Raw genomic sequence first — 57671 nt, 5'->3', positions numbered from 1 at the left:
GTCCGAGTCAAGCGTCGGGTTAATTGGTGCATTCACCTGTGTATTGGTGGTTATCAACAACGGTATAGCATTGGATTTCACCACAATTCCGTCTGCCGAAGACACTTCGCAATAATAGAAATTGCCTTGTTGTAAAGCTGAGTCCACATTGGGAAGCGTTAATTGCGCCTTATCAGCTCCGCTGACTTTTGTCCCGTTCAAGCCAGACTCCTCGTCAGATACATACCATTGATATGCTGAAGCAGCGGCTGATGCCGCAACGCTAAATGTTGCTGTCTCACCTTGTTTTACTTTTGCTGCTGTTGGCTGAGTGATTATTTCTAAATTTGGAAATCCACCGGGAGGTACCAAATTCAACGTTAATGTTCTGGTTCCTGTTGTTGTAGCCACATCTTTAACAACATAAAAATCGTCGATTAGATGTTTATTTTTAATATAAGCTTTGTTACCTGACTGGTTGTTCCATCCTCCAGCTATTTTAGGCTGAATGGTTGTACCGCTCTTCATAGCTTTGTAAATATTACTTTGCGCTGAATCAGATATTAATGTTCCGTCTATTTGTAAAGTCGCACCATTCGGTGTAATGAGCCACTCGAATTTATGCCAGCCTGTGGAACGTAAAGCCCCGCTATCTTTCCAACGGTTGCCTGCTGTACCCGCTGATGATGGTGCATATGCCCAAGTATATCTAGTCGGGTTATGAATAACATCAGCCTCTGAACTTTGATAGAATGTCCCGGCAAAGGTGGCATTTTTGCCATCTACAATAGCAAATTGTGTTCTATCCGTCGCTGTCTTCTCCTCATCAGGATACGGGTCAAAATACCATGCCGTCATCTTATAATTGCTACCTGTCGGCAATGCCACGTCTTGGGCTACATTTTCATTATTCGTATCACTTGAAGGTGTAATCGCTTTCATTCCAGAACGGGACTGAGCATCGGAAAGCGTGTATGACGAACCTAATTTGCCAGTTGATGTCATTGGACCGTTGTTGTTCTCGAAATCGTCCATGAATAATACATCTGAGTCATGGTAATAACTCGCCGCGGCCGTGATTGTCACCGGGATGCCCGGAGCACCTGGCAACGCAAATGTATAACCGCTAGCTAAAGTAATGTTCCCCTGATTATTAACAGTTAAAAGATTCGCATTGCTAGAATCATAATTAACCTCGTCAATAACCGGTCCTTTCACGAGACTGCTTAAAGGCGAACCTTTATAGGTAAGATTCACCCTGCCTGCCTGACCTGCCGCTTGTGTCAATTCTAGTACAACAGAGTCAAAAGATTCGCCCCCTCCCGCAGCTGACACTTCAGATGAAGGCGCCAAGCCGAACAGACCAGGGAACACCAACGAAGTTGCCGTAATCATCGACAAAGCTTTTTGCATCCATTTCGATCGTATCATCCAAAAACTTCCTCCCTTTGAAATTAATAAATTAATCATTATAAAAAATCTGCATCTATGGAAGTCTCAATAGACATAGATTTTTATAAACTTAAAAGTATAACTATTCTAGTTCACTACTAATTCACTGAATCGATCACCGTTATATACAATCTTCAACTTATTCGTATTTGCAATTAACGCTCGCAAGTCAGACTCCGCCGATCCGTATAGAATGGAATCTTTCACTTCTTCCAGTTTAAGCTTGGTGATTTCCGGTTTTGTGGTTAATGTTGCAACGACATCCTCGCCCATATATTTACCGATTACTGTCTCACCTACAGAAGCAGCAGCTAAAGACTCCCAGAACTTAAGAGACTCGGTTTCTTCTTTGGATATATCCAAACGGTTTAGCACTTTCTCTTCCTTGGCCTGTCCCGCTGTCGCTAACGCAGCCGTCAATTCATTTGCAACATGAACATATTCCGCACTTTTTGATGCATACTCAACTTGCAACTCTGCTTCGCTCATTTTCGTTTTTTTAACCTGCGTTTCTACCAAATCCGGCCAACGGGCGCCACTTAAATATTGCATGTATTGATTTAAATCAAACTGAGGCAATCCATAGTAAGTCCCTTCTGAATCATCCATCTTAGCTCGCTTAACATTTTCATCTTCCATGTCGGATTTTAGCTCATCAAAGCTTTTGTAAGGGGCGATCCCCCGCTCATCTGCAATAAATTGCTCCTGCTTGTTCTTTAGCAATGCAGTCATTGCAGATTTTTTGGCGTATTCAGTTGGGGTTTCATGATTTTCTCCGTATTGACGTGTCCAGAAGCCCTCATCTACTTGGACCCCATAAGTTCTGAAGAAATAGTCTGCCGTTATAGCTCTATGCTCCTTGACATAAAATTGAAATTCTTCCTCTGTTACGGCGTATCCATCTACTGTAAATATCCAATCTTCAGGTAGCTCCGCCTTTTTGTTAGTTAAACTCAACACGAGTAAAGCAAGAACAATCAGAGTGGTAAACAAGATAATCACGGTTGCTTTTCGTCTAGTAATTCCCATGACGCCCCCCCCCTTTCAAATATTCAACCTAGCTTTGCAAGAAAGCCTATGACAGTGAAATTCGTCACCGTTGTAGAAGAAGTTCCCAAATTTAAATGGTTAAACATAATTGTAAGTTTAGCTGCCCCCTGATGTAAGCGCTTATTTAGACTGGATTAGAACAAATTTGACTTATAAATAACAGTCCTTTTCGCAATTGTGTGTGCTAGGGGATCCGGCCGTTATATTCCCCAAAAACACTAATAGCTTCGCCATATGAAAACAATGGACGAAGCCATTAGATATTAACGTTTAAATTTAATTTTGGGTGATCTTAAATTCAATATAGCAACAGGAGTTATTTAATGAACCTCGTTTGGTGTAAACGCTTTTATTTTGTGAACATTAATTTTTAAATTTAATTAAAAATACCTAGACACGGCGAAAATAGTTGTGATACATTTGTGAATAAGTAATGCTGTTTGGCTAGTAATTTGTAGCGTGTAGGTGAAAAGTGACGTTGAAGATGCGATGATTCCCTGTTGAAGCGCGTATCTTCAAATCTCTTCAGCATATAAGTAAAATGTCACTTCTGCCCTAAAGTTAAAGCGCTTAAACTTTAAGACTTGAATAACACTTATTGTTAAGCGTTTTACTTTGGAGATAAGTCTAAAGGGAAGGAGGATTCATTGACGTTAATTAAACTAACCATCACTTAAGGAGGAATTTTTGAATACTCATGAAATCACCTCAGACACAGTGAAAGTGATAAAAGTGACGTTGAGGATGCGATAAATCCCTATTGAAGCGCGTATCTTCAAATCTCTTCAGCATAAGGAACATGTCACTCCACCCTAAAGTTAAAGCGCTTAAACTTATATGATATGAATAGTGCTTAATGTTAAGCGTTTTACTTTGAAGATCAGTATATAGGGAAGTAAGATTCATTGACGTTAATTAAACTAACCATCACTTAAGGAGGAATTTTTGTGTACTCATTGAAATCGACCTCAGGCACAATGAAAGTGATGTTACTTGTCATGCTTTCGGCGGTTATGCTTCTAGCGACATTAGCCGCCCCTGCACCGCTTCAACCGAAAGCTCACGGAGCGGGTGAATTGAAACCGTTTCCTCAACAAGTCAGCTATCCGGGTATCATTAAACCAAACCACGTCAGTCAATCCTCGTTGAACAGTTCTGTAGCTTCCTACTATGACTACTGGAAGGCAACTTATCTTAAAAACAACTTGACCTCGCTACCTGGAGGGTACTATGTAAAAGGAGATATTACTGGTGAAGCGGACGGCTTTGATCCGCTCGGCACATCAGAAGGCCAAGGATACGGTATGGTCATTACCGTACTTATGGCTGGTTACGATACGAATGCCAGATCAATCTATGACGGTTTGTTCAAAACGGCTAGAACGTTTAAGAGCTCTAACAACCCGAACCTGATGGGATGGGTTGTAGCAGATAGTACTGGGGCTCAAGGGCACTTCGGTTCGGCAACAGACGGGGACCTCGATATCGCGTACTCCCTTATTCTAGCCGATCGCCAATGGGGCTCGTCCGGAACGATCAATTATTTGGCTGAAGCCAAAAAGATGATTGGCGCTATTAAACTTAGCAATGTGACAACTAACAACAGGCTGAACCTTGGTGACTGGGATACGAAGAGCGCCTTGAATACGCGTCCCTCCGACTGGATGCTCAGCCATCTCAGGGCTTTCAATGAAGTAACTGGAGATTCAACTTGGCTAGATGTCATCAACAATCTGTATAACGTATACAGCCAATTTACAGCAGCTTATTCGTCTAGCACTGGTCTGATATCGGACTTTGTGGTAGGCAACCCGCCTAAGCCGGCCCCCAAAAACTATTTGGAAGAGTTCCCTGAAACAAATGAATACAACTACAATGCAAGCCGTGTACCGCTTCGTATCGTAATGGATTACGCCTTGTATGGAGATACCCGCGGTAAAGATATTGCCAATAAAATGGTGGTATGGATCAAAGGAAAAACAGGCAATAATCCGAGCAATGTGAAGGACGGTTACCAACTGAACGGCTCAAATCGCGGTACTTATGCAACAGCGGTATTCGTAGCGCCTTTCATTTCCGCAGCGACGACTACCAGCACGCATCAAGCTTGGGTCAATGCAGGTTGGGACTGGATGAAGAGCAAAAAGGAAAGTTACTACAGCGACTCCTTTAACATGCTGAATCTGCTGTTCATCTCAGGTAACTGGTGGAAACCTACCTACAGTGCTGCGGATACACAAGCTCCCTCGGATCCAACGAATCTGATTGCAACAGCAGCTTCAAGCAGCCAAATCAATCTGAGTTGGACTCCCTCCACTGATAATGTCGGAGTAACCGGCTATCGGGTATTCCGTGGCGGCGTGGAAGTAGGAGCACCTACAGACACATCCTTCAGCGATACCGGACTTACCGCATCGACAGCTTATAGCTATTCGGTGAAAGCTGTCGACGCCGCAGGCAACCTGTCTGCTAACAGCAATACCGCAACAGCAACTACAAGTTCAACTCCTGTCAGCACCAACCTTGCGCTAGGCAAGACAGCGGTAGCCAGCTCTATCGAAGGTGCGGGATTTGAAGCTTCCAAGGCAACTGACGGGAACTCTACTACCCGTTGGGCGAGCGTGGAAGGAAGCAACAATGAATGGATTTACGTCGATCTGGGCGCAACCCAAAGCGTAAACCGCGTCAAGTTGAATTGGGAAGACGCATACGCTAAAGGCTACAAAGTTCAGGTGTCTAACGACGCAACAACATGGACGGATGCTTATGTAACAACGACCGGTGACGGTTCTATTGACGATATTACATTTACCGCAAGTAGCGGCCGTTACGTCAGAGTACTGTGTACTGCTAGAGGGACCGTATACGGATATTCGATATTCGATTTCGAGGTTTACGGCACTTAATTGAACAAATTCTGGCGGATAAGAATCCGTCAGAATTTTTTACTTTTGCTTAGGCCAGCGACGGTTCTAGTTCTACAAACCGTATTTCCACTGGATGCGCAGCCATATTGGACTCACTTCGAATATAGGAAAATAAGAGCCCCTCCATCAATTCATAGTATTGAGTTACAAGCATTTTTCATTATACAATACTAAATTCCAGGAAATAAAAAAGCCGAATGGATCGTTCTCATCCACTCAGCTCATAAGTTTATTTTACAATAATCTGTATAGTATTACTTTCCGTTGTTCCACTTCCATTCATAAACTCACAGCGATATTGATAGATGCCAGGAGATTTCCCTGAAATTTGTGTAGTGGCCGATTGAGCACTTGGTGTTTGTGAAGATAAAGATTGCGTTTCAATAAGTTCGCCATTTTCATATAATCGATACTGTGTTGCGTTCGTGCCCCACCACATATTAGCAGTAATGTTATAGTTCCCATCTTGATCCCAGTTGTCACTAGACAAAACAGGTTTGCCGGGCTTGGCATCAGTCACGGTCACGGTGTGTGGATCACATGAAGTCGTTCCATACAAATTCGATAACTCACATGTATACACATAGGTTCCATTCGGCTTTCCTTGAATAGGAATAATGGAAGTCTGGGCAGCTGGCGAAACATCCGCGAGTGACTTCGTTTGGATCAATTGGTCATTCTCGTACAACTTATACAATGTGCCATTGTTTCCCCACCACATATTCATCGTAACCTCATAATTGCCATCATGTAAGCCTGTCGCAACACCGCTATTATTCGATAGTGTCGGTTTACCTGGCACCCCATTTGCAAGCAACGGCAGACTGGAATGCCGTTCGAACTTGACTGCATCAGCCCTCGTATAAATCATATCAGCAGGTAGAGTTGGCGGATCTACCGTTGTCGGAGTAACCCTTGTTAAACGAACATACTCGCTGCCGTCTCCAGTAAAGTCGAACGTTCCTAGATTAACCCAACCCGACGAGCCAACGGTTGCATCGATATACGTGACTTCGGTAACCGACTGATGCTTCACTTCCACTTTGACATAATTATCATTTGCCGTCGTATGGACGAGCTTGTAGATGGAGACCGTATATTTCCCCTCTGGAAACTGTCCTTTCCACGTCGCGGATGATCCTTGAACGGTAGAGTAACGGGATTTCACACCAATTTTGTATCCGGCTAAATTGCTTTGGCTCCAAGACCCTTCTGTCGTGTACAACCCAGTCGTATTTGTGCTGTCGACAATAACCGTTAATTCCCTGATCGCAATTGTCAAAGGCGGTGTTGTTAAGGTCACCCCGTCAATCGTTACAGTGGCCCATACTTCAATGTGATCCTTTTCCCCGTCGAGACTTAGAAGGGTCAACAAACCGCTACTGTCCACTTCAGCCAGATCGGTTCGATCAACGAAATACTGCACATTTGCCTGTGATAAATCAGCAATCAGACCGTTATCCAAATAGCCGGTTACGCTTAGTTGTACGGTTTGAGTCATCTGCAGTTCGTTCCGATCCGACAGGATCACCGCAGACTCCAATTGCGACATCTTGTTCGGATCCACCCACATCATCGCATCGGCAACTACCCGTGACTTATTGGTCTTATTGGTTAATTCCACGTACCCACTATCGCCTGCTGCAAAAGGATAAGCACCCAGGTACACCCAAGTCCCATTGGCCGCTGTCTCATCTACGGTAACCGAATCGGAGCCTCCGCTATAATAAACGGTAAATGAGGCATTCGTTGCCCAATTTTCACTAACAGCGGTTATTTGCGGAAGCTTATAGTACACACTGTAAGTAACACTTTCCGGCAGCTCAGGTCGCCATTTAATTCTACTTGTCGCTGTACCGGCAGTCGATTTGGCATACACATAGTTATCATAGTAATAGTCGTTAGCCGTTGTATCCCGTATCCAGACGCCTTCTGTCTCTGCCTCCGTATTATCCACAATGATAGATGAACCCTCCTGCCAATCCGGTTGAACTGGAGTTTCGGTTACCTGATCAGGCAGATAGAGAGTCCGCTTGCGAGTCTGTTTCCCGTCCGATTCCACATAATAAGTGAAGGTTTGGGATAAATCGTTTACCCGTATCGACCATTCCATCGGATAGATCTTATCTGGAATGGTTGTATACGTAGCCCCGCCATCCAAGGAATAATGGATCGTCGCTGGTTTCGTCGTTTTTGCCTGCACATAAGCATCGTAGGCCGTTTCGTCGGGCTTGACGATCAGCATGCCTTTAACCGCATCTATTGGACTGTGGATATCGAAGAAATAGCTTGCATCCGATGTATCAGTAGTTCTGACCTGGTGCAGCGGCACTTCAATGTTGAGTCCTTCCACAATGATAGCGGTTATTCCCTTGCTTGAAACCGTGGCTTGAATGATTCCGCCACTCATAACCGCTTGCTCTGGTGTGCCATTGTCGCGGATGATGGTTACGGTATAATCTTGTGCCGGGTTGAACCCAATGATTTGCGCATTCAATTCGATCGGAGTCTGGACTTCAGCTGACGATTCGTTGCTTAACCCGATGTAGAATTTATTCCCACTCTCTCCCGTTATCCAGTTCAATTGAGGATGGTTGGTCTTGATAATCCCCTTGGGCATCCAGAGCCAAACGTCGGAATTACCGTAAAAATCCCCTGGTTTATTTCCATAGAGGTGATATTTGAACCATAAAAAATTAGTTTCAAATACAGAAGGAAATGTAATATTTCCATTCGATTTCAACGATTGTTCGCTGATCAGATAATCCATCGTTTGCCCGAGCTGTCCCGGTATATGGTGATAATAGATGGATGTAGCCCCGCTTGGGCCTTCCAGAGGAAACTCTGGTTCAAGTTGACTAACGGCGAAGCCCTTATAGTAATAGCCTGGATAGCTCGAATATCGTCCGATGACTGCATTATGCGCAATATCCTGTAGCAATTTATCGCCTGTATAGAGCGACAATCTCTGCATGAATGGAGCTTCCTGAGCATTCATCCGATAATAGCCAGTTGTACTTCCCGCTTCAAACGTCAATCCATTGGGAGAGACAAGCCAACTATCCGCTTGTACGCCTCCGGCTACATCTTCTGGGAGCTTGATCCGAGGATATTGATATTTACCACTTTCCGGCCAATGGAACGACTCCGCGTAATTATACGTCTCAGGCTGCGGAATCGTAACGGCACCTTCAGGAACCGGACGAGCAACAAACATAGTTGCATACCGTTTGGCTTCTTTATAAGCAGCATTCAAGTATTTGGGTTCCTGAGTTTCCTCGTAAAGCTCCAAGATCTCCATCCACAGCTTGCTATAATAATAAATGAACTCATTTTTACTCACATTTACGGATGCAGGCGTATCAATATGCTGCATGATATAGCTGTCGGCTGCATCCTTGGCAGCCTGTAAATACTGCGCATCTCCCGTCATACGATACATCATCAGGGGCTGAATGACCGGACCCCGGTCTTTCTGGTCAGGATCACGCACGAGGTACTCTTCCTGTGCCAGCGCTCCAATTCCTGCCGTAGTCCCCATCATCTGATTGACAGCGACTACGCTTGAAAAATCAAACGGCAAGGTTGCCATTTTCCATAACGACGGCACACCGTATACTGGCTTCTGCGTCGGCGACCAACCTATACCATTTCGCGATAAGCCATACTGGACGGACGGCAATGCTCTCGTATCGTAAAGCTGGTCATCCCCAGTCAAATAGTAAGCCCCCAAAAGAACCGCATTCGAGCTTGTTCGAACACTATCCTCGTTTTCGATGTCAATAAAGCCCTTGGCACGGCTCCACCAACCGCTGGGTGACGGGACATAATCAACAGAGTCATCCCCTTGCGGCTCTATCTTAAGTAAATCGATCATATTGAACATCGCGTCAGTAAGCGACTGATCTGATACATTTTCCCGGTATGCGGAATAACTGTACTCATTGCGAAGAATATCCGCGTAGGACTCATACAAATTGCTTTTTTGAGCGATTAGTCCCATATGAAATTGATAAGTGCTTTCTGCGGCCATTTGCGAATAAGTCCCTAATTGAGGAGCATACAAGATTGGCTGTACGCTGCCTTCGTTGTTGACAAGGCTCATGCCAAGCCTTTGTTTCGTAACACCTCCCGTCGGTTCAAATTCAACCGGAAGCTCATCCGAAGGTACAAATACCCCATACGTCAATGGATTGCCCGAACCGTCATTCTTTTCAACCAGACTCATTGGAGCGCTTAGCTCCCTTAAGCTTGTTGATTCCACCGAACCTACCATTTTGGCGTGTGACCTGAAACCATTTAATACTTCATTGACGCCAGAGATCTGCTCTGTAGTGAAAGACTGATAGCCGATCACGTAATTGCCATCCCGGCGGGGTGTAAAAGCGAAGGAAACATCAGGTTTGTCCCCTGACATGGACCAGTTCACTTGTAAATCGTAATCGCTTCCATGTGAAGAATCGGTTAATATCGCCGTGTGGCTGTCAGGGAAATCAATCTTGTCGAATGTAATCCAGCGTTTGTTCATCGTATCGTAGTAATTGGTTAGACTCCCCGCATTCCCATCCAATAAGACCCATTGCTCTTCAAGTCTTTCCGCCACATTATTGACAGGCACCCAATTCCCCGTATCTGTGTCCTTGTAGAACATATCACGAACAATGGATTTGCCACCATCCCATGCTGCTTCATAGAAGGTTACTTTGTAGTTGGCATTCTCGATGCTGCCTTTTTCCGTGTAACTGAGATTCGCCAATGTACGGCTACGCAGCGGAGGCAACGGCGGAGCTTGCTGCCGGATATTCCCTTCAAACTTGACCGCATCGGCCCGCGTAATGATCTTTCCGGTCGTAGGTTGCGTTCGAGTCAGTCTGACAAATTCGCTATCATCACCACTGAAATAATAGGACCCCAAATCAACCCATCCGGCCGATGGGCCCGACGAGGGCCTCAGATCCATAAACATGACATCCGTAATCCCATTGTGAACAATTTCAATTTTAACATTACTGTCTGCTTTATCCGCCCAATCAAGCTTGTTGAATGAAATTTTCGCCGTCCCTGCTTCCAATCGCGGATTCCATGTGATGCTTCTTCCTACTGCATCGGTAAATTTGGAACTGGAATTATTATATCCCTTCACTCCCGTACTTGTAGTCCAATAAGGAGCGGAGAACCCGTTATTTGCGTTATCTACATCAGTGGTGACGACATCATCAATCGTGATGCTTCCATCATCAATGATAATCGTCTTATGCGGCTCTTTTTGCTGAATATTCCCTTCGAACTTGACCGCATCTGCTCGCGTAATTATCGTGCTGGTTGTGCTGGTAGACCGAGTTAATCTAACGAATTCTTTACCAACTCCGGAAAAATAGTACTCTCCCAAATCAACCCATCCCGCAGGAGCACCAAATGAAGGCCGCAAATCCATATAGAGAACATCCGTCGTTCCATTGTGGACGATTTCAATTTTTACATTGCTATCAGCTTTATCTTCCCAGTTAAGTTTGTATAACGAAATTTTCGCCGTTCCCGCTTCCAATCGTGGATTCCAGGATATCGCTCTGCCTGCTGTACTCGTATATTTAGAACTGGAGTTATCATATCCCTTCACCCCTGTACTTGTGGTCCAATTCGGAGATGAATATCCGTTGTTCTCGTTACCCACATCAGGTGTCACAACATCATTGATCGTGATGCTCCCGTCATCGATGATAATCGTCTTATACGGTAAGGGCTCCGCGTAAGCGGTCCTTATTCCGACTAGGCTAAAAGGAACTAATATCGTCATGATGAAAACGATTAAGAAAAACAGCTTCCTTTTTATCATACAACTCACAGCCTCCCTTGTGTTGATAACGCTTTCAAAATAATGTTTCCCTCCTTTGTTCGAAGATCGTAAAGAAGCAATTAGCCTTATCCTTCTGGCTAAGACCGCTCTGTAAGTTTTATCATAGCATGTTACAGAACTGTGAAATTTCTTTGATTTTAAGAATTTCTTATAAGATTTTAAGCAAGAAGAAATGACTTTGTCGTCCTTTAAAAAAGAGACCTACATCATACCTGCCCGCTCAACTGCAGTCAGTTATGATGTAGGTCTTCCAATTGGACAAAACCTAATGATTAATTATAATGGCGGCTGCACCAATAACAACTTCCCAAGCTGGATCACCGTTTGATCATACCAATCTGGATGCTGCCGAACATGCTCAATACTTCGTTCATTGCCGCATGCCTCAAATACAGCCGCTTTGTCTGTCTTTTCGGTATCGACTTCGAAGCGCACCGTATGTTTCCCATTCGGGAGCTCCGGCAAGAATACATACTGATTACGATTATGATCGTTGTATAGTGTGAATCGATCGACAATAAAGGGTTCCCCACCATCCACCGACACCTTCAATCTGCCAGAATCAGGCCCCCCGATATCGAATAACCCGATATGGGTGCCCTCGAACTGCACCGTAATAGCCTCTCCAGGATCGACTGCTCGCCATAGGCCGGGGAACAACCAATTGTACTCGCGCACTAAAGCAAAATCATCGGGCGTCATGTAAGACCATCCTGCGGAAAAAGTAGTAAGACTATCAAGTGACAGCATGGTCGCATACTCCCAAGGATTAGCCGGAACCAACGGATTCTGAGGTAAGTGATGTACTAACCTTCCCTGATGACCTCTGAGTTCGATAATTGCCTCAAATGACCGGGTGATCGTATCCGTGTAAATCTGGTGTCCTTCGGGGATAGTCGGATGGATCGAATCATGCGTAAAAACAACGGCTCCAGAAATGGACACGTCTTCCCTTGAGGTAAAAACGAGTTTTCCCTCCGACACCAAGTGACTGACCGCTACGCCCAGATGAATCGAAGGAATACCATAATAGTCGGCCACTTCCTCTTGCATAAGGGCCCCCTTCTGGTATTCCCCAGACTGAAATAAGGCCACATCCCGCTCCTTCAGTGTATAAACGAACAGGATATCGGTAAACCGGCTCCGCTTGCGGATCTGACGGACAATCCCTTCAATTCGTGCCTTGGATTCGGGATCTCCGCCATCGTTACCGACAAATTCAACAAATACTAGATCAGGCCGATGACGCAGTACATCTGTCTCCAAACGGGCACAACCCAAATCCGATCCTGTCCCATTAATGCCTGCATTCACAGAGCGGATATCCGCCTTAGGATATTTCTCACGAAGCCAATCCGCTGTCATGACCCTGTAGCCTTCAGAACGAGTATTACTGCCGCCGAAATAGACGATTGTTACGGTATCCCCATTTTCCAATTTCTGAATTATATTGGGGAGCCCATTACGAGGGAATAATTCCTTCATCGTGACTTCACCTGACCTCATTTATCAATTTTAGGAGCAAACAATTTTACAGCAAACACTTCAAAATAAGGCGAACCATACGTTTCGCAGAAATTAATCTGGATTCGGGTTACACGTTTCGCATCCACCTTATGTTTATTCAACGTGAGATAATTCCCACGAGTTATGATTGTCCTCTCGGTTCCGTCTTCTAAGGTCAAGGTCAAATCATAATCTTGGATAAGGGACTCGATCGGGTCGTTGAAATGCTCCAAATCCAACTGTGAATTGAAAACAAGATGGATTTCGTCAACATTTTTGGGGCTTGCAAAACAGAATTCCAACCATTCCTGTTCTTCCGTACGTTCAGAAATCCAGCCGTTCGGTAGACCATAAGGTCTGGAGAAGCCGTTGACGACATTCTCGGGATTATACATACTCTGGGACGGTAACAGATCCTTGAAGCAAATGCTCTTATTGAATTTCTTCAGCCTGGACGGCTCTTCCGGTCTATAATGGAAGCTGACCGCTCCTGTTATTTTTTCTTCATTGCCGTAGACGGCAAGGCTCGCCGTACCTTCCAATACGATGTAGATTTTGTCGTCAGCCGGTTTCTTGCAGCCCAAGTTTAGCGTAATCCAGTCGTCATGACCGGCTGCAATAACCAAGCGGTAATCTTTCAACTCGCTGGTGGGAATGTAATTTTCCTTCCGTTCCCCGCCAAACAGCTTCACATGCAAAGTTTCCGAATGCACGGACCTATTTTTAATTTTGATCCGTACACTTTCAGCCACGGATGTCTGAATCGGCAAAGCCAAACATAACCCTTTCTCCAAGGAAATCTGTTCGGTTGGATGAAGATTATCATAGCTGCGCTGAGACGAGGCACGAATAGTTAATCCGTCCGCGAAGTAAGGATTCAATTCCTCTTGAAGCCCTACAATCGTTTGGCCATCTCGAAGCAGCAGCGCCTGCAGCTCCTCCGTATGAGATTCGATTATGGCTGCGGGGTCTATATCATATTTCAAGCATAACGAAGCAGCCGTTCCAACCGCCTGGCCCATACAACCGCAGGTTGCCATTACCCTAGTAGATCCGAAAGCCACATGAGTAGCACTTATGTTACGACCAGCAAACATGAGATTAGGAATATTTCGTGAATATAAACTGCGGAATGGGATATTGTACAATCCTGGAACGAAATTCCATGCTGTAGCTGGCCCCTCATCGTAGATGCCCTTATTCGCATGTAAATCCATATACCATCCACCAACGGATACAGCATCTTCGAAATGCGGCTTTGCTGTAAGATCGTTCTGAGACAACATGTGGTCCCCTATGAACCGCCTTGACTCCCGCTTTCCAGGAATCGGGCATACATAATCCAAGATGAGATTGTCAACATCATCAAATTCGCCGCTATTTTTGATATAATCCCAAATCCCGTACACCAATTTCCGCAGTTCCAATGCGATGTCTTCATTATTCTTGATAATATCCATATGTCCACCATATTCTAGCCACCACAATCCGCCAAGCCCATTGATTTTTCTTGGTAAAGCCCGATGGTTTAAGCCTTTTCTGATACTATCAAAAAAAGCCAACTTCGTAATATCATACGCAAAGCCAGGCCTTTTGAATGGAACGAAATATTCTACGTCACGGGCTTGAAACAGGATCGTATCGCCCATGGTGTAATGGTCCGCCACTTCAGGAGCCAATTCTTCCTTGTATTCATGCTTGGCTTCTCTACCCCAGCGGAAGAGAGCGCCAGCTTGATATCCAACAACTCCATCTCCGGAGCAATCGATGTAGGTTCGGCTTTCGAAACGAAATTTTCTTTCGGAAGCCAATTGAAGGCCTTCCACCCATTTAATTCTGCCGTTCTCCATGCCCGTTTCATGCACGCATGTATTTAGAAATAGAGAAATGTTAGGCTCAGCATAAACCATGTCGAGCAAGACCGTATCCGAAAGCGAAAGCATAAGCTTCTTGTTGTATAACGGATTATAGTGAAAAATCTTCAACTTGAGTTCTTCCACCAATCCGCCCTCGCGTGCATAATAGGATGGACTGTTTCCGAGATATGCTGACCCGTTGATATGAACCCGGACCTCGCTGCTCGCATTTCCTCCAAGAACCGGCCGATCATTAATAAGTGAAACCTGCAGCCCTTGGCGTGCGGCAGCAATGGCAGCGCATATCCCAGCAATACCTCCGCCTACGATGGTTACATCTGCTTTAATAAGCTCCATTTTGATAACCTCCATGATTAGATCCTTCTATCATGGTAAGCCTTTTGATGCTCTTTTTTTTACATGATTTCGCGAGAAATTTATACATTTTTTGCAACCTTATTTGGATTCATACCGTGTCATTTTTATCCGATATTGCTTAGGCGTATCACCCGTATATTCTTTAAATAGTTTACAAAAATAACCTTCATTCACAATTCCTACTTCCTCACACAATTCCAATAAAGAATAATCCTGAACATTTAACAGCTCGAGAGCTAAGTGAATTTTTTTGCGGTTGATGTAGCTGATAACGCCCTCGTTCATTGTTTTTTTGAATAAGCTGCTAAAATAAGATGGAGCTAAATTCACTTCCTCGGCAATCGCCTCGAGCGTTAATCTCTGTTTCAGGTTTTTCTCTATAAACCGCATAGCACTCATAATTTCTATACGATGTAAAAGTTGGCCAGCGTGTACATATTCGAATGTGAAGTCGCCAATATAGGCAAGCTGCTCCCGAAATGTCATGAATTTTATGGGAAACTCTGATGCATCCGTGGTCAACGAGTTCCCCGATTTAAATTTCGCAGTTATGTCTCTGTACAAGCCTTGAAGCATAGGTGCCATGATGGACTTATGAATTTTATAATCTGTCACAAATTGGTTTAAAGCAGAGAGTTCTTTCTCCAGCGCTTCCTTGGAAACTTTTCTTTGTATCCATGTGAGAAAATCAGCCAGTTTCAGCTGAAAGTCCTCCTTTTTGTCATTACGGTAATGGAACCGATGCATGGGTGTTTTGACTACTTTCTCTTCATGATAATAGAAATCTTCACTCACGTTATTAGCTTCCATGTAAGCTTGTTTGATGGATTCCCAGCCTCGGTGCGGGCCTCCAAAAGCTACGGATACCCTTTGATTCAAATATTGATGTAAATGGGAGACGATCTGACTACCCAATGAATGGCAAGCATATTCCGTGTCCATATCGCTGCGATTATTTTCCCAGGAAAGAAAGCCAATAAAACGATTATCGGATAGATCCGCAGCTACACCTCTGCCACCGTTCACCACAGTTTCTTCGATTATATTCGTAATCGCATATTTCAAGATGTTTTGATCAGAAGCTGAATAATCGTTTCGAAAACTTTCATACAGATTCATTTCAACAATGAAGCAGCAGTAGTTGGCTTGAAAGAAATGGAATTGCATGCGATTGGCAAAATCCGATGCCCGATGAGAAGGAATTTCGCCTCTGATAAGCTCGTTAAAAAATTGCTTGCGGACTCTATATTTATTTTCAAGTACGGATACGTTTAACGATTGAAATTCCGCTTCTTTTTTCTTAACCTCATTTAAAATTCCGGCTGCCTTATCTAAAGCGCGATCTAAATCTGCTTCTCTGAGCGGAACCTTAACAATGTACTCCAATACGTTGGCTTGAATAGCTCTCTGGGCGTATTCAAAGGATGAATAGGCGGTCAAAAGAATGTATTGGGTATGGGGAAGCTTTGGTTTTAGCTGCTCAATCATGGAAATTCCATCCATTCGCGGCATAACGATATCAGATATCACGATATCCGGCTTAAGCTTTACGATCTCCTCTATCCCATTCAGCCCATTATTCGCTTTTCCCACTAAATGAAATCGCTTATCCCTATGGGAGAGCTCGTTAAAAAACAATTCCAATCTCTGAATGATTAGATCTTCATCGTCAACAATGAAGCAGGTGTAGTCTCTCACCATCATGCATCTCCTTTAAACGAGCCTGCTGGGAATAAGGCTTGAACACGGGTTATTTCCTTAGGTATACTTAGGATTTGGAGCCCGAACTCTTCTCCGTAGTGAAGTCTGATTCGGTCATGAATATTATTTAACCCGATTCTTTTCCTTTTTACTTCCACATCACTCGGTTCTGAAATCAAAATATGCTTTATTTTATCAGTTGGAATTCCCTCGCCTAGATCAACTACTTCTATGATGACGATGCCGCCCTCCCTGTACGCATGAATAGTAATAGGGCCTTCGATCCCCCCTCCGTTATAACCATGGAAGATACTATTCTCCACAAGGGGCTGCAGCAGCATTCGAAAAACTGGGAAATCGATTAAATCTGCTTCGATATTTTCAATCAAGTGGAAGTTCCTGTTATAGCGGATGTTCTGGATCGCGATATAGTCCGATACATTTTGCAATTCCTGACGCAGTGATACCTTCTCCGAAGCATCAGCTATCCCATATTCCAATATTGAAATGAGAGACTCGATCACCACATCTACTTTCTCTATTTGTCCAAGTCGTATGACATTGCTGATAGAACCAAGCGTGTTATACAGAAAATGAGGGTTTATTTGAGACTGAAGCACTTGGATTTCCAGCTTCCGCTCAAGTTCATTATGTAGCTCTGCTCCCCGTATCAGTTCCACAATTTGTTGCAGCATACGATCGAATGCTCGGGAGAGATCTCCAAACTCATCGTTTCGGTTAATCGATATTGTAGTTGTGAGGAGGCCTTGCTCCACCCGCTTCATTTTTGTTTTGAGCGCATAGAGAGGGGTCCTTATATATTTGGCAATAAAAAAGGAAATGAACAGACTTAGAAGAAGACCTGCAGCTAGAAGCCCGATATAATAGGTTTCCAATCTGGACAAAGCAGCTTTCAAGCGTGATTCATCGTTGATCGAGATGATGGTCCAGTTGAATTTCTCAGTCGGTTTTTTCAGAAGGGAGACTGGAATACCATCCTTGGTATGTAGTTGAAGGCTTGTTTCTGTAGTATCCAGAATTTGTTCCGCTGATGTTTCACCGATTGAAAAAGTATGATCTTGAATATTCATGGGTCCTTTATTTTCCGAAAATCCGGCAATGATTTTTCCCGATGCGGTGATTAGAGCCAAATCCATTTGTTCTTTTTTATTGATCTTGAACAAGGTTTCTTCAATGGCATTTAGATCCAAATCTACCGCAATGGCCATAGGAAACGGAGCACTGTTCAGATATCGAACCATCGTAACGGTCCAGCCGGAATATTTAGATTTGTAAGGATCACTGACAAATGTAGTCCTTCTGTTCTTGTCAGCCGCATCAAACAAAGGTTCTCTTTCAGCTAAAGGTTCATCGAATATTCGGGTAGGTGTACTCCCGCCTAGAATGGATAAATCGCTTTTGATCAAATAAATATTACTGACGTAATTACTGTTGAGTTCATACAGCTCTCTTAATTGCTTTTTAATCACTTCTGTATTGTCAATGTTGGCTTTCACCGATGTTTCGACCGAGAACAGGATCGTCTGAAAGGAGGAAAAATTAACTGTGAAATACTGATCTACCTTGTCTAGTATTTGGTTGGTGTAATAAATGTCAGTTTTTCTTATTTCCTTTTGGACATAGTGGTAAGACAATTGACTTATCAAGATTATGCAGCTTAATACAAATGCAAACACGATAAAAAATAATTTTAAAGGCAAGCTGACTCTTCTTCGCATCTATCATCTTCCTTTTAAATCTGTATTAAACAAATAATAGCATATGATAAGAAGAAACGCCTTCGGCGTCCTTTTTAAGGACGATAAGCGTTTCTTCGAAAAATAGAAGGATAAAGTATAAAGTAAAACTTATACTTTCTTATATTTCAATAAAGAGAGGGGCTATTTATAGCCTCTCTCTTTGTTTAAAAAATAAGAATTTATATGCTTCGCGTATAAATATTCCTTATCTATCTCGCTGAAACGGTACCGTCCTTTAAAAGGACGGCGAAGCCGTTTCTACTTGATTTACTTAATTAAGCCCGCTTCTTTAAATTGCTTGATTACTGTGTCCTTATATTTCTGCATGTCAAACTTGGTATCCAACGTATTGAGGAAATTCTCCCAGTTAGAAAGAGGATCTTTGCCGGTCATAAATTTGACCAAACTTTCATTAATGAAACGTTGACGGTCAGCTGCCAATGTATCGTTCGGGTCTTCAGTCAATAAATTCCCGGGCAAAGTAGGCGCCACGTATTTCTGATTGTTCTCAAAAGCTTCTGCCGTCTTAGGATTCTGGAAGCTGAAGTACTCAGCATCATCACCACGACGCGGCATTCTATAATGGTCAACCCATAGGTACTTTTCTTTCATTTCCTTCGATAATTCGGAGGTTTTATTCTTGATCTTGCCGTCCACTAAATCCCAATGAATTCCTTTAATTCCGTATGCAAAATTCGGATATGCTTCTTTGTCCGTAAAGAGATAATTCAGCATGGACAAGATCCGAATGATTTTGTCCTTATCCGCTTTCTTGGATATGGCCCATGAATTGCCTTGGAACGATTTTCTCTCTACAATTTGATCACCATAAGGACCTATCATTGGAGGAATGACGATCCATTCCGGCACCTCTCCACTGATTTCTTTCATTTTCTGCTGATAATCCGGTTCTAGCCTACGTGCATCTCTTATCATGAAGCCAACTTTACCCTTAAATAACTTTTGGTCGAGCAAATCGGGAGTATTCATTGTCACCCAGTCTGGATCTACAACTTTGGCTTCCATCATTTTATTGATATAAGCGAGCGCCTCTTTCATTTTTGGGTCGGTATACAGGAACACCGGTTCATTGTCTTTCACATCAATGGCTGATGGAGGATTGACGCCAAACATCCACATCAAACTATCGAAGCCGTAGGTTTGCAGATTGCCTTCTTTATTCATGCCGCCTATGAATCCGTAAGTATCGTTTTTGCCATTACCGTCCGGGTCTTTCTCTGTAAAGGCTTTCATAACTTCGAATAACTCGTCAGGTGTCGTTGGCACTTCCATATTCAGCTTTTTCAGCCAATCATTGCGAATGAAGAAGCTTCGACTGATACCATTTACATTATCATAACCTGGAACCCCGATGGTTTTTCCTTGATAGGACATCGCCTCCCAGGAGTCTTTGCTAAAACGTTTCTGTAATTCAGGAAATTGATCCAGATACGGTGTCAAATCCGCAAGAACGCCTTGGTCATAATATTGCGCAAGATCAGCCCGGCTCTTCAAGAAAATCAAATCTGGAATATCTCCTCCAGCAATGAGCGTATTTAATTTAGTCGTTGCTTGACCTGATTGAGGAATCATCATTTCCAAGTCGATATTTACTGCTTTCTCCAACATTTGGCGTTGGATATCTTCTTCACGGGGAGGAATTGGAGCAGCAGCATTGAAAGTGCCTTGGTTAAACATCGAAATTTTCAATTTTTTTTCAAAGGGACTAGACTGGCCTTGTGAATTACCCGTAGCTGACGATGTAACCTCTTTTTTGTCCCCACATCCTGACAATACCGCTCCCATACCGACCATTGCTGTCAGAATAGCAAATGTAATCGCTTTACGTTGCATAATGACCTCTCCTTTGCTTCTATATTATCACGGTTTCCCCGTAACAACTCAGGTTGGAATTTCTTTTTAACCTTTAACCGATCCCAAGAGTACACCTTTGGTAAAATGCTTTTGCATAAATGGGTAAACGATCAAAATCGGAACTGTAGTCACTACAACTGCTGCCATTTGTATAGCGAACGTACTAACAGCTCCGGTATTGGCAAGCGAATCAGCACTTTGGGTTGCGACGTTAAGCAGGATGTTGCGCAAGATCACTTGAAGCGGCATTAAGTTGGAATCATTGATATAAACAATAGCATCGAAGTAACTGTTCCAATGCCCGACTGCGTAAAATAAGGAAATTGTGGAAAGGACGGGCAAGGACAAGGGTAAAATGATCCGCCATAAAGACTGAAGCTCACTTGCACCGTCTACCCTCGCTGATTCCTCGATTTCAGCAGGCAATTGCTCGAAAAAGCCTTTAATGATCACCAGATTAAATGCACTAATGAGATGTGGAATAATCAATACCCACGGACTGTTTAGCAATCCCAGAGAGCGGACTAGTAAATAAGTCGGAATTAATCCTCCTCCAAACATCATGGTAAAGACAATGAATAGTAAAAATGGGCTTCGACCCGGCAAATATTTTTTGGATAACGGATATGCCGCTATTACCGTAAAGAACACATTGAGAGCAGTACCTACTATCGTTCGAAACAATGTAATTTTATACGCCTGCCCGATACCATGTGAAATGAATACTTCTTTATAGGCTAGAAAGGTAAAGGATTCTGGTATAATAACAATTCCTCTTCTTAACACTTCCGATTCTGGCGTCACTGAAACAGCAACTACATATAGAAAGGGTAGTAAGCACAGTAGAGCTAGTAAAATAAGAATAAAATAAACGACAGCTTGCCAGACTTTTTCTCCGATTGTCAAATTGATCATATTGATAACCACCTCACCAAATTTGCCCATCGAATTTTTTGGCGAGCTTATTCGCTGCCAACACTAAAACAAATCCGATGACCGCTTTAAACAATCCCACAGCAGTAGCCAAGCCAATCTTAAGTCGCTCGAGCCCTTCACGGTATACCCATGTGTCGATAATGTCGATCTTCTCCTGATTAAAGCTGTTGGCAAACATGAATATTTGGTCAAAACCAGCATCCAGAATATGGCTTAATTTAAGGATCAGCATCAGAATCATCACGCCTCGAATGCCGGGAAGTGTCACATGCCATAGCTGTCTCCATTTGGAAGCGCCATCAATTCTAGCCGCTTCATATAAGCTTGGATCGATTCCTGCTAATGCTGCAAGATACAATATCGCTCCCCATCCAATATCCTTCCATATTTCAGATAAGATGATCAGCAGTCTGCCCCAGGCAGGTTCCGTTAGGAATGAGATGGGTTCAACTCCAGCTTCCTTCAAAATCATATTAAAAAGACCATCCCCTGGGGCTAATAATGCCACCATCATTCCATAAACAATGACCCATGATAGAAAGTGGGGTAAATAAGTGATCGTTTGTACGACTTTCTTAAACCATTGGGTATAAACTTCATTGAGCAGCAAAGCAAGTATGATAGGAGCTGAGAAACCGAACAACAGCTTATACAGCGATATGATTATCGTATTTCTCATGATGTCCCAGAAATAAACGCCGTTCATAAAATCTGTAAAATTTCTAAATCCAACCCATGGACTATCCCATAGTCCCAATGCTAGGTTATATTTTTAAAAAGCAATAATGATTCCCGCCATAGGAATGTATTTGAATACGGCAAAGTAAACTAATGCCGGGAACAAGAGAGCGTACATCACTTTATACTTTTTTATCGTTCTTATCCATGAATTCCGCTTTTTGGTGAGGGGAATGGCGTCCGCTGCCAATTTTGCTTGCATTTCATCACCTCGTCTTTATTTATATTTGTATAATAGCATCCCTCTACCCGAATAAATTTCTGTGATTTCAAGAATTTCTTATAAGATTTTAAGTAAGTACATCCTTGGATAATTCCAATACAATAGGCATGATTGTCTTGTATTAAAGCTCGTACAATAACTCTGACTCGAAAGTTTGAGTATAGACCAAATACAATCGTGAGGTCCCAAACAAAAAAAGCCCTAGAAAAAATTGGGCTTAATTTAATGAGTCATGTTTTTTATATAATGCATCCACGTATTTTATTTTCCATTACTAAAAACTATATTCATGAGCAAAAAAGGCATCCTCCAGCGTGGAAGGGTTACCTTTTACTTCTCCAAAGTTCCATCTGCAACGATTGTTCCATGCATAATAATTACCACGTCATCAACCGTCGCTGCAAGCTCTTCCATTAGATGAATGGATTGTAACAACGTGTTTACACACTCAGCCTGTTCACATAGGCTTAGACTTATCATTAAATAAATTAATAAATGCTTAGGACTAAGACAAAATTCCTTTAACAAACAATGAGACACTGTGCTTGTAGAACTCTTCTTCGCTGACGAGTTGGGATTGATATTGCCGGTGAATCAGCTCGCTCATCTGAAATCCGTAGCACATCGAGAGAAAAGACATGGCGACAAGACGCTCATCCTGTCTGGCTATAATTTTTTTCTTCTGCAAGCGTTCAAAATATTCAACCAGCAAGGAGTGAAGCTTCGCCGGCGGATCGGCCAGCACTCTGTCTAATTCGGGAAGCATTCCTTTGTCACGGATGCCAATTAAAATGATGTCCGCATTTTTATGGAAAAACAAACGGTACTGCTGACTTACATTCAGCAGATCGATTTCCGGGTTATCGGTCGCGTCCTCTTTTAACAGCTTCTCAAATTGCGGGATATCCGAATGTCTTTCAATGATCGCTTCCAATATGCCTTGCTTGCTTCTAAATTGCCGGAAAATCGTAGATTCATTGACTTTAGCTTCCGTTGCAATGGCTTTGGTGCTTACTCCCCGATAGCCATTCTTTTTGATGAGCCGTGTCGCGGCTTCAATGATTCTGTCTGAAGTTTGCATTGTATTTCTCCTTTTGCATATGTTAAACCTATTCTACTACAAGTTTTGCATATGCAGCAGGGTCGGGGTTCATCATTTTCATAAACGGTTTATTTAAAGCAAATCGCTTCTTTTTTCCCAGCGGCTTGGTTCCGTAATCTTGACATGATCAGGGACCAATTGCGTGAGCGTGCCTAATTTATCAAATGTAATCTGGATTCGGTCAGAGGGCAACAGCCATTGTTCGGTCTCGATTGCGCAGCAATCCGGTATCGTCCCCATTCCTATAATCGTGCCCGGGAGCGGCGTGAAAACTTTGAGAACCTCCTCCATCACTTTTGCAGGATGTGCAGAATACTCGGATGTGCTCCCCTTCCAGTGCAGTCTCTCCCCGATGAATACATTCACATCCAGTACCAGCGGATTGTCGATTTCATCCGGCGTAACCAGAAATGGCCCTATTCCTTTGCTGCGATCAAAATCTTTGCAGCGCGTCGGTCCGGTCAGCCCCTGGAAATCCGGCCATTGCACATCGCGGACAGTACTGTCATTAAAAATAACATAACCTGCAATGCAGTTCTCCATCCCTGTAACAAATGCCAGCTCCGGCTCAATATCCAGGTAGGAAGAGTACGAAGGCCAATGAATCGTATCTCCATCGCCAATTAATGCATTATGGTTACATTTGTAATAACTGAAAGTTACTTTGTTCGGATCTTGCTGGAATTTTTCAGCAATTTTTTGTTTAAGCTCTTCTCTTTCCGGCCCTGTATATTCTCTTTGCAGCAGATTTACGCCAGCATTTCTCAGATGTCTTGGTGTCAGTCCGAAATCGATAAGCGCAGCCGGATTTGGAACTGGCGGCAGCAGGTTTACCGCTACAATCGGGCAGATTTCATTTTCATTAAATTGATGCGACTGTTCGACCGCATATTGCATTAATTCCTTAGCGGCATCATAACTTGCCGGTAAATAATGAAGATAGCTGTCCATACTTTCAAGACTGTCAACGAATGTTCCCTGCTTTTTCATGATTGCGGCAAAAGACACGACAAATTTCTCGTTAATTACAAGCCCAAACAAAGGTTCCTGGGATGTCTTGGTTTGAAAGGTTACTAGTTTCATGTTGCAGCGCCTCCATCCATGTAGTGTGATGTTGTTCTGTTACATCATATTACATGGAGCGAATGCATGCAAGTACATGCTTGCATTTATGTTTTCCACTCTCTATAATAAAGGCATGCTTTACCCCAAAAACATATACGCAAAGGAGAATTTTCATGAAGTATGGACGTATTATCCAAAAACCTCGCGTTAAATTTTTTGAAGTCGCAGATGGCGTCTTTGCCGGTATTTCGCCGTATCGCGGCATCAGTTGGGCCAATACCGGGTTCATCAACAAGGGTGAAGGGCTGGTGTATGACACGTTCTTCGATTTGTTCCATGCACGGGAAATGCGGGAGGCTTTTAAGGAAGTAAGTAACGGCGGCTCTCCCGCATATGTGGTGAACTCGCACTATAACAGTGATCATGCCTGGGGAAACAAAGTGTTTGAAGATGCTTGCATTATTATGCATAAGGAAGCGTCCAGAGAGCGTCTCACCGAAAATATCGCCTGGATGGATAACGTCATCAGAAGAGGAAAGGATTCTCCGGAATCGACTTCGGGCGAGCGGTTTTTTGCAGCAGAATTTGAAGGATTCGACCTGGAAGGCGTAGAATGGGTGCTCCCGAATATTGAGATAAAGGACGATATCAACATCCGTCTTGGCGAAACGGAAGTTATGATTTACAACGTAGCTCCCGCCCACTCTGACAGTGACTTGCTGATGTGGATGCCAAAAGAAAAAGTGCTGTTTGCCGGCGATGTCGTGTTTAACGGTTGTACGGCATACAGCGAAGAGGGAACCCTCAATTGGGTTAAAGTGCTTGATCGCATTATTGATGAAATTAAACCCGAAATCGTTGTTCCAGGACATGGCGCCATCTGTGGCCTGGACTTCGTGAAGGAGCAGAGAGACTACCTCTTGAACCTGATCAGCGAGTTCAACAAGCATTACAATGACGAAATTGATTCCTTGTCCCTGACCAAGCAACTTGATATTTCACGTTTCCTTCATTGGATCCAGCCAGAACGCTTGTATGTTACAGTGGATATCCTATTGAAAAGCAAACGAGGGTTACCACCCCTTCCAATTTGGAACGAGGTGCCTGCTAAGCTGGAAGACATGAAAGCTTTTTTGGCTGGGAAATATGGCAATCAGATCAAGCCATGGGACCCTATGAGTGTTTGGAAAGAATAGCAATTTAAAGCTAACCTACGAAAAACAAAAAAACGGCCCTGTCGCAAACGATGCGAACAGCGGCCGTTCTTTTGAATTGTTCCACGGAATATAAATCGGTGCTTTGAAACGATTATGATAAAAAATGGAGAAGGACTTATGACTTACTAGAGGGGAATCTCCCCCAATTGGATTGGAGAAGATTTCCGTTGAATTAATATTTATTATTCCAAATAGCTTTCTGCAAGTTTCATTAGGGTTTCTTTGCTTACTTTATTTATGTCTCCACGTAAAGTATAGGCGTATTTCACCTTTTTGTCTGGGTTCTCGTATACCCATTTCAGCTCGTGCGTCTGCGAAGGAGCAAATTCTGTATGCAGCATTTCTACTCCCTTCACTTGAACCTTCTCCTGCTTAAATTCAACGTTCTCGTCAATATACATTGTAGGATCGCTATTTCCACTCAGATTAGTGATATCAACCCCGATTTTATCTTCGCCATTTTGATACGTAGCAAAGAGAAGGAAAAGCTGATCTGTCATTTCAACCGGCATCATGGCATATCCCTGATTGGATTCTTCCGCCTGCTTTCTCAGCTTTTCTGCCATTTTCTTTTTTTCTTCCGAAGAAGGAGGATTCACTTCCTGAGCATTTTTAAAGATTACGTCCGCCTTTTGGAATGTATAATTTCCATTGACTTTGTCTGCGATCTTAATGGATTTATCCGTAATCTTATCGCGCAATTGAGAAAGATCTTGGAAGACAGTCACCTTCGTTCCAAGAATTGTTTCGTGATTCGGGTTATTGGCAACCATATAGAACAGCCCAGCTTCCCCGTTCTTTAGCACCTTATCCTTAAGTTCATAAAATGCCTTGAACTGCGCTGTCTCATCTTTCGATTCTGTTATTACGTAATCTTTCGTCGATTTAGTTTCATATACGACTTTGCCATCCTTATTCGTCAAAGAATGATATTGAACTGCCGCATAACCCGTGGAGGCCATTAACATCATCCCTACACACGCAGTCAACACAACTTTATATTTCATAAAAAACCTCTCCTTTTCTTGTGGCTTAGCATGTAATATTCTCATTACTTTTCCTGTCAAGTCGGCGTCGGGAATGCGCGGGTCATCAAACAGTTTTTTCAAATCCCGATCCCTGTCCATATTCATACACTCCCACTCCCTTCACTTGAGTATAATACTTTCGAAATTTTGCAGATGCACGTTCATATTTTTTACGAAGGCTGGCACTGTTTTTGCCCAGAATCAAGCCGATCTCCTGGTAGCTTTTATCCTCGACACAACGTAAGATTAACAAATTACGCTCTTCCGCCGATAATTTTGCCATGGCTTGATGTACGGATTCATCAAAATAGTTGGCTTCAATATGCAAGTCTACTTCATTATTTTCTTTCTCATCCTGGTAAAAGAAAGGCAAATATTTCACCAACTTTCGCTTACGGATGATGTCGATACATTGATGGTAGGCAATCTTGTATACCCAGGCGCCAAAATCTATTTGATATTGGGTATATTTCTTCAAGGTGCGGAATGTCTTCAAAAATACTTCCTGTGCGTTATCCTCAGCTTCGGCATAATTGCCAAGCATATGATAACAGTAGAGAAAAATCGGTTTTTGATAAACCTCCATGATTTTCTCGAATTTTTCTATTTCCCCATTCAACACATCTGCAATGATCTGACGTAACTCCGTATCATTCAAGCTGTCTCCCCCCCTTTCACTCTATACAACGAAGAGCTCGACCCAAAATGTGACAACAATTGTTCATGGATTAAGCCATAGTAACTTACTTTAAATATTTTTCTGTTGTTGTATGTGAAAATTCATAGTCAGATATAGCCGCATCATAGACAAAGCCTACAACCCCCTACACAGCATAAATGCGTTCATCTTCTTCATAAACCTTAGGAATATCATGACTATGTATCATCACATTTTCTTTAGTAGATTCAAAGAAAAAACAGATTATGGTATTTACCTAAATCCTATATAAAAAAACGAAAGGTGCCCTAAACAGCCAAAAAATGGCTTTCGGGACACCACAAGAGAATTAATCAGTCTTTTGTTTTAGATATTCATCTAGGTACGATTGGTGAAATAAAACTGTAATAAGTAGTGCTAGAACTTCAAAATCCAGATCGTCAGTTTACTCATGAGCAGCCCAATCGATTCGAAATTGTTTCTCTTGCTGTCCATTTCCTTCTCCTATTAAACTGCATACTTTATTCTATTATCAAGAAGGGAGCTGAATGTAATTATGGGACTTAGTTTTCGTAACAATACGAGTTTAACCGTATATGTTGCCTTCGCATATTACTCCTCTGCAAGCTGTAATCAGGGCTCGATCCCCTTGATACCTTGGCCCAGCTGGTATGAAGCGGTAGGTTGGTACACAATAAATCCAGGTCAAACGGTAGAGGTATTGAGTGGGGCAGTCAACAATCGAGAAATATATTACTATGCTGAATCTACAGATAGGAGTCTTGTATGGTCAGGTGTTAACTATCTTACTCTACCGCAAAATGCTTTCAAACTTTGTGGTGGCGCAGGTTACTGTGATGCTCCGCTTTGTAGAAGGCTAGGATTGAGAAAAATCAGGATTGGTAACTTCAGAAATTATACAGTTAATATTGTATCTAGTAATATTCAAAGTCAATCTAAGTTTTTAAATGTCAACACGGCAGTTCCTGGTAAAAAGAAGAATGTTGGCCGGAGTAAATCTCCTATTAAAGGTCTTCGAGTTGTACGACCTGCTGCTGGCAGAAAATCTATCTCGAAACGTTAAGTGGAAAAATGAAGAAACAGTTTTGGACTTTCCTAATCAGTCCAAGACTGTTTCTACTTGTGGTAGAAGAGGGAGCTTGATTTAATTGTTTCTTTTCCCTTTGTGCAACATCGGGTACCATTCCGAATGTTGGTCTAGTCCTAGCACCCAACTCCCGAGAGCCTATTTTTATTAACTCCCTCTCTATCTGTCTATTACACTCCTTTATATTTTTACATATATTAACATTGTATTTAAATCTATAGAATGGAGTGATATAAATGAGTTTTTATGTACAAAATAATACCCCTAACTATATTTGGCTTGCTATTGCTCACTATGATCCAAATTGTAGCCCTACCACTTATGTTAAGAAGGGTTGGTACCGATTAGTCCCAGGTAGAAGTTCACTTATAGTAACTGGGTCATCTGCAAATCAAAGATACTATTATTACGCGTATGACAATTCCGGAAATATGTGGAGCGGTAATTACTACACGTATATTCCTAACACAGCCTTCGACATGTGTTGGGTAGAAAGATGCCAGGGCACAGGCTGTAACAGGGTAGGTTTCCGTGAGCTCAAAGTTGGAAATTATCAGAATTATACTTTGACCTTTACGAATGGAATCAATAGTTCAACAAAATTAAGAAATACTATAGTGTCAAAAAAAGGATCTCCAAAATTCAAATTGGATAGATCGAGCATAAGAAAGTCACCCGGCAAGGTGGGTAAAATAGGTAGGCTTATTAAGCCTTTGCGAGGCATATAGAAAATGTTATTTTGTTAGATTCTTCAGAAGCAACCTGGAGATATGTTTCCTTCAGGTTACTTCTGATTTCTTCAAGTAAGATAGTTATAGGAGGTTATCACACTCCAACTTCTCCGATCATTTGCTGTTCGATTTGTTTCATCTCATAAAAATAGCCTCTTTGCTCCATCAACTCCGAATAGGACCCCGTTTCGACTACCCTGCCTTGGTCCATGACCACAATTCGGTCCATCTCTTCCAATCCGGTTAGCCGATGACAAATCAGGAGAAGCGTATCATTAGCCGCCTGTGCGTAGAGATGCTTCAAAACGTGATGCTCTGTCACATAATCCAGCGATGAAGTGGGTTCGTCCAGAAGCCATACCCGTCCTTTGCGGAGCATCACTCGCGCTAGAGCCAGCCGCTGCTTCTCGCCATCTGACAGATTCTCCCCTTTTTCATACACCATATCGGTCAACGATTTATCGGGCAGCTGCATTTTAGCTAGTACCTCCAACAATTGTTCGTCAGTATATTCTTCTCCATTCAGCAGCAGGTTGTCCCGGATCGTTCCCCGGAAAAAATGACTTTGTTGAAACACTACATTAGCCGTTTGCCAAATGCTCGTCTCATCCAGTTCCTTTACCGAAATGCCGTTTAATCGTATATCTCCAGCCGTTGGTGTTCGCAGTTTGAGCAGCAATTCGATCATTGTTGATTTTCCTGACCCACTCGGCCCGACAATCGCCGTTTTGGAGCCAGGTAAAATGTGCAGGGACACATCCCTAAGCGCCGGTCTCCACTCTTCTTCATATTGAAACGTAACATCGGATAGTTCCATCGTAACAGCATGATCAACAGACAATGTGCCACTTGGCTGCGAGGACTGCTCATCAAAGGTCTGAACTGTTTCCGTGAGTCGTTTGGCTGCGTGTTCGCTATCCTCTTTATACGCGGGTAATGTGGCCATAGCCGTCGCTTCTTCAAATACGGTTTGGGATGCCATGACCAACATGGCAAGAAATACGCCTGCAAGCGCTCCTTCCATAATTAAATAGGCGCCGAGCGTCAGCACTCCCCAGGATACGAGAAACGTAACAAAAGTGTGCATCGATTGACCACGTAGCAAGTGTCCGGTTGCTCGTTGCTGTTCAGTTGCCAATACAGCGGAAGCGTGCTGAAGCTGCTCCTCCCGCTGTACCAATTGACCGTATAGTTTCAAATCCCGGAAACCGTACAACACTTCGGTAACTTCCGTGGACAGCTGCGCCCTCTGCTCACGAACGCGTCCATGTATTCTCCGCTGCCCGAGCAACACAATTCCCGGTACAACGAATGCCGTTATCAACATACCTATTACAAACAAAACGGCAATCCAGATCGAATAGGTAGAAGTAAACAGCACCGTAGCCAAAAACACCATGACGACCATGATCGGAGGATAAGCGACTCGCAAGAAATAATTTTGTAAACTTTCGACATCCCCAACGATCCGCGCAAGCAGATCCCCGCTTCGATTTTTGTTCAATATACCAGGCGTTAAAGGAATTAGCTTGGCAAAAAAGGATGTACGTAAACGGCTAAGCATGGAGAACGTCGCCCGATGAGAATACAAGCGTTCTCCATAACGACTTGCCGCCCGAAGCAAACCAAGCAGTTTGACCATCGAAGTGAGTACAATTAATGTATAAAGCGGTGGCGCAAATACCGTTTGCGAAATTAGATACCCGCTCGCAGAAAAGAGTGCCACACCGGCTATGCCGGCGATAAATCCACCCAAAATCGAAAGAATGATATCCTTGCGCTCCTGAATCATCGCCTTTGACAGAACGGCCAGTTCATTCATGAGGATATCCCCCCTTTCCGCTCTACATCAATCATCTCGGCATACTGAGGCAGGCGCTCCAGAAGCTCTTCATGCCGTCCGGAGTCCACCAACACTCCATTCTCCATAAACAAAATTTTGTCGGCTTGTTGAATCGTATATAATCGGTGAGCCACCGTAATCATCGTAGCCGTTTTTGCCAGTTTGGCTATGGAGCGTTGCAGTACCCGCTCGGTGTGCAAATCCAGTCCAACTGTCGGTTCATCAAACAAAATGATAGCAGGACGCTTCAAAAAAGCGCGTGCTAAGGCAAGCCGTTGCTTTTCCCCACCAGACAGTCCCCTGCCTCCTTCACCAACAAAGGTATCAAATCCATGCTCCAATTGGGCTGTAAGCGCAGTGAGTCCTGCTTCCTCCCCCGCCCGCTCAATTTCTGCCCTGGAGATGCTCCCATGAGCACCAATCGCAATATTTTCAGAAAATGTGCCTGCAAAAATATACGGATGCTGTGTAATGTAGCTAACATGTTCGAACCATTCAGTTTCATCGTATTGCGAGAGTGGACTTCCATTTACCAGAAGCGTTCCCGATTCTGGTTTCAGCAGACCGGCAATGAGATGTAGCAAAGTTGTTTTACCGGAACCACTTTTACCTACAATCGCAATATGTTCTCCCGGATTAAACTGGATCCGACCCGTCTCAAGCTTGAATGAATCTGGAGCATATTGAAACTGAAGATGATCTATTTCCATGTATGGCGGTACTGAAAGATTATTGGAATTTGTAATTTCTAATTTGCTTCCCCTGTCGACCCTATCCATGCTGTCGATCTCGTCGATTCCATCGGTTGTAAATGCTTCTTCAATCCCATTCGCGTCCCTGCTCTCCCCTGTCGGTTCTTCAAGCATCTGTTCCACCTTACGAACCGCACCCATACTTGTCCGGCCACTGTGAAAGGCCGTCCCCGTATTCTTTAACAGGTTGTAAAACTCGGGAACGAGCAACAAAACGAGAAAAGCGGTGTGGAACGTCATAGATTTGAAAACGAGCAACTGGATAGCCAGTTCAAGAGCGACAATACCAATGCTTAGCATCACGATCGATTCCAGCATGAAGGTATTCGTAAACGCAATCTTCAAAATGCCCATTGTGGCATCACGGTAACTCAGGCTACTGTGTTCAATTTTCTGTTGTTGACGGTGTGCCCGTCCAAATATTTTCAACGTCACCAGCCCTTGAAGAGAATCCAGAAACGTACCTGAAAACTCGGCCAGCTGCGCATATTTTTCTTCGGATTTGTTCTTCGTTTTCAGCCCTACCAAAATCATGAACAGTGGGATGAAAGGAGCTGTAAACAATAGGATGAAACCTGTGTTGGCATGTTGGATAAATGTAACGACCAAAATCAGAATCGGGATGATAGCAGCTTCCATCATACGCGGCATGTACTGACTGAAATAACTATCAGCCTCATCCACAGCATCCAGAGCAATACTGACCTTCCCTCCCGTCTGTCCACGAAGGGTTGAAGGCATGGAAGCATGGGTCAAGTTTTGCAGTACGGCTGCACGCATATTTGTCTTGGCAGTGGCAGCCATTCGCAAGCCAATTTTACCGTTTCCATATGACAACAATGTGCGTACAGCCATAACAGCCAGAAGAATGCCGAGCAACAGGATAACCGATGAAAATGAAGCTCTCTCCACAAAAATCCGCTGGACTGCTTCAGCAAGCAGTCCAGCCTGACTCACAATAGCTGTACCCAGCCCGAGCGAAATGATCGCGAGGAGGACCATATTTTTTCTTTGTGAAGACATTTGTTGAGAAATCAGACTGGATCTCCTCATCACAGATCACACCTCCTTTATATATAGGCTTGTAGAGAAACCTCAACCACGCCGTAATGGATCAATTTGCTTTATTTTTTCCCTTTTACATAATCCGCATCAAACAGGAAGAGTTTGAAGACCAGAATAAGGGATGGAATCAACAGGCACAGACCGCCGATAAACACAACTACTAACGCTAAGCCCATTGCTGGTGAAGTAGCACTGCTCTGAATTGTAATATACGGATCGAGAATATAAGGGTATTGCCCAATCCCATAAGCGAAAAAGGCACAGAAAAATTGCAGCATGATGCATATGAAAGCTAATCCGTAACGGCGTCCGTTATATAACAGCCACATCGCGATCATGAAGAAAGCAACGGAAAGTGCCAAGAGCCACCATAAATCCATCATATTTTGAAAATGTCGCTCATTGTGTTGACCCAAATAGATAAATGCTGTCAGTGCGAGAATTATCGTCGGTGTGCTCCAAAACAGGGCGTAGTTCCGCATCAGCTTCAACGCAGAATGATCCTCTGCACGAGATGCGTAAAAAGTCAGAAATGTGCCGCTTATGAACAAAACGGACACGATTGCCAGTCCAACGATGCTCCACGATAACGGATTGGTAAACAGCGCCCAGTAATCCAGAGAAACCGTCTCAGCCTGCTTCACAATAAAGCCGCCTTCAGACAAAGTTAGCGCCACTGACAACGAAGCCGGAATAAGCAGACCTGTAGCTCCGTACAAAAAAAGATATACGATGTTTTTCTTGGAACCATAATTTTCAAAAGCGTAGAACGAACCACGAATCGCAAGAAGAATCACTGCAATGCTTCCCGGAACAAGCAGCGCGGAGCCATAATAATAGGCTGTGTCCGGAAAAAATCCGACGATGCCAATGTAGAAAAAGATAAAAAATACATTTGTAATCTCCCAAACGGGTGATAAATAACGGGAAATCAGACGATTAATGAGATGATCCTGCTTCGTCAAACGGGCATAAAAGGCAAAGAATCCCGCTCCGAAATCAATGGAAGCTATAATTAAATAGCCGTACAAGAACAGCCAGAGCACCGAGATGCCAATTAATTCGTAACTCATCATTCAGTGCCCCCCTTTTCCACAGATTGATTAGGATGATCCTTCATCCATTTCTCCATTTCAACTTCTGCCGGATTATTGTTGAACAAGCGTCTTAGTACAATTACACACATAGTGCCGAGTACGATGTACAAGAGCAATAAGGCGAAGAATATAATTCTTACGTTCGGTGAAGACGTGGCAGCCTCCTCAACACGCATATATCCACGGATAATCCACGGCTGTCGCCCAACCTCTGCATAAAACCAGCCCAGCTCTACAGCTAGAAAAGCGAGCGGTGCGATCAGTGCGATGATGCTAAGCATCCACTTGTTAAGCGCATTGCGCTTTTTCCAGAACACAAACAGGAAATATAAGACCGCTATCCCGAGCAAAGCAAATCCGATTCCGACCATTAAATCAAACAGGTAATGGACGAGAAGCGGTGGCCATTCATCCTTTGGGAATTCCTCGAGCCCCGTTACCTCTGCGTTAAAGTTTCCAAAAGCCAGGAAGCTGAGCAGCTTCGGCAGATGAAGAGCTCCTAGAACGTCATGCTCTGCATTCAGCCATCCCATTAGGACCAAATCCACACCGCTACCCGTCTCAAAATGCCACTCTGCCGCTGCAAGCTTCTCAGGCTGATGCTCGGCCAAAAACTTGGCGGAGACATCTCCAGCTAACGTGTTCAGCAAGCCAAACAGCAAAACAACCGCCATCATGAGATTCAAGGATTTTTTGTGGTATGCGGACACTCCTTTTCTCAGCATCGCAAAGGCTGCAATCCCGGCTAACAAGGCAGCTCCAGTCAAATAGGCCGAGCTTAATACATGAAACACCTTGGAGAACGTCGCCGTATTCAGCATCGCTTGCACCGGGTCAATCGCAGTGAATTGGCCTGCTTCCATGACAAAGCCTCCAGGCTGGTTCATGAATCCGTTCACCGTCGTAATAAAAACGGCAGACATGCCTGCCCCGGCGACAATCGGAATCGTCAACAGCCAATGGATATAAGGATTTTTGAACCGATCCCATGTATACAAATAAATGCCCAGGAAGATGGCTTCAAAAAAGAACGCGAACACTTCCATGAATAACGGAAGTGCAATAACATTCCCAGCCAGTTTCATAAAATTCGGCCACACCAGAGCCAATTGTAGTGAAATCGCTGTACCGGTCACGACACCAACCGCTACAGAAATGACAAATCCTCGAGACCACCTCTTTGCCATAAGTGTATAATGTGGATCCTTTTTGCGGATCCCGATGAACTCTGCAATAGCGATCATTAGCGGTATACCGACGCCAATCGTCGCAAAAATAACGTGGAACCCGAGAGTCAAGCCTGTCACCAGCCTGCTCCATAGTACCGTATCAATTGCCATTCTTTACTGCTCCCTTCAAACGCTGTTCATTTTTCGTCATAAGTTGATGCTTATGATTAGGCCGGCTAACTCTTAGGCTGTATTCAATATCAGGTTTAGCAGGGCTCAGCGACATCGTTGCCTGTTCGTTTTAGTATGACGTTTCTCGTTCTTTGATATGTAAAAAGAGAAAAAATTCACAAAGCAAGAGTTGGCGAGCCTGATTTACCTGATACTGAGCAGTCAAATTAATAACGTGACCTAATGATTAAAATCATCTTATCTTAAATTGCAAGTAATTCAATCACAGATATCTCTTAATCCCTAAACGTTCAAGAAAGGGTCAAATCTTTCTGACAACTCAGTGAATAACACAAAAAGAACCCAAAAGAGCTATTGATTCAATAGCGTATATATGATTTCACAAGTCTCCTCCTACTTTGATGTTAGAAAAAAGATATTTTCTCATTTTTACCTCTAATATATACCCCCTTTTGCAACAAAAAACACTGACTCAAATCATCAGTGTTTTTGAATTAAAGCTAATGTTATCTTCGTCATGACAAATCTTTCTCCATTTCATATTGCTCGATATATACGTCAAGACCAACGCTTTTAAGGAAACGTATAGAATTTGTATCTCTTTTGTTTACATTATTGACGGTGATGATAGAATGTCTCTCTCCCATCCAATGAAATAAGTAACGTCCAAATCCCCGGTTTCTTTTTTCTCGCAAAATACCGAACTGTAGAACTGCTCCGTTGGCCGATTTTATTACCGCGTATCCACAAATCTTATTCTCTTCCCTTATCGTGACCACATCGTATAAATGCGGGTTTCGTAAAATTGCATGAACAGATTGTTCCCAAGAAGGTTCAAAATTCCAATAAGAATGTACCGATGTCCAATCGAATTCTTCCAGTCGAACCGTAGCAATGGAAGTAAGACTATGATCGGCCGGAAGGGTTACATCAATACGCCCCTTGAAACAAGCCAATTCTCTATGGATTTGAAATCCTACGGCGGTATACGCTTTTATAGCTTTCTCATTGCTTTGGATCACTTCAAGCAAACACTTTTGAATATGAGCTTCTTTAAGGATGGGAAGAGCATGACGATAAATTTGTTCGACTAGCCGTCTCCCTCTATATAAAGGAACGACTCCTGTACCAGTATTAAATGCCGTACTTTCGCCGTTACGATCCCCGATGCCATGCATAACAAATGCAACCAGCTTCTCTTGATCAAAAGCACCAAACGACATCTGATAATTAACTCCCGCACCTGCAAATTTATCAGCTAAATGCTCCGAAGAAACATGAAATGGAATTACATAATCGGAGAAGGCTTCGTTAAAGCAAGTTGTAAACTCTTGTAATTCAAGATCCTTAACACTTTTGATCAACATGTAGTTTTTTTCTCCTTTTCTTTTGATACTATGTTTTTAGTCATCAAAATCTCCAATTCATCTTTTAGTACGACCATAGAAAAAAGAATACCCATCTGACTTTCCTAGCTTAGTCGTCTCCGTTCCATCCACTATCTTGACCGCTTTCAGTAACGATATAATTTGTGTATTCATGAGCTTTGCATCAAATTTACCCATCTCTCTGTCTTCACTATCCACGAGCAGATAGTCGGGCATTGGAATGAAGCCAATCACCGGTATCCCTGCTTCAAATAAAGGCTGACTCTCTCCGAACTCAAACTTGTTATGTCCACGTAACAATACAGTACGTGTGCCGTCGGTCTTTTCAATAGCCTTCAGCCAAATGGCTGCCATCATTTCATTGCCCGCATAGGTATATTCTGTACTTATTTTTCCAGTTGGTCTATAGTGACCCGTATCATCGTCCTTCCACTCCATACTGCCTAAATGCTCAACCGTAATTCCAGCTACAGCTTTTATATGGCCTTTCTTGCCATCCCAGAGCTCTCGATGCCCCTCCATCCAAGTGGAAGTCGCCTGAGAAGTTCCTTTGAAATCAGGTAATCTAAAATGGCCTGTCACAAAAGTGAAAATCATCGTACGTTCCGGCTGCTCCTTCTGTAAGTAACGAATCATGGACAGCATGCCCACAGCACCATTTTCCTCCACCACATTTATCCCATCCGTATGGGTATTTATGATAATCGCTTCATTCTTATTTTTCCCGTCAATTTTCACATAAAAGGATACTGTTGGAGCATTTTTTTGTATTTCCGCTTCTAAAATAACCGTACCTTCTTTGTGCTCCTGGGCTGCACTGATCACCTTTTTTCCTTCCGTTTCATTGACCCAGATCGCAGGAATTCCAACATAATCTGTAGTAAAAGGCACATACTGCTTTTCAACTTTATCGTCGGATACCCCTTTCCAGACAACAACAACAGCTTTTACACCCATTTCCTTCGCTTGCTGCAATTTAGCTTCTTTTAAAGCTGTAGTGAGGACTAGATCGCCTTCATTTGGGGCAATTTGGCTTTCCATTGGAGATGAATCCCGCATGTTCATAACGATCCCACTTGGGAAATTTCTGAAATTCTCAATTTCAATGACAGCAATTTTTCCGCTGGCCTGGTCATACTCACCACGCTTCGTATATACCAGCTCACCTGTTACCCCCTTTTCGTCAGTTTCCCCGGAATAAGGAAAAGCTGAAGAGACATGAATTGACTGCTGATCAATCATTAAAGAGCTGCTCTTTTCTTCCCATCGGTCAAAAGTATAGTGATCACGATAAACTTTCAGCCCCATATCTGTTACCTGTTGCTCCAGCCATGAAATAAATTGATTATGTCCCACAGAGCCGGTTGTACGGCTTCCAAAAGAATTCATTACTTCAATATCCTTCAGCATCACTGCTGCAGAATCCAATTTACGTTCATCGATCGTCACAGCCGCGTCAGCTGCTAATGCCACAGGTGTTGTAATAGGTTTTGCATAGATTCCAATACCCCAAAGTGCAGTAACGATAAGAACTGCAATGCTGAATAACACTTTTCGAACCACTAGAAACAGAGTAACTCCTCTGCTCACCGTTTGCCCAAACAGTCCTCTCCATATGCCCGCTACGATCAGCAGCAAGATAGAAAGCGCAAGCAGCCAAAATTCTCTTGTTAGTAAGAACAACCCTTCTGCCACCATCGCACTAATTAACACCACATGTAACTTTTCACGCTTCTTTAAAAGTAAAAAGGAGATGCCTAATTCCGCTAACAAAAGGGTAATGGTCACTATCGAGATTACCATTTCTTTGCCAATGAATACTGTAGCACAGAGTGCAAGGATCAAAAGCAGCACCGCTGACAATCGTCTATATAAGTTTTCTAACATGACGCCCTCCCATTTTATCTACTACTATTTTGACATTACATTTGTAATGCCTTATGGTGTTAGCATATTGAAAAGACTCATAAAAAACAATAAACTGAACACCAGAATGTACAAACGGAGGGGAAATGTCATCTCAAATCATGAATTATACAGCCCAAATACCTCTCAGCATCGTTCCAATAAAGAAACCAACCGTTTGACAAGAGAAGCCATCTGTACGGCATTAGTCTACTTGATCCAGGAACAGCCTTTTAACAAAATTACCATCACCGATATTGTGAAGCGTGCAGGGGTCTCTCGAACGGCCTATTACAACAACTATTCCTCCAAGCAAGAGATCCTGGTGGATTTGGTCGATTCGCTTATTTTCGAAATCAATCAAAAACTCTTACCTTACACCAATGAAATAACAGGCAAAGCCAAAGAACCTCAAAAATTTATTAAAGTGCTTTTTGAAGTTATTTTTCAGCAGCGGAACATCTACAAAGCACTTCAAAGCGCAAAGTTTGATGATGTAATTCTGGATTGCTTGAATGAAATGATGCTCTCTACTGCTCACGACAAAAGCGATGAAAATGTGTACCGAATATACTTTAAAGCGGGGGCCCTCTATAATGTTCTCCTCAAATGGATACAATCCGACTTTGCAAAATCCATTGATGAGATGACCAAGATTTGTCTCGATGTATACCAAACTCCAATGTCCCAGGAATAAGGTTTGATAAATTTTTTTAAAAGGAAAAAGAAAGAAACTGCGGAACCAAGTTCGGCTCCGCAGTTCAATTATTAACCCTACAATTGGATTTGTTTCATGTAAGCTTTGAATTCCTCAGCGATTTCTTTGTATTTTGTATGATGCAGGTAATGAGAACCTTCCATCGGAATCATTTTTCCCTGTGCGGATTGTTTGACTTGCTCTTCATGAAGCGGAATCCACTGTTTATTGTGCTCATTATTCGATTGAACGAAGAGAAGTAACGGCAAGTCTTTTGGCATTGTGAGTTTTTCTCCATTTTTAAAATTGGAACCGAGGTGGCTGAGTTCATTCATCAACGTTGGATTGGTCGCGACTTGATTCGAAATCAAACGCATCTGTTCTTTGGTATGCTCATCAAATGCAAGCGATTCATACGGATCTCCGCTCACTTTTTGGACCAATCTCATTAGACCTGATTTTTTAAGAAACTGCATCGATTTTAAAGGCAATTTGACATCCATGCCAGGTTGATTGGGAACGCTGCTATCGATGCCGACAAAAGCAAGAACTTCTTCCGGATAGGTGTTCACATAGGATGCTCCGTAAAGTCCCGTGATGGAATGTCCCATTAGAATGTATCTGTCAATACCCAGTTGCTGCAGAGCTTCGTGAACTTCACTTACAATATTTTCTGTCGTTCTTTCTTTCTTGGTTTCATCGCTCAAACCATAACCGAAAGGCTCGACCAACACGACTTTATAATTAGGGGTAATTTCATCGACCAGCAATTTGAAATCAAGTGCAGGCGACGGGGTTCCTTGTCCCGGAAGGAGTACAACGGTTTGTTCTCCGCTGCCCTGAATGAGCACATTCATCTTTTTCCCATCCACATTGACATACTGACCATACGATTCGATTTTCTTTTTCTCAACCCCGTTGCTGATTACATTAACGATAAAAACAATGCCCATGAACAGCACGAGCGCCCCTACAATTCCTCCGATTATTTTTAACCATAGGTACCGTTTCTTGTGGCTCTTAGTCCCAGTTGTTTTTATTTCCACCATATTTGCCACGTTCATCTCTTCCCTTCCTTGTCTCTGTATCTGAAGTGCCGCCTTGACGACATATTCAAAGTGTAATCAACTAAGATGTACTCATCGTGACGACAATATGAACGGAATATGAACAAGTCAAAAAGGAGGCGTTATATCTGAAAGATATAAGCACCTCCTGGAGACATATTTAGATCAACAGCAAATCGGAATGCAACACCTTGGAATACTTCTTACAAGATTTAAACGCTCATCGTATTAATTGTTGACGGTTACCTTGATGATATCACTTATGGTCTCTCCCGCTGCATTAACCAGCTCCGCCCGGTATTCATAATTGCCGGAAGCGCGGGCAGTGACGTCAGTCGTAGCGCTCTGCGCCGAAGGCGTGTTGGCGTTTAGCGCTTGCGTGTCGATCAGTTGCCCGTTCTCATAAAGGCGGTACTCTGTGGCATTAGTGCCCCACCACAGATTCATAGTTACTTTATAAGAGCCGTCTCCGTCCCAGTTGTCATGGGCCAGGACAGGTTTGCCCGGCGTGGCATCGCGGATCGTCACCGTGAGCGGCTGGCTCTTGGTTGTGCCGTATTTGTTGGTAAGCTCCACTGTGTATATATAGGTGCCATTCGGCTTACCGTGAAGCGCTGTACTTGCCGTCTGCGCGGAAGGAGATACATCCTTCAAAGACTTGAAATCGATCAGTGTGCCATTCTCATAAAGCTTGTAGCTGGTAGCGTTATTGCCCCACCAGAGGTTCATGGTGACGGTAAAGTTACCGTCACTGAGTCCATAACCGTAGCCGCTGTTCGAAGACAACACTGGCTGTCCAGGCTTATCAGTTGCAAGCGCCGCTCCGCCAGTAATTTGGAACGTGTAGCTCTTTTCGGCAGTATTGCCTGCGGCGTCGGTCACGACGTAGTTTACAGTATGGGACCCGGCACCCAGCTCCGCAGCATTCAGGGTCTGTCCGTCAGCTATGGGCTGTCCATCCAGCAGAAGCTGCTTGGAGGCGACGCCAGACAGATTATCTTCGGCAGCCAATACAAACTTAAGCTGGGCTTCCTCCTCCACATCGCCGACCGCATGACCGGACTCCGTCAGCTCCGCTGTCGGTGAAACCGTGTCGATATTAAGGCTCAGTGTCTTAGTTTCTTCCACCTTTCCCTTGCCCGAAACCGCATGATAAGACAGCGTATGCCGTCCATCTTTGCTTACGGCCAACGGAGTGCTGTATACGGCTTCCGCACCGCCGTTCAGCGAGTAATAAACCTTAGCTGTATCAGAGTCGGCCTTCAGGGTTACTTCGGTGGGCTGGTTCAACCAGCCGGCAGCGTTCGGATTTGCCGACAGGGTTGCCGTCGTTACCGGAGCCCCCACTTCTACCACAATGCTGAAGTCTCCGAGACTTCTAGGTTTTAGTTGGTATACGTCTTTGAAGATCGCGGCTACGCCCGTAATATCGAGCTTCTGTCCTTCCGCATAAGGGAAGCTGTCTTTCGTGATGCCCGTCCGGGCATCCACCCGGATGTGATTGCTTGTCCCGTCATCGGCGATGGCGTCAAATTCAAAAGAACCGCTTGGAGTGGCTGTGATAATATTCGTCACTTTCACGTCTTTAAGCTTGAGCAGCTGACCTTGATTGGTATCGTTCACAGCCGGTACGTCAACGGACTCGGGCAGCTTCGCTGTGCCGGTCTTCTCGATCTGCACAACTTCGGTCAACTCTAGCTCCGAATTGTACAGCGCCGTGGACGCTGTTACCTTGACCGTATCGCCTGCATGGAAACCACTTTGGCTCTGGTAGACATAAAGTCCGCCGGTCTCATCCTGCAGATAAAAGGTTTGCCCGCCGAAAATACCCGGCTCAGTCGTTACGATCCCCTCAACCGTCACCAAGGATCCAACAATCTTGGTCCGGGCTTCGCCGATGGAAACGGTCGCCGGAATTGGATCTTCCTCGTCCGGAAGCGGTTCTGCTGGGACGTTACCGAGCGTTACTGATTCGGTCTTCAGGTTCGTTCCGTTCTGGCGCAGACGCAGATTGGATGCAGCCGTGGTGCCCGGTTTGATCTGCACGGTCAGATCTTTGTAGGCATGGCCGTTCAAGTCTGAAGTCAGGCTAAAGTTGGCGCTGTAAGCATAGCTACTCGGCCAAGTGCCGTCACTGTTTTGGATCTTGGCGATCTGGGCACCGCTACTCACCTGGTAGATACCCAATTGGAATCCTGATACGCTCGTATTGGCAGGGAGATTATCTGCGCTGACACGAATCTGGAAATCCTGCGCGTTCGGCAGCACCGTCTGGTGCGTGAAATTGTACACCGCACTTGCAGTAGCCGCCGGTCCGCCGTAAGAGCCCGCCTTGTAGCTGGTGCGGTCAAACCATTTGTAGCCGGCATTCGGAGCGGCCCATGGCTCTGGCTGAGGCTCAGTGGAAAGCGCCGGCTCTTCGAACGGCAGCAGCTGCGTCGGCTGATCCAGCGTCAGGCCACTTACCTTCGTGAAATCCGTATAGCTCTCTTGTTCGGCGAGCCAGTTAACGGTGTTCACCAGGAGCTCAGCATCGTCAGCCTCCTTGAAGCCATCGTAAGTCGTTTTTTTGGCACCAGTATCCTCGCGCAAATACTTCGGTGTGGCATCCTCGACTGGAGAGGAGTCGCCGAGAAAGGCGGCTTTGCCGGCACCTTTTTTTGCCACGGCCACATAAGGACCTTCCGCTACGCCGCCGCCATTGTAGACACCTTGGTCCACCGCGTTGCCCCAAGCATTGTTGGTTTTCGGTAGATAGACGATGCCCTTCGCCCGGGTCGGGTCGAGGATTGCCAGCGTGGAGCCGGCATGCATGGCTACACTTGATACTCCTGATGTAATACCGAAGGCCTGATCGGGAGCCACGATGTTGGTGGCGTTAATGTCACCGAGCGCATTGAAGCGGAACCGGACACCGAACTCTTCCGCCAGCCAGTCGGAGCTGACCACGCCTTGCATTGCCGCGGAACCGGCCTCTTCAGTGCTCATGCCTTTGGCCGGGTTGTCCCAAGCTCCGCGGCGGTAACCGTTGAATGCCTCATTGCCGTCCCAGCGGTTCTTATTGCGGTCCGCATTGTAATGATCGCCGATGAAGAAGATGCTGCCGCCGTTCTCCACGTATTCCGCCATTGCTGCCTGCTCGCTGGATTTATATGGAATGTTAGATTCGGCCACGACGAAGACGTCATAGCTGGAAAGATCGCCTAGCGTAATCGGAGTGGTCTTACGAAGCTCTTTGACGTAATAGCCTTCTTTTGCAAGCGCATTACCAAAATCGGAAAAAGCGCCATCAATAACCCAGTCGGCCGCTCCGGCCGTCTGCGCGTGGGTATTGTCAAACAGAATTTTCTGGCCAGCATGCTCGTTGACCACTTTGGCTTCAATGAATGGGGCGGGGTCGCTTGGCCCCTCAGCGTATATCGCCGAGCCGGCTCCGAATGCGAACAAATGCAGGGGTACGGCAACAGATGCAACCAGCATGCTTTTTAGCAGCTTCTTATTCCAACCTGAACGCTTCTCCTTCATATTCTTCCTCCTTAAGATATAGATCGGTGGATTTTTCCATAATTGTCCACCGCTTTCGTCTAATATGCTATCTCATAAGGATTAGGAAAAACATAGATTTTTGTAAAGTGTTGTAAATTTATACTTTCGGCCTATACAGTGGGTGAAAACAATGTCGAATCTTGGAAATAAGCTATGAAAAAAGTCTTAGTGATACTTGAGTTTAGGTCCGGAACGTCCTGCAATAGAAAAATGGTCAAACACAAGAATCACAAAAAATCCCCCCATGTATACAGGAAGAGTTCACAATCACGTGATCTCATATATTCCTGACTATCATGAGGGGATTTTTGACTAAAAAGCAGGCTCTGCTTGATGGAGCACATACTTCATTCGATTATTTATTGAAAGTAATCTTCTCCGAACCGTTCTCAAGAATGATCGAAGTGTCCCGCGGCTTTGTTTCCGCGATTTTGCGGCCGGCTCTGAACGAATAAAGTACTCCGGCCTGTTTACGAATGGTCTCATACTCGTTCTCTGCTTCAAGAACGATGAAGTTGGCAGGCTTACCTACTTCAATGCCGTACATATCCTCGATATTCAACGTTCTTGCGCTATTTTTCGTAATAAGATCGATTGAATTTACGATTTGATCGTATCCGAGCAACTGAGAAGCATGAATACCCATGTGCAGCACCTGAAGCATATTTCCTGTGCCAAGCGGATACCATGGATCAAAAATGTCGTCGTGACCGAAGCATACATTAAGTCCCGCTTCCAGCAGTTCTTTGACGCGAGTTAATCCTCTTCTTTTCGGATAAGTGTCAAAGCGTCCCTGCAGATGGATGTTAACCAGAGGATTGGAGACGAAATTTAGGTCAGCCATCTTCAGTAATCTAAACAATTTGTACGTATATGCATCATTGTATGACCCCATCGCCGTCGTGTGGCTTGCTGTCGTACGGGAGCCAAGCCCGCGTTCGTAAGCTTCTTTGGCTACAACTTCCAAGAAACGGGATTGCTCATCATCGATTTCGTCGCAATGGATATCGATCAGACGGTCGTATTTTTCAGCGAGGTCAAACGCAACCTTCATCGAATCAACGCCATATTCTCTTGTGAATTCGAAGTGTGGAATACCACCCACCACGTCAACACCCATTTTCAGCGACTCTTCTAGTAATTCCACGCCGTTCGGGAAGGAGTGAATACCTTCCTGTGGAAAAGCGACAAGCTGGATGTCAATGAACGGTGCCATTTCTTCTTTCACTTCAAGCATCGCTTTTACAGCGGTCAAGCTTGGATCAGTAACGTCTACATGTGTTCGTACATGCTGGATACCCTGCGCGATCTGCCACTTCAATGCAGTTTTGGAACGCGTTTTGACGTCTTCATGCGTCAGGAAGGCCTTGCGTTCTGACCAACGCTGGATGCCTTCAAACAGTGTTCCGCTCAAATTCCATTCCGGCTCACCTGCTGTTAGCGTTGTATCCAAGTGAATATGAGGTTCAATGAACGGCGGCAGCACAAGTGAACCGTTAACATCAATTACTTCCTCATTCGCAGTTAGTTCCATTGACTGCGTGATAAGCTCAAACTTCCCATCTTTCACAACAATATTCCATAAACCTTCTTTACCCCGCAATTTTGCGTTCTGTATAATCATTTTTATTCCCCTTTTCTTTGGATTCTTTCTTAGCAACGATCAGCATTATCACGGTGTATACAACCGCTGTTCCAATCAGTGCATTAAGTGGTGTTATTCCTGGAGCCAGCTGGGCGAAGGCCACGCCGATAACCCAAGCCACCATCGCGATCCAGTTTACATTTTTGAAAGTCATGTCGGCAAATGGTTTATAGTTTCGGCGCTTCACAATAAAATAGTCTGCGATGATGATCGCCCCGATGGACGGTATCGCCGCGCCCAGCACATTCAGGAAACCAACGAAATTGTTGTACATCCACATGGCAAATACGGTACCCACGATGCCGTTAACGATAACGAAGAACTTTTTCGAAATTTTAGTGATATTGGCAAAGCCCAGCCCGGAAGCGTAAAGTGCGTTATCGTTAGTTGTCCAGATGTTCAGCCCCAGTACGATGATCGCAGGAATGAGCAATCCTTGCAAGAACATGACCTCCGAGATATCTGCCAAATTATAAGCCATTGCGCCGACTGCACCGAAGAGGAACATAAGTGAGTTCCCTAGAAAGAACGAAATGACCGTTGCAGTAACCGCCTGCCGGGAGGTTCTGGCAAACCGGGCAAAATCGGGCGTCAACGTTCCGCCGCTAATGAATGACCCGATACAAATAGTCAATGCTGCTGCTGCGGTAAGCGACTCTGTTGGTGAGTAATCGAGCAACCCTTGCAGACCACCCAGCGTGTTTACTCCTTCGAACACGGAGTAACCACCGAGAATAGCAATGGCCGGAACTGCTATATAACCCAGAATGACGAGCGACTTCATACCGAAGATGGCTGATGCCGTCATTGCGAGACCAAACACGAAGATCAAAAGGTACACATTCCAGTCCATCGCTCTGGCGACAGGTACCGCGAACATGGCTACACCGACACCGAACCATCCGACCTGTGTGAAGCCAAGCAGGAAAGAAGGAAGGTACGAGCCTTTTTCACCGAACGCATATTTTGCAAGCAAATGCGTGGAAAGACCTGTTTTGGCAGCGATATGTGCCAGTGCTCCGGTATAGATGCCGAGTGCCAGATTACCGGCAAGCACGATTCCAATGAACTCCATGAATGTCAAGCTTACCCCTAACGTTCCCCCTGCCAACATGCTTGCGGAAAAGAAAGTGAATGCTAACATGACGGAGAACGTCTTTCCAAAATGATTTCTCTGCGTTTTCGGCACCGCTTGCCACGAAAACTCTTGATCTTGTTTACTCATCAGAATACCCCCAGTATAAAGTGTCCTGATACCAAAAAAGCAGAAACAAAAGAGGCTACTCGTCAGATCAAACTGACAAGTAGCCTCTTTTGTTCATCATAACCCACGCTAAGACACAGAGCACCCCTTGACGGAATATGCCCTGCTTCTCACGTGATTATAAAAATCCGCTGTCCTTGTCAGCCTCTCTGGACTGAATTAAAGGTACCAGTATTCAATTACATTCTATTATTTTAGAAAAACCTATAGATGTCAATGTCATTAATATCCATTGATATAAATCCTCTTTTGAATGCTGCGCTTGGAATTATTATGTGGATGAGGTCGACCAAGGCACTTGCTCATAGTACAAAGCCTTATGTGGTACCGGACAACCTCACTCTCGGAGTTCCTTCATTTCCTATCAGAAACGGCCTGAATCCACAGTCTAAACGGAGCGGTTTTTTAATTTATTCAGGAGGTGAATTCCGTTTCGCTCAGATGTGCCATATCTATTAAATTATTTAGTAGTGTCAAGTAATAAATTCACAATCGTATCCAGCTGAAGCTCTAATGAAAAAGGGTCCTCCATTACGAATTCATCATGATAGTTATCACCATACAAATAAACTTTGCCATTTTTCACTGCAGGGGTGCCTTTCCATATGTTACTTTCCATTGCTTTATTTGTTGCATCAGCATCGCCATTATAAACAAAAACATAATCCCCTAAGTATTCTGGAAGCACTTCAAGTGAAATCGATTCAAACCCCTCTGCCATATTCTTTGCACTTTCTGTTGGAGGCAGCTGCAGCATATTGTATATAGTGGAAGAACCATAGTTTCCTCCCTTTGCCGCTAAGACGTATACCGCTTTTTCTGAAAATGAAACAACCGAAACGGTTTCCCCTTCCTTGATAACACCGGCGAGTTTCGACTTTGCTTCAGCTACTTTCTGTTCGTATTCCGTAATCCATTCTTCTGCTTCTTTTTCTTTTCCGAATATCTTGCTTACACCCCTGAATTTATCAAGCGGCCCTGCGGTAGATAACCCCTCCCAATAAGGCAGAAAAACAGTCGTTCCAATCTTCTCATATTGTTCTATGTTCTCATCGATTGAGCCGATAATTAAGTCCGGATCTAGCATCGTTAATTTTTCTAGGTTTAAAGGAAAATCCCCTAGATCTTCAATTTTCTCGATCGTTTCTTTCGGAATGTCCGCCTTTTCCATCCAGCCTTCATCCAGCATAAATGTTCTTGCACCGATTGGAACAATTCCTAATTTCAATAAATGCCCCATATATTGGTCAGCCGCTACTCTTTTCGGCTCTGCAGGTACTTCCACATCTCCCTTTGGCGTTGATACTATTCGAGTCTTCGAACTTTCTTCTAATGCAGTTTGATTTTCGGATCCACTCCCAGTACTCTGCTCCTTCGCAACTGTGCCCGTCCCGCTTGAGCAAGCGCCTAATAATAGAGAACCGCAAAGCAGCAAAGTTGCCGTCGTCTGAGATTTTGTCATTTTAAACATATGTAATTCCCCTTTTTCCGTATTATGATAATGATTATCATTATTAATATACTGTTGAACGATGTGTTCAAAAATAGAGGATGTGGGGAAGTTTGATGGACTTTCAGCAACTTTATGTGCCTGTATCTCTCTTGTTCTAAAATGTGCAGGGGATACACCTTTTCTTTTCTTAAAAATTCGGCTGAAATAATAAACGTCTTTATAACCAACGCTTGCTGCAATTTCCCCGACAGAAGCCTCTGTTGTCATTAAAAGCTCTGTTGCACGTTCAAGCCGAAAACGAATTAAGTAATCAATCGGACTCATACCTGTGTACTCTTTAAACAATGATGACAAATGATAAGCACTGAAATTAAATACTTCCGCAAGAGAATCTAATGTAATTGGCTCCGCATAGTATTCCTGGATATAGGTGATTACTTGGACTGCAACACTTGTTTGTTTCACCTCATTCTCTTTTTTATGTAATTCTTTTAAAACCTGATCAATGAATTGATAAAACAGTGATTTAACATGGAGTCTCTCTTCTTGCCTGTTCCATTTTTGATGCATCATTTGAATTTTGTTATAAAGTAAAATGGGTGAATTAGGGGAAAAACAATATTGTATTTGGAAGGGATCCTCTTCATGAATCCATGCACGGTAGTAAATGATATAGTAAACAAATTTCTTGCTTGTCGGAACAATATTGAGGGTCACCCCTTTCCCACTATGGAGAATTTGAAATCCTGTAAAAGAAAATTCGGCCTGATCTAACTGAACTTGAGCGCTCCCATGTACCGAAAGTAAAAATATACTGGCAGGAATCTTATATTTTTGACGAATTTCGCCTTGAACCATTTCAATTTGGCGTACATCCAATAACTTGACGGTCGCTTGATCCCATAGAAATATTTGATTGTTGATGTGCATAATGACTACCCCTCCGTTATCTGTCTAATGATCATCATAAATGATAACCATTATCAATAACAGTTGTCTAAAGATAATAAAGGTCTAGACTGAAGAAAACTGCTAAAATGTAGTTAATGTATAATTTAAATATCCCTCATGAACAAAGGAGAACTGAAAATGAGAAAACTCGTTCTATTTCTTCACACATCGCTTGACGGTTTTGTTGAAGGGCCGAATGGTGAAATGGACATTGGTTGGGTTTCCTACGATGCTGATTTGGAGAAACATGCGAAAGAAATTCTGAGTACTGCCGACACTGTCCTTTGGGGACGTGGGACTTATCAGATGATGCATAGTTACTGGCCATCTGTGCCTTCGAACCCATCAGCTTCGCAGCATGAACGGAATCATGCAGAGTGGATCGAAAAGACAGCCAAAATCGTTTTTTCCACGACGCTGGAGAAAGTCGAATGGAATAATTCCAGACTCGTGAAAGAAGATGTCGAGAAAGAGATCAATAACCTCAAACAGCAGCCAGGCAAAGATATGGTCATCCTCGGCAGTCCTAGGTTCGCACACCACCTCATGCAGCTTGATTTAATTGATGAGTATAAAATTACGGTTTCTCCCGTTCTGATCGGTAAGGGATTGCCATTATTCCAAGGTCTCAAGGAGAAGATCAATCTTAAGCTAATCGAAAACAAGACATTTGATTCTGGAGCCATAGGCCTCGTTTACCAGACGGTAAGATGACCTTGTCACTTAAGGTGATTATACTAACTGGTAACGTTATTGGAACGACAACAGCGGCAGTCTAATACTTTATTTGCCTTTGCTGATTTGTCCAAATTTATCAATTTTCTGCACCTGCTTCTGTAAAATCAGATCCCATTCTGATATTTATTTAAAATACCATAGACAAAAGCGTGCGAAATTGCTAGAAACACGTTTTCTACTAAAACAACACATTAAACGTAATAATCATTTTTTAAGCCGATCCAGTAAAGGATCGGCTTATTTTTTATTCAAGATCAATCTTGTCTATTCTCAACAGATTTCATGCGGTTTTGATCGTCAGGCACTCGATCATTACTGAATTCCTGGCCAGCTTCAACTTCACCATGACCGGAAGCACTTCGAGCGAAATTTGTGAACTGCCTTTTTTGCTCGTCTAGCTTATGTTTACTCTTAAGAAGCTCCTGCGGATCCTGATTTGTCATAATACTATCCTCCCAAAATGGAATCATGCTATTTATTTGCACAACAGAAGTTTTCCATAAAAGAATGGTGCTTATGCAAGAAATTCAAATTCCTATTTTCAACGAAAAATTTCAATTACTTTATTCAAAACAAGGTATTCTAAAACAACTAACCCAACGCAAATAATAACAAAAAACTGAAGTCTTGCAGTATTCATTCTATCCTTCCAATACTCTCCTCGGAATAATGAAACGATGTTAGGTGTAAAAGTATGTCTAATCGTTTCGTTATAATCATCATTATCCACAAAGAACACGCGAAACAATACTTTATATATTGGAATATTTATTAATAGCAGAAAAATAATCATCACAAGATCAAGACTCAATTTTCACGCCTCCCCATATTCAGTTATCCTAATTTTACCACATAAATAACTGTAGACTTTGGAGGAAAATGATTTTTTTCGCATAAAAAAGGCGTATCCCAAACTGGGACACCCCTCTTTAAGCTTAGCTTAACGTTTCACCCTTCGAGCAAAATCCACGAACTGAAATTTATCCAGTCGATGCCTGGACTCGGTATATTGGAAAAGCACCGTGTTCTCCAAATAAACATAGTTTCGTACTACTACAATATGCGTGTAACTCTTCAAATCAAGCAGTCTATGATCCTCCTCGGTAGAAGGCTCAACGGATATCAGCTTCTTCGCATAACTGATTTTAAGCCCCAACTCGTGCTCCAGATATTCATAAAGTGAGCCTTCCGCGATTTCCTCGCTTAGGAATGGAACAATATCCGCTCGGAAATAATCCTTATCCAAAATGATCCGATCGCCTTCAATCTCTCTGGCACGAATAACTTTCCAAACCAGGGTTTCAGGTGGAATCTGCAGATGTCTGGCGAGTGCTGAGCCTGCCGACTCACTTATCGTCCGCTCTACCAGCGTCCGCGAGGCAGTACCTAGTGTATCGGCCATCTCTTTAAATGAAATCAGACCGGTAACGGGGAAATCCATTCTCGTCATATCAAGCACAAAGGAGCCTCTGCCCTTAATTTTGTGAATGTATCCTTCACGGAACAGCAGGTTCAGCGCTTTGCGAACAGTCTCTCGTGAAGTGCTATATGCTTCAGCAAGTTCACTTTCAGAAGGCAGCTTGGTTCCCGGCAGCAGTTGTCCAGAAAGAATTTGGTTGCTGTACTCATTATAAATTTGTAAATATTTATTTTCTCTCAATTTTGATCACCGCCCTTTATTGTATCACGTCATGCCTTTAGAAGCATCGATTCAATTGGAGGGAAATTTATAGCGTGGAACATATGAATTCTTATATTTACAGAAAGACAGCCCCTAGGGGCTGTCTTTCTGTAATATAAAGTCTTTGCCAATATAGCCTGTATCAACTCTTGAGATGAATAGTCAAGATGCTAGATTGTCTAGCTGCAGCTGGTCCAGTCTTCTCCTCAATTTTCTCCACCATATCCTGACCTGCAGGAATGATGATTGGAGTAATCAACGGGTAACCTGCTGCGCGGATAGCTTCCATATCAAATTCCAGCAGAAGCTCGCCTGCCTGCACCTTGTCGCCAATATTCTTATTGGTGGTAAAACCAGTGCCTTTAAGCGACACCGTATTAATTCCAACGTGGATGAGCACCTGTACACCACTTGCATGCTCCAATATAAGCGCATGTTTGCTCTTGATTACATGAGCTACTGTAGCATCAAAAGGTGCATATACTTTACCCTCAGAAGGTTCGATTGCAATTCCCTCGCCCATCTGTTTCTCAGCAAAGGCAGGATCAGGCACCTGTTCTAGAGATACTGCAGTTCCACTGAGTGGAGAGATAAGCTCCAAAATATTCACGGATTCCTGTGTTTCTTGAACTGGAGGGCGGCTGTTCAAATCATTTGCTTCGCTCACAGTACTAGTAGCCTTTGTAGCTGAGTTTTTTTCGGAGCGCCCCACCACAGAACGGCCGTAGAGTACAGTGGCGACAAATGGCACAATGAGAACAATAACCATGCCCATGAAGAACACACCCCACTGGTTCGGGAATATCGAAAGGAAGCCGGGAATCCCCCCTACCCCAATGGAAGAAGCGCGAACCTGATTAACGGTAAGAAGCATACCGGCAATCCCTGAGCCGATCATCCCGAAGATGAAAGGATAACGATATCGGATATTCACTCCGAAGATTGCCGGCTCCGTCACGCCGAGAAATGCAGAGACGGAAGACGTGACCGCCAAGCCTTTTGCCTTCTGTTCTCTAACTACGAACATCATTGCCAGTGCAGCGGCACCTTGAGCAATATTGGATAGCGCTAACATCGGCCAGAGGAAGGTACCGCCCTCACTGCCGATGAGCTGCACATCAACCGCCAAGAAGGTATGATGCATACCAGTGATGACAAGAAGCGAATAGAATCCGCCGTAAATCAAGCCACCAAGAAGCGCAAAATGATCAAATACAAAGATCAGGCCGGAGGTGATGGCATTGGCAATGCCAAACGTAACCGGTCCGATAATGGTGAAGGCCAGAAAACCTGTAATCAGTAAAGTCACTGGCGCAACAACCAGCAGTTTAATGGAATCATGCACCCGGCGGTTGAGGAACCTCTCCAGCCTAGCCAGAATATAGGCCGAAACCAGCACTGGCAATACTTGTCCCTGATAACCGATCTTCTCCAAATGCCAGCCGAACAAATTCCAGGTTGGAACCGTTCCCTCGGTGGAAGCACTTGCATAGTTATAGGCACTTAATAGATCCGGGTGCACTAGAATGAGACCCAAAACGATCCCGAGCAGAGGACTACCGCCAAACCGTGTAACAGCTGCCCAACCGATAAGTGCTGGTAAAAAGGTAAAAGCTGTGCTGGCAATCGTATTAATAATCGCAGCAATGTCTTTCCATGCGGGATAGACATCCACCAGCGACTGATTATCAAAGAAGATACCAGGCCCGGTCAAAATATTATTGACCCCAAGCAGCAAACCTGCGGTTACGATAGCTGGAAGAATAGGAATAAATATATCAGCGAGCGTCTTGATCGCACGCTGCAGCGGATTCTGTTTTCGGGCAGCAGCGGATTTCACTTCATCTTTGGAAGAACGAGAACCGCCAGTGATCTGAATCATTTCATCGTATACTTTATCTACAGTTCCCGGTCCGATAACGATCTGAAACTGCCCCTGGCTAGAAAATTGTCCTTTTACTAGTTCGTTTCGGTCCAAGGCTTCCGAATCCACCTTGCTCTCATCATACAGCGAGAATCTTAGCCGGGTTACACAATGTGTCGCAACCTCTATATTCTCCTTGCCCCCGACTGCCCGTACAATATCCTCAACATTTTTGCGGTCTATAGCCATATTTTCACTCCTTACATAATTGATTTGTGCTCCTTCTCAAGTACACCTCGTTAGCGGATTAACCACATGTAGGAAGCATAAGGACTAAGCTGAAACTCTTGTGTTAATGCAGGTGTTTCTGTTGTATTTCCAATCAGAAGCTTGTCTTTACCAGATGATAACTCTGCCCAGTGACTCTCTTCAAAACGGAAGGTAATCTCTTTACTGCTGAAGTTCGAGACCACTACAAGCGCCTCACCATCACCTGTTCTGGCGTAAGCGAACACTTCAGGATGACCATCATCGAGTCTCTTGAATACACCTTCAATGAATATCCCATACTCCTTGCGTAGTGCAATCAGCTTACGGTAATGATGGAAGATGGAATCGGGATTGGCTAGCTCCTTCTGCACATTGATGTCCAAATACCGCTCATCAACTTTCAGCCAGGGAGTACCTGTGGTGAATCCGGCATTTCGGCTGTCATCCCACTGCATCGGCGTACGTGAATTGTCACGTGAACGTTCCTGAAGAATACTCAGGGCAGTCTCAGGGCTTTTCCCCTGTTCACACAAAATACGGTACATATTCAGTGACTCAATGTCACGGAACTCATCGATGCTCTTCCATACCGGATTTGGCATCCCGATTTCTTCCCCTTGATACACATAAGGTGTTCCCTGAAGTCCATGCAGAGTTGTTGCAAGCAGCTTGGCACTCTCTACACGGTAGACCTTATCATCAGTGAATCTGGAGAGGGCACGCGGTTGATCGTGATTGTTAAAAAATAAGGCGTTCCAGCCCCGACCTTTCTGCATTCCGGTCTGCCACTCTGTGAACAAGCTTTTCAGCGCCTCAAAATCAAAGGGCATTAGCTCCCACTTCTGTCCGTTCGGATAATCGACTTTTAAGTGATGAAAATTAAAAGTCATGGAAAATTCCCGCTCTTTAGGACTCGAGTACCGGATGCAATGCTCTAGTGTAGTTGAGGACATCTCTCCGACCGTCACCATCTCATACGGACCGAATACCTCTTCATACATCGCTTTGATGTATTCATGGACCCGTGGACCGTCAGTATAGAATTTACGTCCATCCCCCGGTGGAACACTCCCGTCATCATCAGGGAAGTGCTGATCCTTGGAGATTAAATTAATTACATCCATGCGAAAGCCGTCTACACCCTTTTTAGCCCAGAATAGCATCATATCATTCACTGCTCTACGTACCTTCTCGTTCTCCCAATTCAGATCCGCCTGGGTTTTATCGAAGAGAGTAAGATAATATTGTCCCGAAGCTTCATCAAACTGCCAGGCTGGACCTCCGAACTTTGACTGCCAGTTGTTGGGTAAGCCGCCGTCCGGAGCCGGGTCCTTCCAAATATAATAATCACGGTAGGGATTGTTCCTGCTTGAAATGGACTGTTTGAACCACTCATGTTCTGTTGAAGTATGGTTAACCACGATATCGATCATTAGCTTCATTTCACGTCTATGCAGTTCCTGTACTAACTCGTCGAAATCCTCCATTGTACCAAAATCCGGGTTGATATTTTCATAATCCGCAACATCGTAACCGTTATCATGTTGTGGCGAGACATAGACCGGCTGTAACCAGACAATATCAATTCCAAGCTTCTGCAAATAATCTAATTTTTCAATAAGTCCTTTAATATCTCCTGTTCCGTTGCCTGTAGTGTCCTTAAAGCTCTTCGGGTATACCTGATACACCGTAGATCGGCGCCACCACTCCGAATACTGGGACTGACTCAAGTTGAACACCTCCAAAAAAATACTTTATGTCAAACATTAAACCTGTATATACAAGTTCAAACACTTCACACAGTTTAAACCTGTATATACAGGTTGTCAATACTTTTGCTATCTGACCCGGAAAAAGAGTGAAAACAGGCGGTTCTTCCTTAATTAACCCATTTGATAATCCATTATTCTTTTTCCTTTTCTATCTTAATATTTGCACTATAACCACAACAAAAAAGCCGCTAACTTAGCGGCTTTCTATATACAAAGATATCTTCTGCAGAATCCATAACGATGACGAAAATCAGCTTGTTTTAACTAAAAAATGATACCGATGATCAGAGCGGATAAAACGCTTACAAGTGTGGCGCCAAATAACAGCTTTAATCCAAAGCGTGCGACGATATTCCCTTGCTTTTCATTCAATCCCTTCACTGCACCCACAATGGTACCAATGGACCCAAAGTTAGCAAATGAGATTAGAAAAACGGAGACAATGGCTGTAGTACGCCCACTTAATCCATCTTGGATCTTAACAAAGTCAAGCATAGCAACGAATTCATTCGCAACAAGCTTTGTCGCCATGATACTGCCTGCATCAACAGCCTCATGCCATGGGACACCGATAAGAAAGGCAATGGGGGCAAAGACATACCCTAAAATTCCTTGAAAAGAGATACCGAATACTCCGCTGAAGACCCCGTTAATTAAAGCAATGATCCCAACGAAACCAACCAACATTACACCAACTACTATGGCTACTTTAAAGCCATCCATAATATATTCGCCTAGCATTTCAAAAAACGTTTGTTTTTCCTCTACCTGAACATCAACAATATCTTCTTCAGGTGTAACTTCATACGGATTAATGATAGATGAAATGATAAATCCGCCAAATAGGTTTAATATCAATGCAGCTACTACATACCGAGGTTCTAGCATCGTCATATAGGAACCAACGATTGACATGGATACCGTAGACATTGCAGACGCACATAATGTATACAAGCGATGTTTTGGCAATAGTCCAAGCTGGTTTTTCACCGAAATAAATACTTCATTTTGTCCGACAATTGCGGCTGCAACTGCATTATAAGATTCCAATTTACCCATGCCATTTATTTTACTCAGTACCAGTCCAATATACTTTATAATGAATGGCAGAATTTTGTAATGCTGCAATATCCCAATTAATGCCGACATAAAAACAATGGGCATCAAAACATAAAGGAAAAATGTATGGGCCCCTTCATTTGCAATCCCGCCAAAAACAAAGTTAGTCCCTTCATTGGCGTATCCAAGCAATTTTGCAAAGCTATCAGCGAACCCTTTAATTAAGAATTCACCTATACTTGTTTTTAGTATAATTAATCCCAAACCGATCTGAATAGCAATCATTACAATGATTGGACGATATTTAATCTTTTTCTTATTGTTACTTCCTAGCCATGCCAGTAATAGAACAATAACCAAACCAGCAATTGAAATTAGATAATGCATTTTTAGCCCTCCAAATTATCGGTTAATTTTCTTGGAATCCTCATATCGAAATGCATCTTTCCACATTAACCCTTGTTCCAAAATAATCGCCAACAGACTTCCGCATATTAATCCATTATTTAAAATGGCTATCACGATCGGAGATAAATGGGCCGTTGCTGATGAAGGGATAAACATTAATCCCACACCCACTAAAAGGGAAATTCCACTAACGATAAATGTTCGTTCTTCATGAATGACCTTCTTCAATTCCTTTAGCGCTAGTCCGATCATCTTCACAAAAATGACGAAGGTAACGGAATAGCCTATGGGAGCTGGAATCGCTGATATAACATTCATCATTGGCGGAAATAAGGATATTGAGATCACAAAGAAACATCCAATTAAAAATGATCTGCGCTCCTTCATCCCTGTTTGTTCAACATATCCTGCCGCTCCCGAGATAGGGACAGAACCGACCGCTCCTAAACCGCCACTAATAAGATGCGTAATTCCAGAAGTAAACCCGGCGCGCAAATAACGATGATGATCCACTTGCTTTGGTTTCATAACGGTCTCCATCAAACGGATCGACGCAACTGCATTGGTTATTAATAACAGCGTTAATAAAAATGCAGTAGTGATTGTCCCAGCATCGAATTGAGGTCTGCCAAATGGGAATATTTTCGGTAGCTTAAATAGAGTATCCGCATGAGAAAACACTGGTATATTACCGCAGATAA

36 protein-coding genes and 3 pseudogenes (1 of these 39 running past the window's edge) are annotated in these 57671 nt (G+C 43.6%); 7 read left to right on the top strand and 32 right to left on the bottom strand.

All coding sequences use genetic code 11. The annotated features are described in order from the left end of the window. Both ACWNM1_RS17875 and ACWNM1_RS17870 read right to left on the bottom strand, forming a co-directional pair. Nucleotides 1–1410 (bottom strand): annotated as a pseudogene (locus ACWNM1_RS17875) (hypothetical protein); its annotated part reaches 3001 nt to the left of the window's first position; the annotation flags it as partial. A gap of 108 nt (nt 1411–1518) precedes the next feature. After that, a complete protein-coding gene (locus ACWNM1_RS17870; RefSeq protein ID WP_449601994.1) occupies nt 1519–2460 on the bottom strand; it encodes a hypothetical protein in 942 nt (313 codons plus the stop codon). Nucleotides 2461–3548: 1088 nt separating this feature from the next. Here ACWNM1_RS17870 and ACWNM1_RS17865 point away from each other — a divergent pair. Further along, nucleotides 3549–4697 (top strand): annotated as a pseudogene (locus ACWNM1_RS17865) (glycosyl hydrolase family 8); the annotation flags it as partial. Next, entirely contained in the window at nt 4674–5387 is a 714-nt protein-coding gene (locus ACWNM1_RS17860; protein ID WP_449601998.1) for a galactose-binding domain-containing protein, read from the top strand. The pseudogene ACWNM1_RS17865 and the gene ACWNM1_RS17860, both read left to right, overlap by 24 nt. Nucleotides 5388–5637: 250 nt before the next feature. On the opposite strand, the gene ACWNM1_RS17855 is transcribed toward ACWNM1_RS17860, so the two are convergent. The 10 genes and pseudogenes from ACWNM1_RS17855 to ACWNM1_RS17810 form a co-directional block, all read right to left on the bottom strand. After that, nucleotides 5638–11241, bottom strand: a complete 5604-nt coding sequence (locus ACWNM1_RS17855) for a golvesin C-terminal-like domain-containing protein (protein WP_449601992.1) — start codon at nt 11239–11241, stop codon at nt 5638–5640. 297 nt (nt 11242–11538) lie between these two features. After that, complete coding sequence (locus ACWNM1_RS17850; RefSeq protein WP_449601991.1) at nt 11539–12747, bottom strand: GDSL-type esterase/lipase family protein; 1209 nt, start codon at nt 12745–12747, stop codon at nt 11539–11541. A gap of 17 nt (nt 12748–12764) precedes the next feature. Further along, the gene (locus ACWNM1_RS17845; protein ID WP_449601989.1) at nt 12765–14996 is read right to left on the bottom strand and encodes an FAD-dependent oxidoreductase; all 2232 of its coding nucleotides are present in this window, start codon (nt 14994–14996) and stop codon (nt 12765–12767) included. A gap of 84 nt (nt 14997–15080) precedes the next feature. After that, nucleotides 15081–16706 (bottom strand): response regulator, encoded by a 1626-nt coding sequence (locus ACWNM1_RS17840; protein WP_449601987.1) that lies wholly within the window; start codon nt 16704–16706, stop codon nt 15081–15083. Continuing rightward, nucleotides 16703–18442: a sensor histidine kinase gene (locus tag ACWNM1_RS17835; RefSeq protein ID WP_449601985.1), complete on the bottom strand. Its 1740-nt coding sequence runs from the start codon at nt 18440–18442 to the stop codon at nt 16703–16705. The genes ACWNM1_RS17840 and ACWNM1_RS17835 overlap by 4 nt, the downstream gene beginning before the upstream one ends. 288 nt (nt 18443–18730) lie before the next feature. Beyond that, complete coding sequence (locus tag ACWNM1_RS17830; protein WP_449601983.1) at nt 18731–20317, bottom strand: extracellular solute-binding protein; 1587 nt, start codon at nt 20315–20317, stop codon at nt 18731–18733. Between the two features lie 66 nt (nt 20318–20383). Further along, nucleotides 20384–21253 (bottom strand): carbohydrate ABC transporter permease, encoded by an 870-nt coding sequence (locus ACWNM1_RS17825; RefSeq protein ID WP_038589742.1) that lies wholly within the window; start codon nt 21251–21253, stop codon nt 20384–20386. Between the two features lie 13 nt (nt 21254–21266). After that, a pseudogene (locus tag ACWNM1_RS17820) lies at nt 21267–22214 on the bottom strand (ABC transporter permease). A 526-nt stretch (nt 22215–22740) separates the two neighbouring features. Next, nucleotides 22741–23316 (bottom strand): TetR/AcrR family transcriptional regulator, encoded by a 576-nt coding sequence (locus ACWNM1_RS17815; protein ID WP_449601981.1) that lies wholly within the window; start codon nt 23314–23316, stop codon nt 22741–22743. A gap of 93 nt (nt 23317–23409) precedes the next feature. Continuing rightward, nucleotides 23410–24420: a fumarylacetoacetate hydrolase family protein gene (locus tag ACWNM1_RS17810; protein ID WP_449601979.1), complete on the bottom strand. Its 1011-nt coding sequence runs from the start codon at nt 24418–24420 to the stop codon at nt 23410–23412. A 155-nt stretch (nt 24421–24575) separates the two neighbouring features. On the opposite strand from ACWNM1_RS17810, the gene ACWNM1_RS17805 reads away from it, so the two are divergent. After that, nucleotides 24576–25598, top strand: a complete 1023-nt coding sequence (locus ACWNM1_RS17805; protein ID WP_449601977.1) for an MBL fold metallo-hydrolase — start codon at nt 24576–24578, stop codon at nt 25596–25598. A 203-nt stretch (nt 25599–25801) separates the two neighbouring features. Here the strand turns inward: ACWNM1_RS17805 and ACWNM1_RS17800 are convergent, their stop codons facing one another. After that, nucleotides 25802–26626: a hypothetical protein gene (locus ACWNM1_RS17800; RefSeq protein WP_449601975.1), complete on the bottom strand. Its 825-nt coding sequence runs from the start codon at nt 26624–26626 to the stop codon at nt 25802–25804. Between the two features lie 85 nt (nt 26627–26711). After that, nucleotides 26712–27305, bottom strand: a complete 594-nt coding sequence (locus ACWNM1_RS17795; RefSeq protein WP_449601973.1) for an RNA polymerase sigma factor — start codon at nt 27303–27305, stop codon at nt 26712–26714. 556 nt (nt 27306–27861) lie between these two features. Here ACWNM1_RS17795 and ACWNM1_RS17790 point away from each other — a divergent pair. Together ACWNM1_RS17790 and ACWNM1_RS17785 are read left to right on the top strand one after the other, a co-directional pair. Continuing rightward, on the top strand, nt 27862–28389 hold the full coding sequence (locus tag ACWNM1_RS17790; protein WP_449601971.1) for a DUF1036 domain-containing protein: 528 nt from the start codon (nt 27862–27864) through the stop codon (nt 28387–28389). Nucleotides 28390–28649: 260 nt separating this feature from the next. Then, nucleotides 28650–29141 (top strand): DUF1036 domain-containing protein, encoded by a 492-nt coding sequence (locus ACWNM1_RS17785; protein ID WP_449601969.1) that lies wholly within the window; start codon nt 28650–28652, stop codon nt 29139–29141. Between the two features lie 97 nt (nt 29142–29238). Here the strand turns inward: ACWNM1_RS17785 and cydC are convergent, their stop codons facing one another. From cydC to ACWNM1_RS17755, 6 genes are all read right to left on the bottom strand, one after another. Then, nucleotides 29239–30966 carry a thiol reductant ABC exporter subunit CydC gene (cydC, locus tag ACWNM1_RS17780; protein ID WP_449601967.1) on the bottom strand — a complete coding sequence of 576 codons (1728 nt, stop codon included), beginning with the start codon at nt 30964–30966 and terminating at the stop codon, nt 29239–29241. Continuing rightward, nucleotides 30963–32792 (bottom strand): thiol reductant ABC exporter subunit CydD, encoded by a 1830-nt coding sequence (gene cydD / locus ACWNM1_RS17775; protein ID WP_449601996.1) that lies wholly within the window; start codon nt 32790–32792, stop codon nt 30963–30965. Before cydD ends, cydC begins: the two co-directional genes overlap by 4 nt. Nucleotides 32793–32863: 71 nt before the next feature. After that, on the bottom strand, nt 32864–33880 hold the full coding sequence (locus tag ACWNM1_RS17770) for a cytochrome d ubiquinol oxidase subunit II (RefSeq protein ID WP_449601965.1): 1017 nt from the start codon (nt 33878–33880) through the stop codon (nt 32864–32866). Further along, nucleotides 33877–35241, bottom strand: coding sequence for a cytochrome ubiquinol oxidase subunit I (locus ACWNM1_RS17765; protein WP_449601963.1), 1365 nt, complete (start codon nt 35239–35241; stop codon nt 33877–33879). Before ACWNM1_RS17765 ends, ACWNM1_RS17770 begins: the two co-directional genes overlap by 4 nt. A gap of 536 nt (nt 35242–35777) precedes the next feature. After that, a complete protein-coding gene (locus ACWNM1_RS17760) occupies nt 35778–36629 on the bottom strand; it encodes a GNAT family N-acetyltransferase (protein ID WP_449601961.1) in 852 nt (283 codons plus the stop codon). Nucleotides 36630–36686: 57 nt separating this feature from the next. Then, nucleotides 36687–38537: a hypothetical protein gene (locus ACWNM1_RS17755; RefSeq protein WP_449601959.1), complete on the bottom strand. Its 1851-nt coding sequence runs from the start codon at nt 38535–38537 to the stop codon at nt 36687–36689. A 67-nt stretch (nt 38538–38604) separates the two neighbouring features. On the opposite strand from ACWNM1_RS17755, the gene ACWNM1_RS17750 reads away from it, so the two are divergent. Beyond that, nucleotides 38605–39252, top strand: coding sequence for a TetR/AcrR family transcriptional regulator (locus ACWNM1_RS17750; protein ID WP_449601958.1), 648 nt, complete (start codon nt 38605–38607; stop codon nt 39250–39252). Nucleotides 39253–39329: 77 nt separating this feature from the next. On the opposite strand, the gene ACWNM1_RS17745 is transcribed toward ACWNM1_RS17750, so the two are convergent. From ACWNM1_RS17745 to ACWNM1_RS17725, 5 genes are all read right to left on the bottom strand, one after another. Beyond that, a complete protein-coding gene (locus ACWNM1_RS17745) occupies nt 39330–40316 on the bottom strand; it encodes an alpha/beta fold hydrolase (RefSeq protein ID WP_449601956.1) in 987 nt (328 codons plus the stop codon). A gap of 231 nt (nt 40317–40547) precedes the next feature. After that, nucleotides 40548–43844, bottom strand: coding sequence for a chitinase N-terminal domain-containing protein (locus tag ACWNM1_RS17740; RefSeq protein ID WP_449601954.1), 3297 nt, complete (start codon nt 43842–43844; stop codon nt 40548–40550). Between the two features lie 376 nt (nt 43845–44220). Continuing rightward, nucleotides 44221–45489, bottom strand: a complete 1269-nt coding sequence (locus ACWNM1_RS17735; RefSeq protein ID WP_042188420.1) for a cytosine deaminase — start codon at nt 45487–45489, stop codon at nt 44221–44223. Then, nucleotides 45458–46735: a cytosine permease gene (gene codB / locus ACWNM1_RS17730; protein WP_379424224.1), complete on the bottom strand. Its 1278-nt coding sequence runs from the start codon at nt 46733–46735 to the stop codon at nt 45458–45460. Before codB ends, ACWNM1_RS17735 begins: the two co-directional genes overlap by 32 nt. A gap of 499 nt (nt 46736–47234) precedes the next feature. After that, nucleotides 47235–49157 (bottom strand): AraC family transcriptional regulator, encoded by a 1923-nt coding sequence (locus tag ACWNM1_RS17725; protein ID WP_449601953.1) that lies wholly within the window; start codon nt 49155–49157, stop codon nt 47235–47237. A gap of 159 nt (nt 49158–49316) precedes the next feature. Between ACWNM1_RS17725 and ACWNM1_RS17720 the strand changes: the two genes are divergently transcribed. Beyond that, nucleotides 49317–49892 (top strand): dihydrofolate reductase family protein, encoded by a 576-nt coding sequence (locus ACWNM1_RS17720; RefSeq protein ID WP_405174148.1) that lies wholly within the window; start codon nt 49317–49319, stop codon nt 49890–49892. Between the two features lie 278 nt (nt 49893–50170). Here the strand turns inward: ACWNM1_RS17720 and ACWNM1_RS17715 are convergent, their stop codons facing one another. The 7 genes from ACWNM1_RS17715 to ACWNM1_RS17685 form a co-directional block, all read right to left on the bottom strand. Further along, nucleotides 50171–50359 (bottom strand): hypothetical protein, encoded by a 189-nt coding sequence (locus ACWNM1_RS17715; RefSeq protein WP_042188410.1) that lies wholly within the window; start codon nt 50357–50359, stop codon nt 50171–50173. Between the two features lie 98 nt (nt 50360–50457). Next, a complete protein-coding gene (locus ACWNM1_RS17710) occupies nt 50458–50727 on the bottom strand; it encodes a hypothetical protein (RefSeq protein WP_094868972.1) in 270 nt (89 codons plus the stop codon). Nucleotides 50728–50856: 129 nt separating this feature from the next. After that, complete coding sequence (treR, locus tag ACWNM1_RS17705; protein WP_449601951.1) at nt 50857–51576, bottom strand: trehalose operon repressor; 720 nt, start codon at nt 51574–51576, stop codon at nt 50857–50859. A 163-nt stretch (nt 51577–51739) separates the two neighbouring features. After that, nucleotides 51740–53710 carry a PTS system trehalose-specific EIIBC component gene (gene treP / locus ACWNM1_RS17700; protein WP_449601949.1) on the bottom strand — a complete coding sequence of 657 codons (1971 nt, stop codon included), beginning with the start codon at nt 53708–53710 and terminating at the stop codon, nt 51740–51742. Between the two features lie 50 nt (nt 53711–53760). Continuing rightward, nucleotides 53761–55461 (bottom strand): alpha,alpha-phosphotrehalase, encoded by a 1701-nt coding sequence (gene treC / locus ACWNM1_RS17695; protein WP_449601947.1) that lies wholly within the window; start codon nt 55459–55461, stop codon nt 53761–53763. Between the two features lie 306 nt (nt 55462–55767). Beyond that, the gene (locus ACWNM1_RS17690) at nt 55768–56949 is read right to left on the bottom strand and encodes a NupC/NupG family nucleoside CNT transporter (RefSeq protein WP_449601946.1); all 1182 of its coding nucleotides are present in this window, start codon (nt 56947–56949) and stop codon (nt 55768–55770) included. 15 nt (nt 56950–56964) lie between these two features. Then, nucleotides 56965–57671: purine/pyrimidine permease (locus ACWNM1_RS17685; RefSeq protein WP_449601945.1), on the bottom strand; the 707-nt coding region annotated here is incomplete at its 5' end.

The organism is Paenibacillus sp. Marseille-Q9583, assembly GCF_976954365.1.
Note: the sequence above shows the minus strand (reverse complement) of the source record. Positions and strands in the feature narration are given on the sequence as shown.

What these genes read in the sequence shown, in the direction of transcription:
- ACWNM1_RS17870 (WP_449601994.1), bottom strand. Translation starts at nt 2,460, where the DNA reads ATGGGAATTACTAGACGAAAAGCAACCGTGATTATCTTGTTTACCACT.
- ACWNM1_RS17855 (WP_449601992.1), bottom strand. Translation starts at nt 11,241, where the DNA reads ATGATAAAAAGGAAGCTGTTTTTCTTAATCGTTTTCATCATGACGATA.
- ACWNM1_RS17850 (WP_449601991.1), bottom strand. Translation starts at nt 12,747, where the DNA reads ATGAAGGAATTATTCCCTCGTAATGGGCTCCCCAATATAATTCAGAAA.
- ACWNM1_RS17845 (WP_449601989.1), bottom strand. Translation starts at nt 14,996, where the DNA reads ATGGAGGTTATCAAAATGGAGCTTATTAAAGCAGATGTAACCATCGTA.
- ACWNM1_RS17840 (WP_449601987.1), bottom strand. Translation starts at nt 16,706, where the DNA reads ATGATGGTGAGAGACTACACCTGCTTCATTGTTGACGATGAAGATCTA.
- ACWNM1_RS17835 (WP_449601985.1), bottom strand. Translation starts at nt 18,442, where the DNA reads ATGCGAAGAAGAGTCAGCTTGCCTTTAAAATTATTTTTTATCGTGTTT.
- ACWNM1_RS17830 (WP_449601983.1), bottom strand. Translation starts at nt 20,317, where the DNA reads ATGCAACGTAAAGCGATTACATTTGCTATTCTGACAGCAATGGTCGGT.
- ACWNM1_RS17825 (WP_038589742.1), bottom strand. Translation starts at nt 21,253, where the DNA reads ATGATCAATTTGACAATCGGAGAAAAAGTCTGGCAAGCTGTCGTTTAT.
- ACWNM1_RS17815 (WP_449601981.1), bottom strand. Translation starts at nt 23,316, where the DNA reads ATGCAAACTTCAGACAGAATCATTGAAGCCGCGACACGGCTCATCAAA.
- ACWNM1_RS17810 (WP_449601979.1), bottom strand. Translation starts at nt 24,420, where the DNA reads ATGAAACTAGTAACCTTTCAAACCAAGACATCCCAGGAACCTTTGTTT.
- ACWNM1_RS17805 (WP_449601977.1), top strand. Translation starts at nt 24,576, where the DNA reads ATGAAGTATGGACGTATTATCCAAAAACCTCGCGTTAAATTTTTTGAA.
- ACWNM1_RS17800 (WP_449601975.1), bottom strand. Translation starts at nt 26,626, where the DNA reads ATGAAATATAAAGTTGTGTTGACTGCGTGTGTAGGGATGATGTTAATG.
- ACWNM1_RS17790 (WP_449601971.1), top strand. Translation starts at nt 27,862, where the DNA reads ATGGGACTTAGTTTTCGTAACAATACGAGTTTAACCGTATATGTTGCC.
- ACWNM1_RS17785 (WP_449601969.1), top strand. Translation starts at nt 28,650, where the DNA reads ATGAGTTTTTATGTACAAAATAATACCCCTAACTATATTTGGCTTGCT.
- cydC (WP_449601967.1), bottom strand. Translation starts at nt 30,966, where the DNA reads ATGAATGAACTGGCCGTTCTGTCAAAGGCGATGATTCAGGAGCGCAAG.
- cydD (WP_449601996.1), bottom strand. Translation starts at nt 32,792, where the DNA reads ATGAGGAGATCCAGTCTGATTTCTCAACAAATGTCTTCACAAAGAAAA.
- ACWNM1_RS17770 (WP_449601965.1), bottom strand. Translation starts at nt 33,880, where the DNA reads ATGATGAGTTACGAATTAATTGGCATCTCGGTGCTCTGGCTGTTCTTG.
- ACWNM1_RS17765 (WP_449601963.1), bottom strand. Translation starts at nt 35,241, where the DNA reads ATGGCAATTGATACGGTACTATGGAGCAGGCTGGTGACAGGCTTGACT.
- ACWNM1_RS17760 (WP_449601961.1), bottom strand. Translation starts at nt 36,629, where the DNA reads ATGTTGATCAAAAGTGTTAAGGATCTTGAATTACAAGAGTTTACAACT.
- ACWNM1_RS17755 (WP_449601959.1), bottom strand. Translation starts at nt 38,537, where the DNA reads ATGTTAGAAAACTTATATAGACGATTGTCAGCGGTGCTGCTTTTGATC.
- ACWNM1_RS17745 (WP_449601956.1), bottom strand. Translation starts at nt 40,316, where the DNA reads ATGAACGTGGCAAATATGGTGGAAATAAAAACAACTGGGACTAAGAGC.
- ACWNM1_RS17740 (WP_449601954.1), bottom strand. Translation starts at nt 43,844, where the DNA reads ATGAAGGAGAAGCGTTCAGGTTGGAATAAGAAGCTGCTAAAAAGCATG.
- ACWNM1_RS17735 (WP_042188420.1), bottom strand. Translation starts at nt 45,489, where the DNA reads ATGATTATACAGAACGCAAAATTGCGGGGTAAAGAAGGTTTATGGAAT.
- codB (WP_379424224.1), bottom strand. Translation starts at nt 46,735, where the DNA reads ATGAGTAAACAAGATCAAGAGTTTTCGTGGCAAGCGGTGCCGAAAACG.
- ACWNM1_RS17725 (WP_449601953.1), bottom strand. Translation starts at nt 49,157, where the DNA reads ATGCACATCAACAATCAAATATTTCTATGGGATCAAGCGACCGTCAAG.
- ACWNM1_RS17720 (WP_405174148.1), top strand. Translation starts at nt 49,317, where the DNA reads ATGAGAAAACTCGTTCTATTTCTTCACACATCGCTTGACGGTTTTGTT.
- ACWNM1_RS17715 (WP_042188410.1), bottom strand. Translation starts at nt 50,359, where the DNA reads ATGACAAATCAGGATCCGCAGGAGCTTCTTAAGAGTAAACATAAGCTA.
- treP (WP_449601949.1), bottom strand. Translation starts at nt 53,710, where the DNA reads ATGGCTATAGACCGCAAAAATGTTGAGGATATTGTACGGGCAGTCGGG.
- ACWNM1_RS17690 (WP_449601946.1), bottom strand. Translation starts at nt 56,949, where the DNA reads ATGCATTATCTAATTTCAATTGCTGGTTTGGTTATTGTTCTATTACTG.